This is a genomic window from Sphingomonas sp. T1 (assembly GCF_902506585.1).
In the GTDB taxonomy this organism is placed as follows: Bacteria; Pseudomonadota; Alphaproteobacteria; order Sphingomonadales; family Sphingomonadaceae; genus Sphingomonas; species Sphingomonas aerolata.
In genome coordinates this window covers 1-44,432 of sequence record NZ_LR733897.1, presented here as the reverse complement: position 1 = coordinate 44,432, position 44,432 = coordinate 1, and the positions used below count along the sequence as shown (strand labels likewise).

53 protein-coding genes and 1 pseudogene are annotated in these 44,432 nt (G+C 62.7%); 6 read left to right on the top strand and 48 right to left on the bottom strand.

Annotated elements, in window-relative coordinates; translation table 11 throughout:
• Nucleotides 1-368 precede the first annotated feature (368 nt).
• The 3 genes from GV027_RS19840 to recD2 form a co-directional block, all read right to left on the bottom strand.
• Complete coding sequence (locus tag GV027_RS19840) at nucleotides 369-2,846, bottom strand: S8 family peptidase (RefSeq protein WP_159513367.1); 2,478 nt, start codon at nucleotides 2,844-2,846, stop codon at nucleotides 369-371.
• 35 nt (nucleotides 2,847-2,881) lie between these two features.
• Nucleotides 2,882-3,904 (bottom strand): AAA family ATPase, encoded by a 1,023-nt coding sequence (locus GV027_RS19835; protein ID WP_159513366.1) that lies wholly within the window; start codon nucleotides 3,902-3,904, stop codon nucleotides 2,882-2,884.
• A 291-nt stretch (nucleotides 3,905-4,195) separates the two neighbouring features.
• Nucleotides 4,196-6,397, bottom strand: a complete 2,202-nt coding sequence (gene recD2 / locus GV027_RS19830) for an SF1B family DNA helicase RecD2 (RefSeq protein ID WP_159513365.1) — start codon at nucleotides 6,395-6,397, stop codon at nucleotides 4,196-4,198.
• A 104-nt stretch (nucleotides 6,398-6,501) separates the two neighbouring features.
• On the opposite strand from recD2, the gene GV027_RS19825 reads away from it, so the two are divergent.
• Nucleotides 6,502-7,227, top strand: a complete 726-nt coding sequence (locus GV027_RS19825; protein WP_236559420.1) for a recombinase family protein — start codon at nucleotides 6,502-6,504, stop codon at nucleotides 7,225-7,227.
• 94 nt (nucleotides 7,228-7,321) lie between these two features.
• Here GV027_RS19825 and GV027_RS21755 read toward each other — a convergent pair whose 3' ends face one another.
• The 4 genes and pseudogenes from GV027_RS21755 to GV027_RS19810 form a co-directional block, all read right to left on the bottom strand.
• Nucleotides 7,322-7,735, bottom strand: a complete 414-nt coding sequence (locus GV027_RS21755; RefSeq protein WP_268893598.1) for a M50 family metallopeptidase — start codon at nucleotides 7,733-7,735, stop codon at nucleotides 7,322-7,324.
• Between the two features lie 124 nt (nucleotides 7,736-7,859).
• Nucleotides 7,860-8,036: pseudogene (locus tag GV027_RS21750) on the bottom strand (M50 family metallopeptidase); the annotation flags it as partial.
• A 22-nt stretch (nucleotides 8,037-8,058) separates the two neighbouring features.
• Nucleotides 8,059-9,005, bottom strand: a protein-coding gene (locus GV027_RS19815) for an IS630 family transposase (RefSeq protein ID WP_159513364.1) whose coding sequence is annotated in 2 segments (ribosomal slippage) — nucleotides 8,059-8,669 and nucleotides 8,669-9,005 — 948 coding nt in all. Because the reading frame shifts where the segments join, the coding sequence is not laid out codon by codon here.
• 314 nt (nucleotides 9,006-9,319) lie between these two features.
• Complete coding sequence (locus tag GV027_RS19810) at nucleotides 9,320-9,904, bottom strand: hypothetical protein (RefSeq protein ID WP_159513363.1); 585 nt, start codon at nucleotides 9,902-9,904, stop codon at nucleotides 9,320-9,322.
• Nucleotides 9,905-10,293: 389 nt separating this feature from the next.
• Here GV027_RS19810 and GV027_RS19805 point away from each other — a divergent pair, with 389 nt between their 5' ends.
• Both GV027_RS19805 and GV027_RS19800 read left to right on the top strand, forming a co-directional pair.
• A complete protein-coding gene (locus GV027_RS19805) occupies nucleotides 10,294-10,971 on the top strand; it encodes a ParA family protein (RefSeq protein ID WP_159513362.1) in 678 nt (225 codons plus the stop codon).
• Nucleotides 10,968-11,327, top strand: a complete 360-nt coding sequence (locus GV027_RS19800) for a hypothetical protein (protein WP_159513361.1) — start codon at nucleotides 10,968-10,970, stop codon at nucleotides 11,325-11,327. Before GV027_RS19805 ends, GV027_RS19800 begins: the two co-directional genes overlap by 4 nt.
• 22 nt (nucleotides 11,328-11,349) lie before the next feature.
• Here the strand turns inward: GV027_RS19800 and GV027_RS19795 are convergent, their stop codons facing one another.
• The 11 genes from GV027_RS19795 to GV027_RS19745 all read right to left on the bottom strand — a co-directional run bounded on the left by GV027_RS19795 (nucleotide 11,350) and on the right by GV027_RS19745 (nucleotide 21,734).
• Entirely contained in the window at nucleotides 11,350-11,742 is a 393-nt protein-coding gene (locus GV027_RS19795) for a hypothetical protein (protein WP_159513360.1), read from the bottom strand.
• An 88-nt stretch (nucleotides 11,743-11,830) separates the two neighbouring features.
• Nucleotides 11,831-12,151, bottom strand: coding sequence for a hypothetical protein (locus tag GV027_RS19790; protein WP_159513359.1), 321 nt, complete (start codon nucleotides 12,149-12,151; stop codon nucleotides 11,831-11,833).
• Nucleotides 12,152-12,234: 83 nt separating this feature from the next.
• Nucleotides 12,235-13,065 carry a CsgG/HfaB family protein gene (locus GV027_RS19785; protein ID WP_159513358.1) on the bottom strand — a complete coding sequence of 277 codons (831 nt, stop codon included), beginning with the start codon at nucleotides 13,063-13,065 and terminating at the stop codon, nucleotides 12,235-12,237.
• A 16-nt stretch (nucleotides 13,066-13,081) separates the two neighbouring features.
• Nucleotides 13,082-13,441, bottom strand: coding sequence for a hypothetical protein (locus tag GV027_RS19780; protein WP_159513357.1), 360 nt, complete (start codon nucleotides 13,439-13,441; stop codon nucleotides 13,082-13,084).
• On the bottom strand, nucleotides 13,438-14,187 hold the full coding sequence (locus tag GV027_RS19775; RefSeq protein WP_159513356.1) for a hypothetical protein: 750 nt from the start codon (nucleotides 14,185-14,187) through the stop codon (nucleotides 13,438-13,440). The genes GV027_RS19780 and GV027_RS19775 overlap by 4 nt, the downstream gene beginning before the upstream one ends.
• Nucleotides 14,177-14,479, bottom strand: coding sequence for a hypothetical protein (locus GV027_RS19770; protein WP_236559419.1), 303 nt, complete (start codon nucleotides 14,477-14,479; stop codon nucleotides 14,177-14,179). The genes GV027_RS19775 and GV027_RS19770 overlap by 11 nt, the downstream gene beginning before the upstream one ends.
• 439 nt (nucleotides 14,480-14,918) lie before the next feature.
• On the bottom strand, nucleotides 14,919-15,416 hold the full coding sequence (locus GV027_RS19765; protein WP_159513354.1) for a hypothetical protein: 498 nt from the start codon (nucleotides 15,414-15,416) through the stop codon (nucleotides 14,919-14,921).
• Entirely contained in the window at nucleotides 15,416-18,649 is a 3,234-nt protein-coding gene (gene mobF / locus GV027_RS19760) for a MobF family relaxase (protein WP_159513353.1), read from the bottom strand. The genes GV027_RS19765 and mobF overlap by 1 nt, the downstream gene beginning before the upstream one ends.
• A 2-nt stretch (nucleotides 18,650-18,651) precedes the next feature.
• Complete coding sequence (locus GV027_RS19755) at nucleotides 18,652-21,027, bottom strand: type IV secretion system DNA-binding domain-containing protein (protein WP_159513352.1); 2,376 nt, start codon at nucleotides 21,025-21,027, stop codon at nucleotides 18,652-18,654.
• Nucleotides 21,017-21,304 carry a ribbon-helix-helix protein, CopG family gene (locus tag GV027_RS19750; RefSeq protein WP_159513351.1) on the bottom strand — a complete coding sequence of 96 codons (288 nt, stop codon included), beginning with the start codon at nucleotides 21,302-21,304 and terminating at the stop codon, nucleotides 21,017-21,019. The genes GV027_RS19755 and GV027_RS19750 overlap by 11 nt, the downstream gene beginning before the upstream one ends.
• 73 nt (nucleotides 21,305-21,377) lie before the next feature.
• The gene (locus tag GV027_RS19745; protein ID WP_159513350.1) at nucleotides 21,378-21,734 is read right to left on the bottom strand and encodes a hypothetical protein; all 357 of its coding nucleotides are present in this window, start codon (nucleotides 21,732-21,734) and stop codon (nucleotides 21,378-21,380) included.
• A 138-nt stretch (nucleotides 21,735-21,872) separates the two neighbouring features.
• Here GV027_RS19745 and GV027_RS19740 point away from each other — a divergent pair, with 138 nt between their 5' ends.
• On the top strand, nucleotides 21,873-22,073 hold the full coding sequence (locus GV027_RS19740; protein WP_328799527.1) for a hypothetical protein: 201 nt from the start codon (nucleotides 21,873-21,875) through the stop codon (nucleotides 22,071-22,073).
• Nucleotides 22,074-22,246: 173 nt separating this feature from the next.
• Here the strand turns inward: GV027_RS19740 and GV027_RS19735 are convergent, their stop codons facing one another.
• The 5 genes from GV027_RS19735 to GV027_RS19715 form a co-directional block, all read right to left on the bottom strand.
• The gene (locus tag GV027_RS19735) at nucleotides 22,247-22,828 is read right to left on the bottom strand and encodes a hypothetical protein (RefSeq protein ID WP_236559418.1); all 582 of its coding nucleotides are present in this window, start codon (nucleotides 22,826-22,828) and stop codon (nucleotides 22,247-22,249) included.
• Between the two features lie 387 nt (nucleotides 22,829-23,215).
• A complete protein-coding gene (locus GV027_RS19730; RefSeq protein ID WP_159513347.1) occupies nucleotides 23,216-23,536 on the bottom strand; it encodes a hypothetical protein in 321 nt (106 codons plus the stop codon).
• A 330-nt stretch (nucleotides 23,537-23,866) separates the two neighbouring features.
• Complete coding sequence (locus GV027_RS19725) at nucleotides 23,867-24,226, bottom strand: hypothetical protein (RefSeq protein ID WP_159513346.1); 360 nt, start codon at nucleotides 24,224-24,226, stop codon at nucleotides 23,867-23,869.
• Nucleotides 24,227-25,165: 939 nt separating this feature from the next.
• Entirely contained in the window at nucleotides 25,166-26,332 is a 1,167-nt protein-coding gene (locus tag GV027_RS19720) for a DUF2493 domain-containing protein (RefSeq protein ID WP_159513345.1), read from the bottom strand.
• Nucleotides 26,333-26,413: 81 nt separating this feature from the next.
• Nucleotides 26,414-26,854, bottom strand: coding sequence for a DUF736 domain-containing protein (locus GV027_RS19715; protein WP_159513344.1), 441 nt, complete (start codon nucleotides 26,852-26,854; stop codon nucleotides 26,414-26,416).
• Between the two features lie 1,040 nt (nucleotides 26,855-27,894).
• Here GV027_RS19715 and GV027_RS19710 point away from each other — a divergent pair.
• Nucleotides 27,895-28,308: a hypothetical protein gene (locus GV027_RS19710; RefSeq protein WP_159513343.1), complete on the top strand. Its 414-nt coding sequence runs from the start codon at nucleotides 27,895-27,897 to the stop codon at nucleotides 28,306-28,308.
• A gap of 199 nt (nucleotides 28,309-28,507) precedes the next feature.
• On the opposite strand, the gene GV027_RS19705 is transcribed toward GV027_RS19710, so the two are convergent.
• Genes GV027_RS19705 through GV027_RS19685 form a run of 5 tightly spaced genes read right to left on the bottom strand, consistent with a single transcriptional unit; the run spans nucleotide 28,508 to nucleotide 30,907 of the window.
• Nucleotides 28,508-29,575, bottom strand: coding sequence for a hypothetical protein (locus tag GV027_RS19705; protein ID WP_159513342.1), 1,068 nt, complete (start codon nucleotides 29,573-29,575; stop codon nucleotides 28,508-28,510).
• Nucleotides 29,576-29,627: 52 nt separating this feature from the next.
• A complete protein-coding gene (locus tag GV027_RS19700) occupies nucleotides 29,628-29,933 on the bottom strand; it encodes a hypothetical protein (protein WP_159513341.1) in 306 nt (101 codons plus the stop codon).
• A gap of 49 nt (nucleotides 29,934-29,982) precedes the next feature.
• Nucleotides 29,983-30,219: a hypothetical protein gene (locus GV027_RS19695; protein ID WP_159513340.1), complete on the bottom strand. Its 237-nt coding sequence runs from the start codon at nucleotides 30,217-30,219 to the stop codon at nucleotides 29,983-29,985.
• Nucleotides 30,216-30,641, bottom strand: a complete 426-nt coding sequence (locus GV027_RS19690) for a type II toxin-antitoxin system VapC family toxin (protein WP_159513339.1) — start codon at nucleotides 30,639-30,641, stop codon at nucleotides 30,216-30,218. The genes GV027_RS19695 and GV027_RS19690 overlap by 4 nt, the downstream gene beginning before the upstream one ends.
• Nucleotides 30,641-30,907: a type II toxin-antitoxin system Phd/YefM family antitoxin gene (locus GV027_RS19685; RefSeq protein WP_159513338.1), complete on the bottom strand. Its 267-nt coding sequence runs from the start codon at nucleotides 30,905-30,907 to the stop codon at nucleotides 30,641-30,643. Before GV027_RS19685 ends, GV027_RS19690 begins: the two co-directional genes overlap by 1 nt.
• A gap of 121 nt (nucleotides 30,908-31,028) precedes the next feature.
• On the opposite strand from GV027_RS19685, the gene GV027_RS19680 reads away from it, so the two are divergent.
• Entirely contained in the window at nucleotides 31,029-31,517 is a 489-nt protein-coding gene (locus tag GV027_RS19680; RefSeq protein ID WP_236559417.1) for a hypothetical protein, read from the top strand.
• A 14-nt stretch (nucleotides 31,518-31,531) separates the two neighbouring features.
• Here GV027_RS19680 and GV027_RS19675 read toward each other — a convergent pair whose 3' ends face one another.
• The 20 genes from GV027_RS19675 to GV027_RS21960 form a co-directional block, all read right to left on the bottom strand.
• Entirely contained in the window at nucleotides 31,532-31,726 is a 195-nt protein-coding gene (locus GV027_RS19675) for a hypothetical protein (protein ID WP_159513336.1), read from the bottom strand.
• Nucleotides 31,727-31,886: 160 nt separating this feature from the next.
• Entirely contained in the window at nucleotides 31,887-32,357 is a 471-nt protein-coding gene (locus tag GV027_RS19670) for a hypothetical protein (protein WP_159513335.1), read from the bottom strand.
• Between the two features lie 137 nt (nucleotides 32,358-32,494).
• A complete protein-coding gene (locus GV027_RS19665) occupies nucleotides 32,495-33,082 on the bottom strand; it encodes a hypothetical protein (protein ID WP_236559416.1) in 588 nt (195 codons plus the stop codon).
• Nucleotides 33,079-33,297 carry a hypothetical protein gene (locus GV027_RS19660; RefSeq protein ID WP_159513334.1) on the bottom strand — a complete coding sequence of 73 codons (219 nt, stop codon included), beginning with the start codon at nucleotides 33,295-33,297 and terminating at the stop codon, nucleotides 33,079-33,081. The genes GV027_RS19665 and GV027_RS19660 overlap by 4 nt, the downstream gene beginning before the upstream one ends.
• A 1-nt stretch (nucleotide 33,298) precedes the next feature.
• Nucleotides 33,299-33,670 carry a DUF3768 domain-containing protein gene (locus GV027_RS19655; RefSeq protein WP_159513333.1) on the bottom strand — a complete coding sequence of 124 codons (372 nt, stop codon included), beginning with the start codon at nucleotides 33,668-33,670 and terminating at the stop codon, nucleotides 33,299-33,301.
• A gap of 10 nt (nucleotides 33,671-33,680) precedes the next feature.
• Entirely contained in the window at nucleotides 33,681-35,348 is a 1,668-nt protein-coding gene (locus GV027_RS19650; protein WP_159513332.1) for an ATP-binding protein, read from the bottom strand.
• 77 nt (nucleotides 35,349-35,425) lie between these two features.
• Entirely contained in the window at nucleotides 35,426-35,941 is a 516-nt protein-coding gene (locus GV027_RS19645; protein ID WP_159513331.1) for a hypothetical protein, read from the bottom strand.
• A 46-nt stretch (nucleotides 35,942-35,987) separates the two neighbouring features.
• Nucleotides 35,988-37,283, bottom strand: coding sequence for a hypothetical protein (locus GV027_RS19640; protein ID WP_159513330.1), 1,296 nt, complete (start codon nucleotides 37,281-37,283; stop codon nucleotides 35,988-35,990).
• A gap of 78 nt (nucleotides 37,284-37,361) precedes the next feature.
• Complete coding sequence (locus GV027_RS19635; RefSeq protein WP_159513329.1) at nucleotides 37,362-37,775, bottom strand: hypothetical protein; 414 nt, start codon at nucleotides 37,773-37,775, stop codon at nucleotides 37,362-37,364.
• A 46-nt stretch (nucleotides 37,776-37,821) separates the two neighbouring features.
• The gene (locus tag GV027_RS19630; protein WP_236559415.1) at nucleotides 37,822-38,979 is read right to left on the bottom strand and encodes a hypothetical protein; all 1,158 of its coding nucleotides are present in this window, start codon (nucleotides 38,977-38,979) and stop codon (nucleotides 37,822-37,824) included.
• 264 nt (nucleotides 38,980-39,243) lie between these two features.
• Nucleotides 39,244-39,891 (bottom strand): hypothetical protein, encoded by a 648-nt coding sequence (locus GV027_RS19625; protein ID WP_236559414.1) that lies wholly within the window; start codon nucleotides 39,889-39,891, stop codon nucleotides 39,244-39,246.
• Nucleotides 39,892-40,013: 122 nt separating this feature from the next.
• A complete protein-coding gene (locus GV027_RS19620) occupies nucleotides 40,014-40,514 on the bottom strand; it encodes a hypothetical protein (protein WP_159513327.1) in 501 nt (166 codons plus the stop codon).
• A 71-nt stretch (nucleotides 40,515-40,585) separates the two neighbouring features.
• The gene (locus GV027_RS19615; protein WP_159513326.1) at nucleotides 40,586-40,897 is read right to left on the bottom strand and encodes a hypothetical protein; all 312 of its coding nucleotides are present in this window, start codon (nucleotides 40,895-40,897) and stop codon (nucleotides 40,586-40,588) included.
• Between the two features lie 19 nt (nucleotides 40,898-40,916).
• Nucleotides 40,917-41,213 (bottom strand): hypothetical protein, encoded by a 297-nt coding sequence (locus tag GV027_RS19610; protein WP_159513325.1) that lies wholly within the window; start codon nucleotides 41,211-41,213, stop codon nucleotides 40,917-40,919.
• Nucleotides 41,214-41,225: 12 nt separating this feature from the next.
• Nucleotides 41,226-41,951, bottom strand: coding sequence for a hypothetical protein (locus GV027_RS19605; protein WP_236559413.1), 726 nt, complete (start codon nucleotides 41,949-41,951; stop codon nucleotides 41,226-41,228).
• Nucleotides 41,952-42,100: 149 nt separating this feature from the next.
• A complete protein-coding gene (locus GV027_RS19600; protein ID WP_159513324.1) occupies nucleotides 42,101-42,424 on the bottom strand; it encodes a hypothetical protein in 324 nt (107 codons plus the stop codon).
• 133 nt (nucleotides 42,425-42,557) lie between these two features.
• On the bottom strand, nucleotides 42,558-43,163 hold the full coding sequence (locus GV027_RS19595) for a DUF7007 domain-containing protein (protein ID WP_159513323.1): 606 nt from the start codon (nucleotides 43,161-43,163) through the stop codon (nucleotides 42,558-42,560).
• A gap of 51 nt (nucleotides 43,164-43,214) precedes the next feature.
• Complete coding sequence (locus GV027_RS19590) at nucleotides 43,215-43,748, bottom strand: thermonuclease family protein (protein ID WP_159513322.1); 534 nt, start codon at nucleotides 43,746-43,748, stop codon at nucleotides 43,215-43,217.
• Nucleotides 43,739-43,945, bottom strand: a complete 207-nt coding sequence (locus GV027_RS19585) for a hypothetical protein (RefSeq protein ID WP_236559412.1) — start codon at nucleotides 43,943-43,945, stop codon at nucleotides 43,739-43,741. Before GV027_RS19585 ends, GV027_RS19590 begins: the two co-directional genes overlap by 10 nt.
• Nucleotides 43,942-44,298 (bottom strand): DUF6927 domain-containing protein, encoded by a 357-nt coding sequence (locus GV027_RS21960; RefSeq protein ID WP_443029568.1) that lies wholly within the window; start codon nucleotides 44,296-44,298, stop codon nucleotides 43,942-43,944. The genes GV027_RS19585 and GV027_RS21960 overlap by 4 nt, the downstream gene beginning before the upstream one ends.
• Between the last annotated feature and the right edge of the window lie 134 nt (nucleotides 44,299-44,432).

Below are 44,432 nucleotides of genomic sequence, written 5' to 3'. Positions count from 1 at the left end.
GCTGCGGGCTGTCCCGCCCGGCGGCCCAGCAGCCGAAAACCGAAAAACCCATAGGTCAGCATCCGAGGCCCGCGGCTTCCTGCTTTGGAGGAAATCGTACACCTGCCGGTGCCCGATTTCCTTCACACAAGTGGTCATCCAGCGCCTTCCATGCAGCGCTTAGATTCAGTCGTTTGTTCATGTTGCCTAGCACCGCCAGCAAGCAACCGCGCCCGGCCTTGGGAGCGCAATCGACAGCATTTCTGTTCAGTCCGACGACGCGGGGGGCTGGATACGGCTGACCACCTTCTCGCCCATGTCTCACCGCTGGGGTTCCGAAGATATCGTCGCTTAGTGTGTCAATTTGCCCTCAGCCGAAATGACCCCCATCAGACTTCAACTTGCGCCTCGACCTCAACGCCAGCAGCGATCGCGGTCTCGACCCAGAGATCTTGCTCTACATCGCCCGCGTCGATCGTGAGGATCAGCGCATAGCGCATCATGCCGTTCGTGCGGTCTCGGTCGCGACTGGACTTCCACCATCCGCCGACAGGGAAGATCGCAATGCCATTGCGATCGGCAAGATCTGCTGCCGAGCAGCGCCACTCGTCAAGATGGAGCGAACCTGCCGATATTGACCGCTCGCCAAGCAGCCGCCCCGGATCGGCGACGTCACCCAACAGATCGTCCTCCTCGTCCGCCACGGCCGCCAGCGCGTTAACGCGCGCTTCGAACCGCGCTTGTGTTTCGTTGCGTCGTCGCAGGTCAAACCGAAGCCCGGCGGACCGATAGCGCGCAGGAGAAAGGGGCGCGTCCGCACTCGGATTGGGCTCGACGAAATAGGATAGCGTCACGCGCAGGCGTACTTCGTGCGCCCCAAGCTCAAGAAGGGTCTGCGACGGCCAGGGAAGCGCATAGAAATGGGCGTGGTTTAGATGAGCCTGCTGTCCCTTCTCGCGAATAAACGGCTGGATTTCCTGCTGCGCCACGAGCGCCAACGAGTTGGACGCAGAGCGAAGGGCGCGATCCTGGTTGGGGACGCCGTAACCAAAACGCCTGAGCATCATGAGCCGCTCTGATTTCTGGTTGGTTGCCAGCAACGCCTGTTCCATTGCCGGTGTCCATTTGGCGCTGTGAACGAGCAGCGCTCGCACCGTCTCTGGCCATAGCTCCCGGTCATCGGCGAGCACCTCAGCCGCCATCCCCGCCAGCTGCGCGGTGGCAGCGCTCGTCGCCCAGGCCAAGGTAAGCGGTTTTCCTGTCGGATCGCGGCTGGTCGTGAGTAGCGATAGAGAGTCTATCCCGCTGACCATGCTGGTGTCGGCAGAATCGATCCCCTTGTTGCCGGCTTCGAGAACCAGTTCCGGCTTGATCGGCGACACTCCGCGATACCAAGCGGCTGAGACACGGCTGTACGGGCTGAGCATCCCAGGCTCGACCGCGCAGGCCCAATGATCGTAGCCGTGATCGGTGATCGGACCCTTCTGCGTGTAACCTCCAATCGTTAGCACGTTCCAAGCGTGAGCCGGATCCTCGACCTCATGGCTGTCCCAATCCTCCAGCTCGGCGTGGAGGAGACCATCGGGAAGGTTACCGGCCGAAACGCAGATGAGTCGCCGCCGCAATTCCACCAGTTCGTCCCCGCCGAACGCAGAGGCATCAAGCGTTGCGCTCCAGCTGGTCGCCTTCGGGCCATAAACATCGGGCTGGGTGACTGCCATGCAATAGACCCGTTCGCGATCCGGTCTTGCGATCTCGGGACGGAGAATGGCTTGTTGAGTCACGAGTCCGTAGCTCTGCGGCTCGGTCAGAGTAAATCCCGCCGGCGGCAGCAGCTTCACACCCTCGCCCGCGTAGTTGAGTGTGATTGGATCGGCAGATAGCAGCGTCGTCGTCAGGTCCCCGTAAACCGCAAGCCCTGACATCTCGCTGCCATGACCATGATGGTCGTCGACGCCCCAAGCCGGATTCACGCTATGCAGGTCATCCGCGGCAAATGCGGGCGCGAGCAAAGGGTGTGCCCTGTTGATACCCGTGTCCAGCAGGCACACTGCAACCGCGTCTCGGTTGGGACCGCTCTCGATGCGCGCGGTCGCGTTGGCGACCCAATCCTCCGCATCGTCGCGACCTTCACCACTCGAAAAAAACGCGGCATCATCCCGACCAAGTCGCAGTTCCGCTACCGCGTCGCAGCTCGCAACGATCCGTCCGAGCATGGTGCGATCGGTATAGAGAAAGACGACCACCCGTTCAGCGAACCGCAGGCGCCCCTCCCCGACTAGGACGGCCGCAGCGACCGCCTTCGCATCAAGGTTCTGCACCCGATCGGGCCAGCACCAGCATTCCCACCAGGTGGGTACACCTGCATTGGGGATCGTCCGACTGTCGACCCACAACGATTCCAGCCTCGCCGCCCGGAAATGCTCAATCGCTACGAACCGAGCCTCATGCGAAGGTCGCCCCTTCTCACCACGGCTGGACCGATATTCGTCGAGCTTCGAGTCGAGAAAGGATTGGGCGTCGTCGGGGACGAAGAGTGTTCCTTTGGCTACGCCGTCATCCGCCCGGCTGGCACTAGCGAGGCGGATCCCCTTTGATGCCCAAGCAAGATCCGGAAGAGGCTGGTCCGGCAATGTGTCGAAATCGACATAGCGGCCCGCTTCGCCGGTAAAGACGGGGTCGCGCTCGGCGATGAGCCCGTCGGTGCTCGCCCAGGCAACCGCAAGATCACGCTTGAGCTGTTCGGCATGCTGCTCCGTCTCGCGGCCGAGATCCTTTGATCCCATCGCGCGGTTGGGTCGCTTGTATGGTCTTAGATCGACAAAACGCTCGACGCGCAAATGCTGACGAATATACCCGCTGACCATAAACCCCCATTACACCGCGCTTGGCATCCGTCGTTTCAGTCGCTGAAAATGTCGGCGACTGCCTCCCGCATCGTTCGTCTTGCACTTAGCGCAGTGGTCAGATCGGCTGTGCCGACAGTCTTCTTCCCCGCCAGGATTGCCTCTTTGGTTGCCTCATCTGCAACCCGGGCGAGCTCTGCTTGGCTTAGGCCATCCGATAGGGCCGCGATGCTGGCCCACTCGATCGAGCGGCCGGCCATCTTTCCCAACCGGTTGCTGATCATGGCCCGAGCACCCGACGCATCGGGCAGACCATATTCAATGATCTCGTCGAACCGACGAACCAGCGCGCGATCGAGCAGCTCCGGGTGATTGGTCGCTGCCACCACGACGCTGTCTGTCGAATTGCCCTCCTCCAAGAACTGCAGGAAGGAATTTAGGACGCGACGGATCTCGCCGACGTCGTTGGTTGCCCCGCGCTTCCCCCCAATCGCGTCAAACTCATCGAAGAGATAGACTGCTCGCATCTGCGCGATTTGATCGAAGACGAGGCGCAGCTTCGATGCGCTCTCCCCCAGGAAACGGGTGATGACACCGTCCAGTCGGACTGTGAACAGCGGGAGGTGCAACTCGCCCGCCAGCGCGCTCGCGGTGAGCGTCTTGCCTGATCCTGGTGGGCCGACGAGCAAAAGGCGTGAGCTCGGCCGCTGATTGTACTCGCGCAGCCGACCACGCTGCTTTTGCTGCACGACAAGGCGTAGAAGCCGAGTGCGCACCGCCTCGGTTAAGGTCATGTCATCGAGCCGCGTCTCACTGTGAGTAACGTGGACCAATCCTTCGAGGTCGCCCCGCGGTTTGACCAGCGGCGTCGCTACGGCGATTTGAGGCAGCGTAGCGGGCACGGTTGTTGCCCCGCTCTCCCGAGCCGTGTCGACAAGCCTCCGCAACGCCTCGGCGGTTTTGGTGTGTCCCTGACGAGCTTCCGACGCCGCAATCTGCAAGGCAACCGTGTAGACGCGTTCTGCATCACCTTCGACATGTCCGGACAGGAGGGCGATCACCTGCTTTGCACCAGCCATCACTCCTCCTTTCCCGTTCACTCGGACCGATGATCTGCATTAGCAGATTGGCTACGTCGATACAGATGTTCCTCACATTCTCTTAAGATTGCGGTTTGCCTCCTGTTCGTCCTCGATCCAGCGGTCGATCTCGGCGGGCATCGGCGCCACTTAAATGCCCTGCCCTGCCGCATGAATGAACGGCAACTTACGTCGATCGGCATCCGAAAACGGACAGGCGGTTTTCCACCACTTTTGAAAGCAGAAGGTCTGCTTTGACGTTGACCGATCAGCGTGGCCTAACGATGCTTGTCAGATAAGCTTCGCCAGCCGCTCTCTCAACAGCGACCATCGCCTCGGCTGGCGTCGTTTGACGGCAATCGAAAGCGCCTTGCGTGAGCCAACGATCACCAACAGCTTTCTCGCACGCGTGACGGCGGTGTAAATCAGCTCGCGCCCCAACATGGTGTACGCTTGCATGGTCAGGGGCAGAACGACGACAGGATATTCCGATCCCTGCGACTTGTGGATCGTGGTGGCATAGGCGAGCTGGAGTGCATCGAGTTCACCAAAGTCGAAGGTCGCCTCTGTCTGGCCGAATAGTGCCGTCAATTCAGCCTCGGAGTGGTCGACACCGGTCACCACGCCGAGATCACCGTTATAGATGTCACGCTCGCGATCGTTGACGATATGCATGACCTTATCGCCGACCCCATAGCGGTGGCCGAACCGCTCGACGAACTGATCAGTCGGCGGATTGATGCGCTGCTGAAGTAGCGTGTTCAATGCCCGCGCCCCCGCCCCTCCCCGCTGCATCGGTCCCAGCACCTGGATGTCGCGGGCAGGTTCAAACCCGAGACGGCGTGGAATATGTCGGGACACGAGATCGACCACCTTGTCGGCGACGTCACCAGGTTCCTCAGCCTCGATGAAGAAGAAGTCGCCTTCCCGACGCGCAGTCAGGTCCGGCATCTCGCCGGCATTGATGCGGTGGGCATTGATAATGATGCGGCTGGTTGCCGCCTGACGAAACACCTCGGTCAGCCGTACGACGGGCACGGCTGCACTGCCGATGACGTCTTTAAGCACCTGCCCGGCACCGACCGATGGCAATTGATCAACGTCACCGACCAAAAGCAGCGCTGCGCCTGCCGGTAGCGCCTTTAGCGTGGCATGCATAAGCATGACATCGACCATGCTGGCCTCGTCGATGACCAGCAGCTGGCAGTCGAGGGGGTTATCATCGTTGCGCTTGAAACCGCCCTCTGCGGGGTCTGTCTCGAGCAGGCGGTGCAAGGTCATAGCCTCCATGCCGCTGGACTCGGCAAGTCGCTTGGCTGCCCGACCCGTTGGTGCGGCAAGTGCCATCGTCACCTGCTTTGCCGCCAGGATCTTCAGGATCGAATTAACCAGCGTCGTCTTGCCAACACCCGGCCCGCCGGTGATCACGCAGGTCTTGGACAGGAGGGCCAGACGTACCGCATCGCGCTGGCTTGCGGACAGGTTCAGGCCGGTCTTGCCCTCCACCCAGGGGATGGCGCGTTCGGCATCGATCGCAGGCCAGGGCAGCAGGCCTTGGCGCAATCGCAGCAGACGATCGGCGATCACCTGTTCGGCGCGGTAGAGCCCAGCCAGGAACATAACCTCACGACCCTCGGTCTTGCCAGCGATGACCTCACCGGCTGCAAGCTCTCCCTCGAGGGCACGTGCGATCAATGGTTCGGCAACTTCAAGGAGCTTTGCGCCTGACCGCAGCAGATCGTCACGCGGCAGCCCGCAATGGCCATCGTCCATGGCGCTGGTCAGCGCATGGCTGACACCAGCACGGACGCGTCTGGGATCCTCCTTGCCGTAGCCGATGCTGAAGGCGATCGCGTCGGCGGTTTTGAAGCCGATCCCAGTGATGTCGCGTGCCAGCTGATACGGGTCGGCTTTGATGACAGCGATCGCCTGATCGCCATAGGTCTTGAAGATCCTGACGGCGCGTGCCGAGCTTACCCCGTGGCCGTAGAGCCAGACGATGATCTCCCGGATCATTCGCTGGTCGCTCCAGCCGCGAATGATCTTGGCTTCCCGCACTGGCCCGATGCCGGTCACCTCCCGCAGCCGTTCGGGTGCATGCTCGATGACCTCGAACACGTCATGCTCGAACGCCGCCACGAGCTTGGCGGCATAGACCGGACCGATCCCCTTAATCATGCCCGAGCCGAGATACTTCTCCAGCCCCTTCAGCGTAGTCGGTACCGTTGCCTCGACCTGGTCTGCCTTGAACTGCAAGCCATGATTGCGATCGTTGAGCCAGACCCCGGTTGCTTCGACATATTCGCCGGCACCGATCGCCGCAGCGTGGCCGACCAGTGTCACCAGATCGCGCTGCCCCCTCACCCTTACCCGCAGGACGCAAAACCCTGTGTCCGCGTTATGAAACGTCACCCGTTCGACCGAACCGCCAATCGTCGCGTGATGTGGCCCAGACGTTGTCCTGCCGGATTGATGCGTGGGCGCGGTGACCATGTCGTCTGATATAGTGCATATTCCAGTTTCGACCGTCTCGCCCTCTCACGGGCTATTCCACTGATACTAGCATGGTGCGGTTTAGGTATGCCTTTTGAGGACCGGTGCTAATCCGGTCCCTTAAATGGGCTTTTCCCACTCAAAAAGGACTGGACAAACAAGCACCACGTATCGAAGACCGTACCATGTTCATCCGGGCCTACCTCCGCGCATCTACGTCCGAACAGGACGCATCACGCGCCCGCGGCGTTCTCGAGGCCTTTGCCGTTGAGCAGGGACTGCGGATCGCCGCGCGCTATGTCGAAAACGAAAGCGGCGCCAAGCTGCATCGGCCCGAGCTGTTCCGGTTGCTCAATGACTGCGAACCCGGCGACGTGCTGCTGGTGGAGCAGGTTGATCGACTATCGCGCCTCACCTCGCCCGATTGGTTGAGGCTGCGTGGTCTTATCGACGCCAAGCAGGTCCGCATCGTCGCGCTCGACCTTCCCACATCGTGGACACTGACGGCGACGGCCGACGAGTTCACCGGCCGCATGTTCGCTGCGGTTAATGCCATGATGCTCGACGTCCTCGCGGCGGTCGCACGCAAGGATTATGAGGATCGCCGTCGTCGCCAGGCTGAAGGGACCGCCAAGGCCAAGGCTGCTGGCCTCTATAAGGGCCGTCCCGCAAACAAGACCCGCAACGCCGCCATTTCCTCCTTGCTGAGCAATGGCCGCAGCTGGCGGGAGATCATGGACGCGACCGGTTGCAGTCGCACCCTGCTTGCCAAGATCGCTCGGGATAGACGACTGCTCAGCGCCGCGACGCCGGTCGAGACCGACGAATAAATTATTCCATAGCTCCATCTCGATCGGGGCATTTCGAGAAAACGGTTTTGGGAACAGATTTCGGGCAACACCTGCCCTCGGCGGTGCGCGCCGGTCAGGTTCGGAACGCCTTTCGCAAGCTCCACCACAGCAGTGCGGCAATAGCGACGCTGATGGCCCCGCCCCAGCACCAGTAGGGCAGCAGCAGCGCGTTGGCGATCGCCGCGGTATCTGACTGTTTTGACTGACCACCGACGTATCCGCTGGAGCTGAATAAGTAGTCGAACGAGCGCCAGACGCTGATGCATGCCTGGACGCCTATAACCTGCACGGCCAGCTGGTGGTGGGACGGCTTGCCGAGACGATCTAGCGCGATGACGGCCAGCCCTAGTGCGGGCAGAAATATCCACCCGGCCAGCGACCGCACCCAGACCGCCGTGGAGATAATGACCGCCCATCCGAGTATCTCGAGCGCAAGGCGCGAGGTCGCGGTGGTTCGCGACGCGACGATCATTAGGGATCCGACGATCGCGGGTCCGAGCGGCCCGGCTGCGGATATTAGCGCTAGGGTGATACGCCCCGTCGACGGGGGTTCTGATGGCGGCGTAGCCCGAGCCGTCTGAGAAGATCACTAGGTGGTCGAAGCTCGACCCCGTCAGTATCGCGGCAAGGCCGTGGCCCATCTCGTGGAACCACGTCGCCAGTAGGCTGAACGGATAGAGGATCAGGCTGCCGATCTGAGTTTGCCACAGGCCAATCGAGACAAGGGCAATTGCGACCAGCAGACCAGCCCGGCGTCTGTGGTCTGAGGTGTCGAGAAGGCCGTTCATCATTATCTAGAGCGGTTTCTGATCAGTCTGCATCGTAGCCAGCGGCTGCGAAGTAGTTCGAGCATTCCTGAGGCGAGTATAGGTCGACGATGCGGCCGATGGCATTCCAGAGGCCGTGGATGGTCCGCTCGGCCGCCTTTCGCAAGTGTGCCTTGAGTTTTGAGAAGGCCATCTCGATAGGGTTGAAGTCCGGGCTGTAGGGCGGAAGGAACAAGAGCCGGGCACCTGCGGCTTCGATGGCCGCGCGCACGGCTGGCGCTTTATGGCTGGATAGGTTGTCCATGATGACGACGTTGCCAGGTGAGAGTTCGGGCACCAGCACGCGGGTCACGTAGGTGGTGAAGGCATCACCGTTCATCGGCCCATCGAGAACCCAGGGTGCGATCATGCCCGTACGGCTCAGACCAGCGACGAAAGTGGTGGTTTTCCAGTGCCCGTGCGGCACGCCGGCCCGCAATCGTTCACCGCGTGGCGCTCTGCCATAGCGACGCGCCATGTTCGTCGATGCCCAAGTCTCATCGATGAAGATGAGCTGCTCGGGATCGAGATCGAGCTGGCCGTCGAACCATTCCTCACGCCGCTTCAGGATGTCGGGGCGATCCTGCTCGGTCGCGTGCGCTGTCTTTTTTTGCGCGTGATCCCGCGCCGCGCGAAGAACCGCCAGATCGTGCCGAGTGCGACCTCGGTGCCGTGATCGGCCAGAAGTGCCTGCAACTCGGTCAGGGTGATGTCGGGCGTCGCCTTGTAAGCTTCCAGGATCAACTCGGCATGCGCCTCGATCCTCATCGAACGTCGATCTCCGCCCTGCTGCTGTGGCGCTGGCGTCCCGTGCTGGTTTGCAAGCTGCTGCCACCGGACGGCGCTCGCGGCGCTGACACCGAACCGTAGCGCGGCCTGACGACGCGACAGACCACTCGCGATCGCCGCCACAACCCTGTCTCGAAGATCCACTGACAATGCTCGCGCCATCCATGCCAGCCTCCTCCACCGGCATGAATCCTGAATCAGAAAACCGCGGCGACGGGAATCCCATTATGATTCAGCCCGGTGAGAAACCGCTCTAGTAGAGCAGCACGAGGGCAATTACGACGGCGACGCGCGCTCATTTTATCTGCAGGACTTGGGTTCCGGTCTTCGCACCGTTTCCTGCCCCGCCCCTGTAACTCTTTGATCGCTACTACACGGACGCAGCAAATCCAACGTTGCCGGCTTGTTGTCTGACGCGATGCGTTGTCTTGAACGTTTGCACCGGCACATCGGCTGCTGCGATCGCCTGCTGAATGTTACCGCAGTTCTGGCACCTTGTCGGCATCGAGCCGCATGGTTGCTTTGGGCCTTGCCGGATCGCCTCGCCCGGCTGGGTTGCTCGGCCCCATCGTCAGGTCGACCCAGTCGCCGTGGCGCTTTATCTCGATCATACCACCGGAGGCTAAGTCGTCGAACGCACGGCTATAGCCGACCAGTGAGCCGGTCTTGACGCCCACTACCCATCCCGCGCCCATCGTCACGGCGGTCGCCACTGCGCCGATCGCCATCCACGTTGCCGACCTTTTCCATGACCATTTCCGTGAACGGGTTTGTATCGTGCGCTTCAGTACTAGGTCAGCATTCTTATCTGCCGATTTCAGCAGTGAGAGTGTATCCTCTAGGATCGTCATCACGTGGTAGCTTATTACGCCGCTTTTTCCAATGATCGAGGACACCTGCCCTTCAGTCATTCTAGCTAATGATTCATACATGTCGCCCGAAGCACAGGTGTACTCATGGACCTTTATCAGGTTATCTTGAATGTCTGCGAGTATTTCGTCATATGATTTAGCCGTGTAACCAGCGGGGATTTCTTCTTCTGGCGCCGTAAATTTTTCCATCTGCCTGACCCCCAACACGCTAGTCACTGCCTGTCATCGTGAGCGAAATATCGCGCAGGTTTCAAGCGTTTTACGGAGGTTGGAAGGGCTTATGCCAACCCTGGCTCTATCGTGGTTTGACGACCTACGCCTGAAAGCGAACTCGCGCTCTGAGGTATGACGTTCTTTCCGGCCCACTGCGAGGCTGTGCCTTGGCAATCAGCGAAGCATGTCAACACATGTTATTACATGCAACGACTGCACATGTCTTTACATGTAAGGAAATGCCTTTTCATGTTAGGGAAAGGAAAATATGTCATTGACCAGACATGGTATGGCTATGTATGGCTTTCAAAGGACAGATAGGTATGGTCATGGCCATTCATGGCTGGACAGGCAAAGGATGACCAATGGCTGTAATTACGCTTGCCTCGCCGAAGGGAGGTTGCGGCAAATCTACCACCGCAATCGTACTGGCCGGCCAGTACGCCGAGCAGGGCTACAAGGTTCGTATTATTGATGCCGACCCTAAAAAGCGCATTCTTCGCTGGGCCTCTGCTGGCACGATATCGGAGAATATCTCCGTGGTGGAGGCTAACGCTGGCTCGCTTGTTAATACGTTGCGCTTGGCGGAAGAACAAAACGACGTCGTTCTGATCGATGTCGAAGGTAGCGAGAACATGACTATCGCGATGGCGATTGGGCGTGCTCACTACGTCGTGATTCCGGCTAACCCCTCCGCTGCAGACGTTGAAGACGCAATCACGACGGTAGCCCTGGTCAAAGACATTCCCAATGTTTCAGGAAAACCACCTGTCTATAGCGTTCTGTGGACCCGTGTTACTACAGGCTTCCGCACTCGGGAGTTCAATGCTCTTGCCAAAGAGCTTGTTGATGCAGACATCCCGGTATGCGAGGTCATCCTTTCCGAGCGTTCCGCATACAAAAGTCTGATCTCTTACAGTACAACGTTGGATCGCCTCCCCCCCGAAGACGTCCCGTCGCTTGCAAAGGCCCGAGCTGAAGGTCGAGCCTTATCCGATGCCATTAGCGCCGCGATCGTGAATGCGCAGGAGATGAAGATATGACTGCTGAAGCAAAGCCTCAACGCCGCTCTTTGAGCGGAGGCCTTGGTGCTATCCGCAACGCACCAGTTGATTCTGTTTCAAACGAGCCTTCTGTCATGCCCGCCGCTGTTCGCGCTGGCTTTGATACCGTGCCAGTTCCGATGGGCGAGGTAGAGCAGCTTCGCGCTAACCAGATTCCTCAGGTTCCGCGTCGAACGCGCGGTGCCGGACGGTCGATGCCGTTCTCGCTGAAACTCAGGCCAGACACTCTCGACTATATCTATTCGATCGCAAACGGTCGGAACATCCCTTTGGCTCAAGTCATCGAGGAGTTAGTTGAGGCTCACGCACGTGATGCTGCGCCGGGGAAGGGCTGAAACAGCCAAGGATTGCCTTCGGCTACAGGGCTAGTCCTATCATCGTGAGCCCGAATCCTGCGACCCCGCAGCCGACCTTTGCCAAGCCGTGAATACGGGCGCGCGGCCCTCGGCGAATGATGTCCCAAGTTTTATCGATCCCTGTTTTCAGGCTCAAGACGCCGTCTGTTAAAAGGATCGACGCGATAACAAAGAGTAGGATGGTTATAGCCTTGGCAAAAGTCAGGGCTTCCATTCCGGTTAGAGCGAATGCCAGCACCAGAATGATCGTGGCGATACCGTGAAGGGTCCCGATAAGGTCTAGGACGTTGTGAAGGCGATACGCCCGGCGCCGGGAAGCCATTCGAACAAGTGCCAAAGGTCGTTTACAACTTGCGCAAGGTTCGATCGCTGTTGTCGCCGGCAGTTCACGCACTAGCTCTCCACAGCATGGGCATCTGACGGCAGGGTTGCGCATCATTTCAGGTCGCCCCTCTGCCACCGTTCCAAGAACGGTTCCTGACCTATTGCTCGTCGTCATACGTACCTATCCGGTCATCCCAGTCGATATCATCATCATTTCCGTATTGCTGCGCGGGGGCGTCGTCTTTGAAACAGGCCGGGTCGCAATGAACCATCGGTCGGTCGCGGCAACCCATTTGTTTGCCATCGATCATGACCGGCCAATTGCCGAGACGTTTGCAAGGGCGATTGTATCGGTCGCTGAAGCCACAAGGAACGGCGATCGGCGTAGCGGCCGAGTGAACCGGTTCGGTTTCATGCTCGGCATCGAGTGGCTCCGTAATCTCGTCATGCGGGGCAAAGAGATCGGTTTGCGTCATCATGGCATGGGCTCGTCGGATAGAAGGGGGGGGGGGGAGGCGTCTGGCATTTCAGCCTTCCGCCCCCTTGCTTCCCTCCCTCCGCTTTAATGCCTCGCTGGTACTGCGGTGGAGGGTGTCGGCGCAGCAGGCGCTGGCGTTGCAGCTGGTGCCGGCGTGGCGGCAACGGCCGTAAGCCGGGTCTGCGCCTGGGTGGTCAATTTGCGGAAGGCGTCCAGCATGGCGAGTGACGTGATCTTACCCATGTCAGTCGAGGTGTAGTTCCCGCCAAGGGCACCGATGCCGGCATTAGTCAGGATCCCGCCGCCAAGAATCGAGAGGTCCTTCTTGCGAGCTGAGCCAGTTGCCACAGCTTGCTGGATGCCGGTCTTGACCTCGACCAGCGTCAGCATGGTCTGGCTGGCCTTGACCTTCTGCTTGAAGCCCAAGCCGCCCGGGAACATCGAGCCGAGACCACCACCGCTTCCACCGGAGTCATTGTCGGAATAGACGACCTTGGCCTGCAGCAGGTAGTCGGCCGCCTTCAAAGTTGCCTGATTGTTGGCGCCGGCGACCGAGCCGCCGGCAGCAAGCTGCCGTTCTCGCTGAAGAGCGTCGAAGCCCTCGCCTCTGTCTACGATCTGGAAGCAGCCGCTCTGCGACACCAGCATTTTGAGGAGGGGCAGGGGGTCCACCCGCTGACCGCCACCATTCTGTGTTTCGGCCATCCGGATCAGCGCTGCCATGCCGGCGGGTAGTCCGTCAGTCGGGCTCGCAGCGCTGCGCTCCTCGACCAGCGCGATCGTGCCGAGCGGCCGATCGCAACGCGGCACCTCCGTCGTTTCGTCAATCCCGATGCCGCCCTTGCCGAGCTTCTGAGCAACTGCCGGCGGCGCCGTTAGCGCGATGACCCCAAGGGCCGTGATGATCTTCTGCATGATGATAGCTCCCTGATTAAGCCTGTGTTTTTATTGCGGGTTTGAGAAGATGGTTACCCAGTTTGCCCCCAACCCGGTCAGCTCTGATACCGTTTGTCGTCAAGCGGCCATCATCCTGGTTTAGGCAAAGTTCTGTTTTATTGAGGCTGGCCAGCTCGTTCGAAAACTCGATCAGGTCGTCAGCGAAGAAATCAGCCAACTGCGCGTCAACCCAGCCTGCCGGCGCTATCCCGGCGGCTGCGACTGATAGATGCGCCGCGGAGACGGGGTGCTCCCACATGATACGGAATGCGAGCATCCGTAGCCTGTCCGCGAGCTGCTCGTCGGCCGCAGTCGGAACGTTGCCGAACAAGTTCTCAAGGGGTTCTGCGTTCATTGCAGTGCGTCCGGATCGGTGAGTTTGGGCCGCGTATGCAGGTTTCCATCCGGTCGCCTGTTCAGGTCGATCGAGTGACCCGCCCGCGGCTCGAATCGCATTGCCGCGACAACGGTGTCGGTCGTGGTCGACGATCCGAAATAGTCGGTCAGGCCGTGCCACTTGTCGCCCTCGACGATCTGCATGCGATACTTCCCCGGTGGTACGGCCGTTGTAACATCGTCACCCCCCCTGACGTAGACCGATATGACGTGCTCGTTGGTTTTCCACTTGTAGAGTTGCACGACGGCATTGGCGTTGTTGGTCGTAATATGCAGCCGGGATGTTGCGGTTTTGGGATCGACGTTGTTGTTGACCGTAACCGTGCCGGACGACGGAAACCGTATCTCGGCAGCGCGGTCAGGAAACCAACCGGAGCGTTTGGCTTCACGATAGGCGGGGAATAGGATCGGCACTGCCCATAGTAGCATGATCCACTTCTGCGCCGGGTGGACACGAACCAGCCGTTTCGGCCGGTGCCGGTCATGGCGGTGCTGGAAGCGACGACTGGCGGCATCAAACCAGCCACCACCTCCGCCGCCATTGCCACCGATCCAGCTCGCACTGCCAAGCGGTACGGATTTGCCGTTCCTGTCGTGCGGCTGCTCTACCCTGGACTTGCGATCGTTCCAGAACGTCGAGCCAGTGGCCTTTCCCTGACGTTCCCGGTAGCGCTCGCGCATGTAGTCGCGGTCATCAATGCCCATGCGCAACACCCGCGACTTCCTGTGCCCGCCGGTTGACGGCACGGCGGTGGAGGGCGCCTAGCTGCTGCGCAAAATCGACGATGACGAAAGAGAATTCGTCGGCGACGTCTTGCTCGGCCGCGCAGGTTGGCGCGATCGAGGCGGCCGCCAGCACCAGGTGTGCAGCCGCGATCGGATGCGCCTGCATCAGGTGGAAGGACTGCGTCCGGAAGCTATCCGCCAGATCACCGACGGACATTGCTACAAGTGCCTCTGCCTCCGTCACCAGTGGCTCAAGCCTAACCTGCTCCATGATTATACCCCCCTGACTGTGGTTTGCCTTGTGTGGATGGCGGCGTGAACGTCGTGCCTTGGCCGTGCCATTGGGCTGCGACCATTGCGCAGGCGATCGCCCACATTGCCGCAAAGACGGCCGTCGCTCCGGCAAGCCACAGCGCCAGTACAATCGCGCGGCGATGACGGTATGGCGGTTCAGTCGCTGGCGCCTGATCGGGCGTCGCCTCCCAGATGACCCCGTCAGTCGGCGCGGCATTCAGGCGGGTGGTACGGCCGCGCTTCTTAGGTGGGTCCCGCATATAGTCGCGATCAGCCAGCGCCATGTGCTGCCTCCGGCTGTTGCCCGCATGGCGACGCTAACCATTTATCCTCGAAAGCACGAAGACGGCCGCGCATCTGATCGTGATGCGCATCCGGTTCGTCGGCGATTACTGGACGGGAGTGGTCCAGCCTCGTCATCGACTGCCTTCCGGGGTGCCAAGGATGCTGCCAAGGCCGTCACAATGGCTATCGATCGCAAAGGCGATGGCGCGCAACAGTTCGTCTTGATGCTTCTCGGCAGCTGACATCCCATCGATGGCGAGTACCCGGGTTACCGAACAGTCGCGGCGGATACGCTCGGCAGCACTGCGCAAGGGGGTGGTATGCCGTTCGATCCCGGCCTGGATCGTCTCGTCATCGAGCAGGTGAGGCCAACCTTGCACGACCTTGTCGAGGATATCGTGGCTCATTTGCGTCATGCGCAGGATCACGTCGGCAAAATCGCTGATCTGCCCGCGCTCCCAGTCAGGGAGATCCCAGCGTTTGAGGTGCTTTAACATCTGCGCCAGGCTGACCTGCTGTTTGTCGAGAAGGGTCATGACCATGTCGATCAGGAGCCTTGGCGTCGGGCGGGGTGGATCGGCCGGCAGGGGCGAGGCAGGCGGATCGATCAAGGGAGTGTTGCTCATCATCACATATCCAGACTGAGGTTCTTCTCGGGCAGGCCGCGGATCTGTTCGACGTGGCCGGGCATCGCCGGCAGCGCGCTGAGGTCATCGTGTTCATGCGGCGTCAGGCCGAGCTCGTCGTTCTTGCGATCCGCGCGACCATCGCGGCGGGCAGGATCGTCGCTTTCCTTCATCGTCGGCATCTCGCCATCGAGATTCCTGATGTCGGAATAGTCAGTGGTCGACGCGCCCATCGGTGGCAGGTCGGTCATGTCGAGACTGGCGGGATCGATCAGGATTTTCTCACTGGCGGGCGCGTCCAGGCTGGCAATCGCCTTGCTCAGCGCATCATCGGCAACCGCAGTCCGGGTGCCGGGTCCATCGATATCGAGGCGGCCGAGGCTTTCGAGCGCGGAGGTCTTGTTACCGGGATTGCGGTCGAGCTGCCGTTCCAGCTTCTCCTGGTTGTCGACGACCATGATGAGGTCGTCGCGGACGCGGGTGACGACGACGTTGGTCAGGCGCTGGTTGGAGAGGTTGCTTTCGTAGCTGTGCATCACCCCGATCGCCTTGTCGGCGGTGACGCCCTGCGCCATGTGTGCGTTGAGTGCATAGGCGAGGTCGAGGCGGGACAGCATCGGATCGGTGCGATCAAGGGTCAGCGTCTCTTTCGATGCCAGCTCGACGGTGACCTTGCCGCCCTCGATCGAGGTAACGGTCGCCATCGCCGCGTTGGCGATGCCGCGTTCCTTGTCGTTGCCGGTCCAGCGGATGCGGTCACCCTCATGGATCTTCACCGTCTCCAGCGTGGTCAGTTGCATCCGGTCGCGGTCGATGAGCGGGTCGATCTTTTGCGGATTGAACTTCACCCGCTTACCGTTGCTCTCGATTTCTACCTTGCCGTTGGCGAAGACTCGCTTCACCTCGGCGGTGCCGTGGCGCAGATCTAGCTCGGCGACCCTGCCTTGGACATGAAGGGTCTGGCCCGGTTTGTAGACGTGTGCATAGCGCAGTTCTTCACGGGTGAGGTTGACCGGCTGGTGGACAGCGAGGGACAGGCCGTCACCTTTCAGCGTGCCGTCCTTGATGAGGCCAGCCTGCACCTCCTTGTTGATCGTGGTGCGTGCCTCCTTGCCGGAGGCAAAGATCGAGGTGATGCTGCGCTCCTCGGGCGACAACGCAAGCCATAGCTCGGAGGCTTTCCCGGCCGGATTGGCATCCTCCACCACCTTGTCACCAAGCACGCGCAGCGCCTGGCTCGCCTTGCCGGCATTGGTCAGGGCGGCGACGGTACGCAGCTGGTCGGTGCGCTGACGGATATTCTCGTCCATCCGCGCCATGGTGACGCCGGCGGCCTGCTGGCCGGAGAAGGATTTACCGCGATCGATCGGCTGCAGCTGCTGACGATCGCCGATCTCGCGAAGCCGCTCGTTACCGAGCGCATCGGCGATCGTCATGAGCTTCAGCATGTCCGGATCGGAGACCATCGACGTCTCGTCGACGATGATGATGGTGTCCTTCATCTCTGCCCGCTTCGCCTGCGCCTCTGGCGTGTTGGGATTGGCGGCCAGTTTTTGGTTCTCCCAGATGAACGAGGCGATGGTCTGCGCCTCGATCCCGGCCGCCTTCATGTCCTCAACCGACATCTCGCGTGGCTTCAGCCCGTCCTTCAGGTCCGTGACCATCTTGTTCTGGAAGGCGAGCCCAAGGACGCGTTTGCCTTCCTCGCGAGCGACCGCGGCAGTCGCCTGCAGCATGGTTGACTTGCCGGCGCCGGCGACGCCCTGGACAACGACGATGCGATCGGTGCTGGACACCAGCAATGTCGCTGCCGCGAGCTGGCCGGGGTTGAGTTCGAAGGGGGAGGCGGCCTGCAGCCGGTTTGGGGCATCCGCTGCCGCGATGATCGGAGTGGTGCGGCCCTTGCCGGCCTCAACCATCGCAAGGATTCTCTCTTCGGTCCTGAGCGCCTCCGGGGTGGTTACTGCACTGACAGTGCGGCCGTTCACCTCGATCTGTCCGGGCAGCAGTTTGCCCTTTTCGATCAGCTGCTCGATGCGGGTATCGACGTGATCGATCGTCACGCCCGGCAAGCCAAGGTCGAGCGCTTTCTTGGCGACCTGATGGGTTTCGAAAGCGGCTTCCCGCTGGCCAAGGATACGGACCGCCGACGCCACTGCAAGCTGCGCGTTGGCCTGTCCGGTCGACTGCGCCAGCCGGACGAAACCGCGGTCGACCAGTGGGTCGGGGGATCGCAAGAGGCCGGCGACAGTCTCGCGCGCTACACTGACCGCCTCGACGATCGCCTGATAGCCACGCTCGAGCGGTGACGTTTCCCGGTCCTCGCTCGTTTTCTCTGCAGCCGCCAGCAGATCCTTGCCGGTGAAACCGAGCGCAGCTGCGCGGTCGATCCAATCTTTCAGGAGACCGTCGCGGTCGTCGACTTTCAGCTTGGGATCACGGGTGCGGGCGGTGACATCGCGCAGCCCCTGCATGCTCTTGATGCCGAGCTTCTCCGCGGTCGCGACGATGTCGGCACGCCGCTGGCTATACTCTTCCAGCACGTTCTTCGGGACCCCGACGATCTCGAAGGTGCCGTGCTTGCCGGTCAGCTCGGTCTTGTATCCCAGCTTCTCCAGTTCGGCGCGGAGGAAGGCATGATAGATCGAGCCGATGACGCTGTTATTCGACCAGATCCGGTCGGCGTGGAGGGCATGGAACTTGCCATCCGGCCCCTTGGTCATGTTGGCGACGATGGCATGGTCATGGGCCTGCGGATCGAGCGCCCGGCTGGTGTCGTGCTGGAACAGCGCATAGACCAGGTTGCCGGTCTTCACCGTCTCGGTCTTGCCGTCCTTGGTGATGCGGGTTTCGGCGAGGTTCTTCTCGATCCAGGCCATGGTCTGCTGGACCGCTTTGGTCTGGGCGCCGTCAGGGCCGAGGATGCGTTTGTCGCCGGCGACATAAGCCATCACCGACACCGATTTGGGCGCAGAGAAGGTCAGGTCATAACCCGGCCGACGCGATGCCTTTTGGTCCATGACCCGCTCGCCGGAGGGCAATTCGCCGCCCAAAACCTTGGCGAAGGTTTCCTGTGAGACCTTGCCCTCAAGGCCAGCCGCGGCCGCGCCTTCGCCACCCCACATGCTGACCTCGCCGGCCTTTTCATCGGTGTAATATTCACCGCTGACGAAATCGTCCTTGGCGAAATATTTGGCGGCGCCCGAAGCCGATTTGACGGTCGCGATCGAGTGCATCTTCAGTCACCCACACCCAAGCCACCGTCCTCGATTTCATCGGGGAAGGCGTCACGTGCCTCGCGGGTCGACAGGTCCTCAGCCCGATCCGGCGTCGGCTCCGCAGCCCGTATTGACCCAGCCTTGCCGTGCCGATCATCGTCACTGCCTGAGCGTTCCGTTTCTCCGGCTACAGGCGATGCCCGGTGGTCCCGTTTGTCGTCCGGCGTGGGTTCGCGCATGTCCTCGAGCAGTGCTTGCGGCTGGCTCTGGCTTGCGGGTTCGTCAGTCTTCCCGTCGCGTGAGTTATCGACCTCATCCTCGGTCGGCTGGGACAGGATGTTGCTGGCGAAATTGTTGGCGATGTTGGCGGGCGGAACCTCGGTTTCATCGAGACCCGGCACATCCCCACGCCCTACGTCATCACCGCCCCCCTGCGGCTTGCCACCCCCTCCGCGAACACCCATGCCAGGCTCGTCCGGCTTGCCGGGTTTGCGGCGGATGAAGCCTTCGGCAACCTGTGGGTAATGCTCCCATTCGAGGCGGACGCGGGCGGCGGGAAAACCGTCAGGAAACTTCACGAACCCGTGCAGGCTGGGCAGGTTCATGATGTCGTCGGGAATGACCAGCGGCTCGATCTGTTTGCGCGGGGTGAGGGTCGAGGCGTCGCGGGTGTTATTATAGCCATAGCTATAGCCCTCATCCATCTGCCTGATCTCGCGGTTGCCGATGTAGCTCGCGCCCTCTTCGGCCGTCTTCATGTTAGCCGCGGCCAGGATCAGTTTGGTCCTGGCGAGGGACGTGAGGTTCTGGGCATTTTCCTCACCGTAAACCTGTACCAGCTTATCGAAGGAGTGCAGTCCCAGGACCATCGCTCCACCAAAGTTACGGGCGGTCTGGAGGCCGCTTTCGATCGCCGGCAGGCGGTGAAGAGCGCCCAGCTCGTCGAACACGAACCAGGTGCGCAGGTCGCGGGTTTTGCGCATCGTCATGAGCGAGTGAATCGCGAGGTTGGACCACAGCGTCAGCAGCGCCCGATTCATCTCCAGATCGGTGTAATTAGAGGTGATGAACAGGATCGAGCCGGGCTTCTTCTCGGCGGTCATCCAGTCCCGGATCGAGTATTGCGGACCGTCGTCGGGCAGGAAGCGCAGGATGTTGGCGTTGGTGTTGAACACCGCCCGGATCGACTCCGCCATTTTGGCCGCTTCAGGCGCGGTGATGGGATCGGCGATGGTGTTCGCTAGGTGCTTGTGGACCAGCTTGAGGTCGGCGGTCATGAGGTTGTCGGCGAGGGCCTGATTGGACGTCTCGCCCATCTCGATGAGCTTCATGCACATCTCGATGAAGAGCGTCCGCGCGGCCAGCACCCAGAAGGGATCGCCGGCACCGCCATCGGACGGAATGAGCGCTCCGGCCGCAGCGGTGAAATCGCTGTAGCTGGTGCAGTCGTTGAAGATCGTCCAGGCCGGGCAGCGGGCGTCGGCGGGATTGAGAATGGTGTCGCGTTCGGGGTCGTAGAACGCCTCGACATAGGCCCCGGTCAGATCGAACACGACGGCGCTGTCTTCGCGCTCGCGCATCTGCTGGAGGAGCTTGCGGAAGACGGTGGTTTTACCCGAGCCGGTGGTGCCGAGCGTCATGAAGTGCGACTGTTCGAGGCGGTAGGGAAACGGGATACCGGCGACGCTATAGGGATGGTGGATGCCACCCAGCTTCCGGGCCCGAAATTTGCGCTTCAGGACCTGCTCCGGCGTCTCACCTGGGAAGAGCCGTGCGGCCTCCTTCACGAACTCGACTTTGTTGTGGGCGGCGATCTCGGCATAGAGGAGGTCGCGGTCGACCAGCATGGCGCCACGCTCATGACGTTCCTGGATCATCGCTTTGCCGCGACGGGCGGAGAAATCGACGTACCAGATCGACAGCGGGACGGTGATGCACGAGGCGGCGACAACCGAGCCAAGGAGGCCCTTCACGGCCTTGTGCCAGGCGAGGATAACCTCCGGCACATAAGGGACGTAGCCCATGTAGGTATGGCGCACGCTGTTGTCGGGCAGGCGCAGGTTGATCCGCTTCATTTCGTCGAACGAAATCCAGTCCCAGAGACCCGACAGGATCCGCATCGAGATGAGCTGGATGTTGTTCTCGTCGAGGGTCAGCGTCAGGATTGTGGAGTAGGCGATGACGAAGACGCCAAGCCACATGTAGACGGGCATCTTGATGCCCTGCAGCCACATGAGGACCTGGGTGTTGAGGAGCTGGCTGCCGCGGGTGAAGTTGCCGGAATTGCGAGGCGGAGCACCCCGCGAGGAGTAATGCTCCTGCGGGATCGGCCGCTTGTCGTTGCGGATGTCCTTGCGCGGCTTCTTGGCCGGCTTCTTGGGGTCATCACGCGCCATGATGGAGCTTCATGCGACGGTCGGTTTCGAGGACCAGCGTATCGCGCATTTCCGGGTGGTCTTTGCGGATGATCGCGTCGAGCGCGACCTGCATATATTCGGTCACGCGGAGGTGCCGGCGCTTACTGCCTTGCAGTAACTTCAGCCCGTCGAGATGACGTTCAATACCCTCACGAATTACCTCGGAAGGGGTGCAGCCTAAAGAGGCTGCCTCGGCATCGATACGATCATATAGGTCGCGGGGTAGCCGGACCGTGCGGTGACGAAGAGGTTTCAACTTCCAGCTCCCTAGCAGGGGGGCTGGTGGGTCTTGCGAAGGTGTCTCCGTATAACAGGCAAACTTTGCCGGTTCAAGCTTCCGGGAGGGTTCCGCACAAGTAGCGTGCCACCCCGTGCCACAAAAAATGGGCCGAAATCCGTGGTTTTTGAAGTGTGGCACGCCGTGGCACATTCCGTGGCACAACGTGGCACGCAACGGAAAACCCGTAAGTAACTGGAAACACCGGAGAAAGGGCAAGCGTAGCTTGCGTTCGGTGTGCTTCTTTGTTGTCCCGATTCCATGTGTTGCTCTGATCCTTCTGCTTCTTCAGGTCGATGGGTAAGGCCTCCGGGTTTCCGTGGGGCAGGGGTCCGCCATGAGGGCGGAATGATGGATTGATCCTGCGCTTCGCGCGGGTGTCTTGGGCCTGTTCGACGATGATCGTCATGAGGGTTTCCTTGGGTGAGTTCGGATCGATTGGCCGTGGTCTTTTCGACCGGTCGATCGCTGGCTATACTGGTGCCGTTCAGAGCCCGATCAGCCTGACCAGAAGGTAAGGAAAATGGCGAAGTCACTGGACGCTGAAATGGCCGCGATCGAGGCCGAGGAACTGAAGCTGGCGGAGCGTCGCAAGGCGCATCAGAAGAAGCTTCGGGACACGGCGATCGACAGGGTCGAGAAGGTAGGGTTGTTGAAGCTCCCACTGGACCGGCTGGAGCGGTTGATGGATGCGGTGAAGACGCTGGGCATGGATGAAGTCGAGAAGCGGATCACGGCGAAAGCCTGAGCCGGTTCGAGACCGGGATCGATGCCAATGGCCGCACGGGTTTGCTACCTTGTGCGGCCATTCTTTTGCCAAGGATCGAGGCGCAGCCGGCTTGGCATTCCCAAGCAAAAGAATGGGACGCCAGCCGTCAGGCTGGGCGTCCCATGCGATGCCGTCAGTGGGTCGTTGGTCGGTCAGATCCAAGCCAGCCGGCACTCGCCCTCGATCGGCTTCAGGACAGCCATGGCGGTCAGGGTTTCGACATAGGATGCCATGGCCGGATCGGCGGCGAGACGGCGCCTGATCCGGGGGCTGGTCAGGCGATCACGAAGCTCGGTCATGGCGATGACGCCGGACCGTGATCGATCGAGGCCAAGGCCGTTCAGGAGCGTCATGGCATGGGCTTCGGTGAGTGCCAGCTGCGGCGCGGCATCTGGGGTTAGTGAGAGCCTGATCCGGACATCCCCGCCATGTTCGGCCTGCCAGATGCGAACCCGCCGGCCGAGGAATTGGGCTTCGTCCAGAACTGCGATCACGTCGGGGTCATGGTCGAAGCATTGCGACACGCTGGCCAGAGCGAGCGGGCAAATGCGAGCTTCGAGGTCGAAGGTCGGATCGCCGGTGACGCCGTGGATCGGAACCAGCATAGTGATGCCCAATCGTAGCGACTGTTCGGCGAGCAGATCGCGCAGCGACGCGAGCTGGTCGGGGGTGACGATCGCCGCCTTCGGGGGGAGGGTGCCGCTGCCGTTTTCGATGCGGAAAGTGATGGTCATCTCGACCTCCTTCGTTGAAACCGCATCTCCCCTTCCCCCTCCTCTCCGGAGAGTGTTCGCGACGCTGCTGACCCTGCGCGACGGCCCGCCCGCGAGGCGTAGCGAGTGCACGGCTTGAAGGCTGCGGCGCGAGCGTGCGAGGCGGGCTGGCGACAGTTCGTCAGGGGTCGGGAAACGTCGTCAGCAGCGCCGGGGCGGGCTCGATGCCCGCACCGGCGCTCCCCCCGCCGAGGCGTAGCCAGGGGAGGCCCGCAGGGGCCGTACCGTAGCGAGCGAGCCGGGTGCCGTGCGTGGGTCAGTACCGGTCATGAAAAAGGCCACCCGGTCGCCCGGATGGCCTGATCGTCTGGACGATGAAGGAAGGTGCCGAAGCCCCTCCCGATGTGGCTAGAGGATCATCTTGGCGGCCAAGGTTGCCGCTGCCCCGAACAGGGCGATGAAGCCGGTGGTGCCGACGCTGACCCATTTGACCGATTTCATCTCGCCGCTGATGTTCGAGATGGCGGTTTGGGTGCCGGTGCCGACCGTGTCGATCTTGGTCGACAGTGCCGCGATCTGGATCATCAGCGTGTCGATCTTGTTTTCGAGCGGCTTCACGGCTTGTCCGACGGCCATTTCGATATGCTCCTCGACGGCTTCGACCGCTTTCTGGGCGATCTCGTCATCGATACTAATGCTTCGGAGCGCGCGAAACAACGTTACCTGCATGTCGTCCTCCTTCTTCTTCAAGACGAATGTTGCGGTAGGCTGGCGCGGCGAGGGTCAAGGACCGCGTAGCGGCCGCGTCAGCGGCGATGGGGGTCACGATTTTGCGCAGCAAAATGGTGGGGCCCCGTCGTCCTTGAGGCTCGCCGCGCCGGCCGGGATAATGGGCCGACTTGAGAGAGAGTTTACTCCCGCGGCAGCAGCGCACGGCGGGCTCGATGCCCGCCTTGCGCTTCACTGTGCGAGGCGTAGCAAGGGGAGGCCCGCAGGGGCCGTACCGATGCGAGCGAGCAGGATGCCGGCGCGATGAAAAAGGGGGCACGTGGCCCCCGGTCAGAAGTTCCAGAACCAATTGGGATCGTCCATCCGGCTCGCGTCGTGCACGCTCTCTGATTGGGCTTCCGCTGCCCGTCGTGACTTCAACTCCAGTTCGACGGCATCCAGTTCGTTACCGGCCTCGTACACCCGCCAGTCGGTGCCACATGCGGTGTCGTACATCCCGGCAAGCGTCTTCTCGTCGAGGGCCTTCAGATCGATGCGGTCGCAGAAGTCCTCGAAGCGGTTCAGCGTCCGCATCAGCGAGCCGATCTCCGACGTTAGACCACGTGCGCGAGAGGCCAGTGCGGCATCGTCCAGATCGTAGACGCCGAACGGGTTGTGGTCGTGACCGTAAGCTTCTGAGACGTTGTACATGTGATCCTCCTTCGTCGATGACGAAGTCCTCCCGGTGGCCGGGGTGGCAGGGGTCAAGGACCGCGTAGCGGCCGCGCCAGCGGCGGTGGGGGTCACGATTTTGCGCAGCAAAATGGTGGGGCCCCGCCGTCCTTGAGGCCTGTCGCCCCGGCCGCCATGATGGGACTACAGAGAGATAGATCTTCCCCGCGCCAGCAGCGCCGGGACGGGCTCGATGCCCGTCACGGCGCTTCCCCGGCCGATGCGTAGCCAAGGGCAGGCCGAAGGGCCTGACCGATGCGAGCGAGCCGGGGGCCGCCTGTCGATCCGGGCAGACGCGCGGTGAACGCGGCGCGGCCCGGCGGGGCCGTGCCAAGGGTGCCGCGTGACAGCGCCGGGACGGGCTCGATGCCCGTCACAGCGCTTCCCCGGCCGATGCGTAGCCAAGGGCAGGCCGAAGGGCCTGACCGATGCGAGCGAGCCGGGGACCGCCTGTCGATCCGGCCAGACGCGCGGTGAACGCGGCGCGGCCCGGCGGGGCCGTGCCAAGGGTGCCGCGTAATAGCGCCGGGGCGGGCTCGATGCCCGTCTCGGTGCTTCCCCGGCCGATGCATAGCAGGGGCAGGCCGAAGGGCCTGCCCGACGCGAGCGAGCCGGGTGCCGCGCCATCCCCGCCCGCGAGGTCCGATCAGTTTGCCGGCGATCGCCACGGAGCTGCGTTAGCGCATTACCGGAGGGGGGAAGTCGGGCGGCTGCGCGGCGACCAGGCGCGGCCCGACGGGGCCGTGCCAAGGGTGCCGCGCGGCCGCCCGACTGGCGTGGGGGGAACCGTAGGGTTCCCCCCACAGCAACGCTGGTAAAAAAGGGCCAGCGCCGGGGGTCGCCCGTCGCTGGCCTGAGGGATTTCCTGCCAAGGAAAGAGGGGGGCGGCGCGCTCTGGGCTGCGCCGCCCGAAAGGGGTTAGCCGTTCGCCTGCCGGTTGCGGGCGGTCGGGGCGGGTGCCTGTCCGCTGATCGGGAAAGCGTGGGTTGGGATGCGGGCGGTTTTCAGTACCTGCAAGAGATTGCTTTGCAGCCCCGAACCCTGACAGACGATGGCTTCAACCGGTGCCAGTTTCACAAGCTGTTCGTTGCGGACGAACCCGGCGCGGTTGCCATAGCGGCCCGTTTGCGGGGTGAAGGCGATCACGGTTACGTTGCGGCTGGATGCCCAAGCTGCCGCGATCATGTCGCAACCTTTGCGCTGGGCGGTGGTGCAAAGCGTCATGTGCGGCACGCGGGCCTTGATCTGGTCCAGCTTTTCCCAAAGCTGTTCGTGGTCGTGCCATTCCTGTCCGCCGGAAAAGACGACAAGCGGGCCGGTCGGGTTGCGCTTCTCGCGGTGGTCCTGCGCGCGGGCTTTGAGGAAGTCGAGGGCGGCAATCTGGCTGGCGGTTCCGCCGCTGGAAACCTTCGATCCGCGTGCGGGGGACCAAGGGTGGCCGGACTGCGCGTGGTAGCAGTCGGCGGCATAGTCGCGCATACATTCGATCGCGGCGCGGCGTTCGGTCATGGTGTGGGCGCGTAGCTGCAATTCCTCCATCTCGGTCGAGTAGATTTCGGACGGCTCATAGCGGCGAGCCATCTCGCCAAGGTCGCGGCAAAGCGCGTCTTCCTCGCGTTCCAGCTTCTGCGCCTCGAAGTGGAAGCTATTGACGAAACCCCATGCGATGGCCTGTGCGCTCGCCTCAAGGCGGGTATCGCGCAACAGGTCAAACAGGGTCGCCATGATCGCCGCGCAATCGTGCTGCGCCTGTAGCGGTTCCGGCATGTCGAGTTCTTCGCGCTCGCCGCCAAGCTCGACGATGGACAGCGCGCCAACGTCGCCGAACGCTTCCTGAAAATTGGTCGTCGCGGTCGCCTCGGTGATGCTCTCGGCAATCTCGGCCGCGCGCTCGTCGCTGGCGGTGTCATGCTCGGGGGTATCGTTGGCGGGGTCGCAATCGTGGGTGTCGTTGCGGGCGGCGTTGTTGCGGCGGGTTTCCCAACCTTTCCGGGCTGCCTCGGCGCGGGCGGCGTCGGTGTTCCCAAGGGCTTCGCCCATGTCGGAAAAGCTGTTAAAGCGGTCGGAAGTCGTTTTCTTGGTCATGGTTCGTACCTTTGGCAGGGATGGCGATTAGGGTCGGGGGAGCGTTTCAGCCGCTCTCCCCGCCCGTCTTTCGGTAGTGGCTTAGAAGGCGGGCATTTCGTCCGCGTCGGCAAGCTGGCCGTTGTCGGTGGCGTTGCCGGTGCCGAAACCGTCGTCATTGGCCTTGCGGCGGGTCTGGCGGGTGCCGTCCATGTTTTCGCGGCGGGGCTGCGGGCGGTTCCAGACGACGCGGAAACCTTCGTCGTTGTTGCCGAACAAGGTGATTTGCAGCGGCTCGGACAGGCTGGGGTCGTCCAGCTTACCCTGATAGAACACTTCGCCGGTGGAATTGCTGGTCAACTCCCACAGTGCGCCGATCTGCACCCAGCGGCGGGCGACGTTCAGGGTGACGATTTCGTAGGCGGGGGCGCGCTCGTTGTCGCTCTCGACCGGGCGGAGGCCAAGGCGGGCGAGGTCGATGGTGGCGGTTGCGATCGAACCGATAAGCTGACCGTTGGCGCTCTTGAACTGACCGATGTTCATAGTCTTAACTCCATCTAGGCGGGGGCCTGTCCCCCTGTTTGCCGGTCCGTGGGGCCTTTCCCCTCCGGCATCTTCTTTCTACCCCCTCCCCTCTATTTAGCCAAACGGATTGATTACTTGACACTATAGTCATCGTACACGGTGAGTCCGAGCATAAATAGCTCCCGACTAGGGAGCGTAAATAAACAAACAAACAACGCATAGACCGCGTCAGCGGGCTATTCCTTTTCTACTGTGCTGATGGGCAAGGCCCGGCCTTTGTTCTCATCGCACCCGGAGCCGTCCTCGCAGGGGCTCAAGAGGCAGGCACGGCCGGCGGGGTCAACACGAATGACGGAGGCTCCGCCGCTTTAGCGGTGGAAACCGTAGGGCCTTTAGGCCCGGTATTCTTGTTGAGGCGTCTTCAAATCAAACAAAAGCATTGTCCGTCAGGACAATTCTACTTTGACGCCGACCCCGCCGGACGGGTCTGGCACGCCGAGACACTGAGAGACGGCGAAGGGTGTGATGAGAACACAGGCCCACAAAGTACTCATCATGCGCCTAGCGCATGATTCCACAGCCGCAGGCTGCCGGCGGTGGTCGTGGTCCTGGGCGTGACGTCGAGGTAGATTGCTGCCCTCCGCCCCACACCATCCGCGAAACTGGCGCACGAGCGGCTCTCAGCACCTCCCGGGAGCCCGACAAGTGATTGTACCCGAAGGGCCGAGACCCGCTCTTCGCGGGGCTCGGGGAGCCTCTTGGCGACTATTGAACGGTCCCGCCCCCTTGGGCGGGATGTCCCAACCCTTTCTCTTCTTGGCTGAAAATCGTCACGATCCCAGCAGGCAATCTATCTTCAGAATGGACCTAGTTTTCCCGGTGAACCACCTTCCGCTCTCATGACAAAAACGGCACGAAACAAGGGCCGGTGTGAGTCGAGTTTTCAAGTCATTCGTTGGGTATGGATGAAACGCCATCTGATGGGGTGCTGACGGATTTTCCTCCGCCAGAATGAGCCTTGCCGCGGAATGGGGTGCGTCGGGGAAAGGTTCGACGGTATGAGCGAGGACGAGATGCTTCATACTTTGGAGGAGCATCACCGGACAATCAGGGCGGGGCTGGATGAGATTCGCTTTCAGTGTGCGGTGCCCTATCCGAACAGCGTTGAACTTGATGCGGCACGATCGCGGCTGAGCAGCGCGAGTCTTGCCCGATCGAAGTTCGTCAGTGAGACGGTAGTCCCTCGTCTGCTTGCGGATGCTGACGCTGATCTCCGCGACAAATTGTCGAAGCTGCTGTCAGTGTTCCAGGCAAAGCGGCAGATATCATGTACCCATGTCACGACATGGACGCGGGTGGCGATCGATGCGGATTGGGATGGATACCGGACTGCGGCCGCATTGATCTGGACGATCATGGAATGTCAGATTGATCTCGAACGTCGTGACCTTGGTGATCGACTGACGCCGTAACTAGGATTTCAGATCGAGGTGATCCCGCGATCCACGGATCACGATCGCCCTGCTTGTGAAGGCGCACCGGGTAGCGTTCGGCAGACAAAAAAAGGGCCGGCGTGAGCCAGCCCGGAGGGTCTTTTAGGAGAGGATGCCTGAAAGGCGTCGCCATGCTGCACCTGCGAACAGATTGACGCAAGGGCGAAAACTCACGGCGTCATGGCGCCGGGTGTCGAGCCCCTACAAAGCCGATGACGGTCGAGAAGGCATCGTCCGCGCCCTTGGCGCTCCGAGCCAGCAGATCGTCCAATGTGGCATCGATCCGTTTGATGGCATCGACGGTGAGGTCAGTCGCAGCAGCCGCAGCAGTGCCTTTCTCGGACTTGTCGACGAACGCGGTTTCGATCGCGGGCAAGTGGCGGTTGATGATTGCGTCCAGTTCGATCTGATCGGCGTCCGGCATGTGTGAATAAGCGGCAAGGCAGCGGTTCAGCTTCTGGCGCAGGGGCGGCAGGATCTGATGGGCCGGCTCGCCCAGGCGCGCACCAAGCCCGGCGAGGTAGATCGGGGTGATCGTGGCGGCGACGGAGGCTGCAGGCGACGGTAGCGGCCGCGGTGCCGAGGACGGCACTCCGTAGGGTTCGAGGAGATCGATGTTGACGCCAAGGTTGCGCATGACGCGACGATAGCTGGTCAGGCAGTCGACCCCGATGGTGGTGGCGACGTCGTGGCGCACGGTGCGGGGTCGGTTGAGCCAGGTCAGCCGTTGCAGGTCTTCGCGGTACTGACGCTCGACGGGGATGACATGCTCGCTGTCGTGGCGAAGGGGCGTATCGCGGAAGCTGGCGCAGGGTCGGCCGAGGAACGAGGCGAAGGCTTCGTTCAGCGCCGGCACGAGGTCCTGAAGGCGGTTGCGGCGCTCGGCAATCGGGCGCGGGGCGCTGTAGATGCGTTCGACCTCGTCCAACGCCTTTTCCAAGGCGATCGAGAGGCTGTTCGCCGGGTAGGGCAGCGCGCTGGCGCGACGGCGACTGTACCCGATGTATCCACCGGTCGCGAACGTCAGGCCCGCCGCGCCGAGAAGCCCTTGGCCAAGGCTCCCTTGGGTCCAGGCCGCAATGATGAGGTAGGCGGCGAAGGCGACGAACAGCGCGGCGATGGCGATCTGCTTGGCGAGTTCTGAACCCTGCCACAGCACCGTCTTGCGGCTGATGTCCGCGCTATTCACGACGGGCTTACCGATCGGGAGACTATCGGCCCGGCGATCCATGAGGTTGGAAGTCATGACGCAACTCCGTTCAGCGAAAGTCGTGGGTTTTCCCAAGTCCATCCGGTTTTCAGGGTCGCTTCATTCGAAACATACCTTCGAGCAGCGACGACTTCGTTGGAGCCGGCTTTTGAAAGCTGTGGAGCAGCCGCTGGGTGATCTTCTGGACCTCGATCAGATCCTCCGGCGTGTGCAGGTCAGCGAACATGCTGTTGCCGGTGCCGACCATACCGATGTTGTGCAGGGCGTCGGCCAGAGAATTGATGTCGCGGGTCTGAGCTTCATCAGGCCGTGACTGGCTTGCCACGCGGATAGCGAGGAAGGCAGCGGCTGCCGCCCTGATCCAGTTGGCTTCTTCAGTTGTCAGGTCAGCCATGATGACGCCCTTTCGTGATTGAAACGCAAACGAAGTTGATCGTGATGTTTTATCCGTGATTGTCTGCCACGTCTCGGAGAACACTGGCCCAATAGGCGAGGATGTCACCGGCGTTGCTCTCCGTCTCGGCGGTGATGGCGGCGTAGTTACCGAGATCGCCGGCAATCCGGGTGGCGGTGGTGACACCGGCAACTTCCAGATGCCCGACCAGTATGGCAGTCAGCCCGCCGATCGCGTGGATCAGGTCACGAACCGTAGGTTCGTCAGGTAATGTTTCCATCGTCATGTCTGATACGTCCAGGGATTGAGCAACACCGTACCGGTGCCAGCGAAGTCAGCGACGTTGCGGGTGACGATCGTCAGGTCGTGAACGAGTCCGGTCGCTGCGATCCACGCGTCGCGTTCGCTTTTGGTGTCCGGGACATGCAGGCGCGCGCAGCGCAGCGCGATCGGCGTGTCGACGGGAAGGATGCGACCGGCGAATGCCGGCATGACCTTTTCGTGCAGCCAGAGGCGTAGCACGCCCGCCTGCCGGGGATCGCGTCGTTCGAGAAGGACGATGCCAAGCTCGACCTCCATGACGGTGATGACCGAGAGGTACATGTCGGCCTGGTCGACGCTGCCGGCCCATGCCTCGACGGCCGCATCGATCTTGCCGCTGCGCCGCTTGCGCAGCTCGGACAGGACGTTGGTGTCGAGCAGGTACATCAGTCGAATACCGCCGGACGCGGGAATGACGCTGGCCGGCTGAAGTCGACCTCGATGTCACCGACCTCGTCCATGTCGAGCGCGTCGAGGATGTTGCCGGGAGGTGCCTTAAGGCGCTCATATTCCGCAAAGGGCATGACCGCGATGATCGGTCGGCCGCGTTCGGTGATGATGACCGCACCATCGACCGCGGCACGCTTGATGCGGCCCGGCTCGCGTTGAAAATCACGGCTGGAAAAAGTTTGCATGGACGGCTTGACCTTCAATGTCGTGACGTTCAGACATTGCCGCAGGCAGCGGGATTGTCAATGTTCGTCATGCGACGGCCGATCGCTCACGCGCATGACAATCTTGGCGATCCCTGTGCCCCGCCCGAAGGAGGAAATGATGAAGGCCCAGGATATGATGCGGGGGTACGACTACGACCTCCCGCTATACGACGTGCTTAACAACAACGAGAAGAACGAGAACGGTGACCCGGTAGTGTCGGCCGATCGTCGGGTGCTGGCAGGCGCCACGATCGGGATCGGCCTCGATCTGGCCTATCTTGCGATCACCGAGCTTCAGGAAGCGTTCGAGACGCTGGCGGCCGATGCCGACAACGGCGTGATCGATGGCGAGGGCAGCAAGGATCTGGCCGAAATCCTGGATGCGAAGAACCCGTTCCAGATGCGGCTCTGGTATCTGCTGTACGATACGCCGTTCCAGCAGGCACATGAGGACCTGTGCTGGCTGAAAAGCGTGACCTATCGCCGTGGCCGGATGTGCGCCGTGATGCGCGAGCAGAAGCTGCCGGTGATCTACGCGACGAACGCCGACCTGTGCGAAGGCTTCACGGCCGCGCAGCTCCTCGACAGGATGACGGTTAAGGGCTGACGACGCTACCTTGGTCAGGCGACCAGGGCGAGAAGATGCTCCGGGTGATGTGGCCGGCACCGGGAGACGCGGAAGGGCTGGATGGGATTGTCGGTGCGGACCACGAACTGGTCGATGCCGGTGTTCTCACGAAGCTGGATGGCGACGGCGTAGGCGTTCTCGAACGAGGCAAGCGACCTGCCGGCGCCTGAGAGTGCAATGACGGTCATGTTGATGTCCCTTCGGGGTTGATGTCCTTCGGGTGAAGTCCTTCGGGTGATGTGCCTTTTGGCGGATGGAACGGCCGGAACGGCTCGTTCATGGAAAATTGAGGATAATCCGTATAACGGGGATGGCGGACCGGAATCGGCGCGAGCGCGTTGAACCAGTCTATCCACCGTTTCGACGGAGGATCCTTCGATCGACGGGGTCGGGACCGCTGCTATCGGTTCCGGCCCCGTTTTCGTTATCACGACCCTGACGCCTGGTTCTCTCGGCACGCAGCGCCACCATCATACCGGGATCGTCATGGGTCTGGATCAGCCGTAGCAGCGCCGCATCCGGCAACAGGGTCACGTCGAAGCGCGGCCCCTTTGGTTTGGCAGCGGTTCGCCCGAGGCTGAGCAGGTGACGCCGATTGCGAACCTCGACCAGCAGCGTGCCCCGCTCCGCCCGGTTAAAGGCGCGATCGAGGCCGTACAGCCAATCCGACCGCGCCTCGAGCAACATTGTCTCGCACCGCGCCAGGTCATCGTCGTGCCGGCATTCCCGGATGCGGTCGACCGTCAGGCACCGGGCAGTTTCGCGGGTGCGAGCGTAGTGATCGCTGCTTGGGCTCTCGATCGCGAACAGGCGGTGCATGTGCCGGACCCATGCACCCATGCTCTCCCATGCGAACGCCTTTGCCTTCCCTCTTTCCTCCCGACGATATGCCCGCTCTAGCGGCAAGGTCCGGGGCGGTCGGCGATCGCCGTAGAACAGGTCGGGTTGCCGGAAGCTCATGACAGCGGCCGCAGGTCGCGGACCTCGACCATGTGGATTTTGGCGGTCCGCTCGGCACCGACGGTGTCGAAGAAGACGTAGCAGTGGTCTGCGAACGTCTCCCCGCACAGACGCCAGATGACGCCATTCCGGCCGATATAGCGGTGGATGCCGAAGGCAGGATCAACCGAACCCGGGGCATCGACCAGCGTCACCCGCTGGCGAACGGACAGGCAGTTTGCGGCACCGCCCACGATCGTCCGCCTCTGGCGCTGGGTCAGGATTGACGGGCGGTCACTGCGTGGCGGGCCGAAGGTCGCGAATGGGTCGCCCTTGATCCGGTCCAGCTTGGCCGCGACGGTTTCTACCGGCGGTCGCTCGACGATCGGCGCGGCGGGACCGCGGCGGTAGTGGGTGATCGCGGTGCTGGTGAAGAGGTCCTGCTGATAGCCGACGATCCGTCGCCGGCGTTGCTCCTCGGCATAGTCGGCCCGCCAGCGATCATCGTCGCTGAGCGGCCTAACCTCGGCCTGGTCCCGGACGATCGCCATCAGCTCGTTGAAGTCGTGCTCGGGCACGGTGGCGATGCGGGGGTCGTACCTCACAGCATCAGCCCGACGGGATCGCTGCTCCGCGCAGCGGCGTCGTACCCGCGCTGCCATGCCGCCTGTAGGCGACTGCCTGGATCGTAGCTGGATGGGTTACCCATGACGAATGACCGCCATCCAGCCTTGTCAGCCTCCCAGTCCTCGTCGACGGGTTGCAGTGCCAACAGCGCGAGGAGATCGAGCCGATGACCCTTTCGGTTTTGCCCGACCATGTCAGAGGTCCTCGCGCAGCATGATCGTCAGCACGCGCCGGGTGATGCTGGCGTCGGCGGGATTTTCCGAGCCGTATTCAAGCGCGGCGTCGTAATAGTCGATCCGGAAGTAGATGGTCGTGCCCTGGTACTCGAAGCTTCCCCGGTCCCGCTCTCCAGCCTCTGCCTCGGAAAAGCGGTAGCCGCGCAGGGCGGCAAGAATCCCCGCCTGGGCGACGATCTCTGCGGCGCGGTTGTCCGCGAAGGTGCTTAGACAGGCTCTCGTGATCCCGATCCGGGCGGTACGATCGAGGCCCTGTCGGCACCGGTCATTGAGGCGGGCGATGGTGGCGAGACGTGCGTCGGGGCTCCCCAGCGTGGACGTGTCGGTCATGCCGTCCATATCACTTGCCCTCCGTCGTGCGCTCGACGATCGTTACCGCCAGTGCGTCATTGGTCATCGTGACCGTCACCGTCCGATCGGCCGGGACCAGCCAGCGGTAATTCGACAGCAGCGAGCGAACCTGAACCTCGAGCGCGGCGTCGCTGCCTTCCAGAATGCCGATGACCCGTTCAGTCGCGTCGCGGGTGAAGCGCAGCCGCTGGGTCTGCGGTGTGGCGGCGTCGCAGTCGGTATCCGGATCGAATGCCGCACGACGGGTCAGATCGATGACATCGCCGGCGACCAGCTCGGCACCACGGCGGATGAAGATCGCCAGATCGTCGATACGGCACGACATGTCATGGTCCGGGGCGAACGCCACGTCCGCCTCACAGCGCACCTCGTTGAAGGCACCGCCGCTATGAAGCATCGCGGACATTTCCAGCCCCTCGACATAGCCGTGATCGGCATCGGCGGGAGCGCCGGTGTTCTCATCGACCGTGAAGGTGCAGCCGTCCTGGGTGACGTAGAACGCGATCGTCCCGACCCGCGCCAGCTCGTCATACCAGCGATAGCCGGCAAAGGCCGTTTCCTCGTTGACCAGTTGACCGGCGAAGGGCGAGTGTCGGGCGATCGCGAGCGCGGCGGGTTGGGCGATCAGGCTATCGATCTCGGGCATGACGACCATCGCGGGATCGGTGATGCGACTGCCGCTCGCATAATTCTCGTCGTGATCGGCGTGCAGTGGGAGCCAGCCGTTCAGATACGGTTCTGCCTCCGGCATCTCGATGCCGAGCGCCTGCGCCTGCAACCAGTTGTCGAAAGACAACCGATGCGACGGCTGCGCCGCGATCGTGCGAAAGATGGCTGCCGTGACCGCGCTGCGCAGGTCGCCCAGCGCGTCATTCTGCACGGCTTCCTTGCGCGCCGGCAGGACCAGTTGGATCGCCGGACAGTCGAGGATATCGACCCGCGCATTCCAGAGGTGGCCGCGCCCGACCTCGCCGATAGTGGGAAGGTTGCACGCGATGGTCACGCCGTGGAAGTTCAGGCGCGGATTGCCGCTGACCTTCAGTTCCTCCCGGTAGATGCCGATCCGGCAGCCGTTCCAGTCCTCGATGCGAACCGCCCCATCGAGCCAGCCGCTACGCTCGACCGGTTCGCCATTGAAGGTGACCGGCAGCGGATAATGGCAGGCCACCTGCCGAACGGCCTCATCCAGCCCGTCTGACCATTCGTGCGGTATCCGTACCGTGATGGCGGTGCCGTATGCGATCGGATCGTTCGAGATCGCGATCGGCCGGCTGCTTGCCCATGCGCCGGCCGGGATGTGCGCCATCCAGCCCTGGCGTTCTGGCTGTGACCACGACCGGATGATGACGTCGCGGCCGGCAAGGCTGAACACGCCCATGCCGGCGGGATCCTCGCGCGCCTGTGTTTCCTCAGACCAGCCCGATCGGCCGAGCGTCACGACTGCGGCCGGGTCAGCGATACCGCTGCCATCATCGACGACGTGGAGCAGGCGATCGGCGGGATGTCCTGCCGTGGTGATGACGATGTTCGTCGCACCAGCCCTCCGGGCGTTCTGCAACAGCTCACTCAGCACGTCGTGTGCCGACCCGTTGAACAGTCGCCCGACCTTGGCGATGGTTTCCGGTGCGACGCTGGTGGCAATGGTGGCGGGGAGCATGGCGGTATCCTCAGGCTCGGCGGGGCCATTCCCCGCATCTGCCTGTCACCTCCCCCCTCCCTCCTTGGGCCTCGGGGCTATCTGGTCGGCGTCGGATCGATGCCAAGGCGGTCCCTGGCACCGGCGAGCTGGCCAAGGGCCAGTCGTAGGAAGAGCCCTTCCGAAGTTTCGGGATCGACCGTGACGGCACGATCGCGCAGACCAGCGATCCGGCGATCGAGCGCGTCGGTCGTGACCATGATGTCGCTGTGGGTGAGCGTCCGACGGACCTCGCTCGACCGCAGGAGATGCGAGGGACCGGCAAAGCCTAGAAACTGGTCCGCTACCGGCAGGCGGTGCCGCAGCGCCTCATCGACGGCCCGGCCAATCACAGTCGCATCGTGAACCAGCTCGGCCAGCAGCATGGCGCGGCTCATCGGCGGGAAAGCCTTCAATGCGCCGCTTGCGGTGGTGATGGCTATCGGGTCGGTCGATGCGATGCCGACGACTCCTTCGCTCGCGATGACCAGTAGATCGCTCTCGCGAACCGGGCCTTCCTCAAGGCTCGCTTCATAGGCTTCCAGCGACGAGGCGAAGTGGTGAACACGGTACATGCGCGATCCTTCGAATGATGGGTGGTGACGATCGTGGTGCTGCCGATCAGACGTGACGGCTCTCGTTGGACGCGAAGACCGACCAGAGGTGGGCTTCGGCATCGATCAGGTGTTCGAAGCACTCGCTGGTGATCGCGACGTCGACGATCCAGCCGTTGCCGTGCGCCTGGATGAAGCCGACTTTGTAGACGCGGCCGGCGCTATCCGATGGTGGGATCGTCGCCAGATCATGGCCTTCAGCCGCGAGGCTCGGGACATCGCGGCCGGTGACGCGCCAGTCATCGAACCGGGCTGCCTCGTCAGAAGCCGTCAGATAATCGCGGGTCGCGATGGTCCACGCCGCGTTGACGTGGTCGAGGTCGCAGCCAAGCGCAGTGGCATCGCCGTTACCGACGACCGCAGGATCGCGGGTCGCCTGCCACGCCGCCAGCATGACCATGTTGGCGTCGAGGAAGTCGTGCGACGCACACACCCCGGCCTCCACGCTCCGGTTGCGGATGCGCATCTCACGCCACTCGGCTGGGTCGAGTTGTTGCGCCAGCCGGTGAGCGAAGTCGCAGGCCAGCACTTCGATCGCGATGTGACGGAGGGCTTCGCCGTAGTCGTCGCCTGTATAGACTACGGTCAGTTCGCCGATCGCGTCACGCCGGCAGAAGGTGAAGCGCTCGGACTCTGGTATCTCGCGCTTGGCGGGCTGCTCGTAGTCGATCCAGATTTGCGCAGCCTCGCCCATCGGCCCGACACAGGGGCCAAAGCTGGGCGCTGTTTCATTGCGCCAGCTCATCTCCGTCCAGCCAGCCGGGATCGGCATCATCGTGCCTCGCGGATAATCGGCGAACATGGTTGGCCAGGTCGGGGTGACCTCGCTGGTGGCAAAGCCGTGCGACAGCGAGACCATGCCGTTGACCTCGGGCATGGCGCGGTACTGCTCGATCAGTGCCGCGTCACCGTCAGCGCCGGCGATCAACTCGGCCAGGACATAGGGCCAGATGGCGATGCTGACCCAGACGTTGATGAAGCCGTTCCAGCATTCGCCATCGGTATAGCCGGGAAAGGTGGTGCCGTCCCCGAACCGCCAAGCGATCGGCCGCATCAGATGTTGGGCTGATGGTTGAGCTTCGATAGTCGCGCAGGCGGCATCGATCTCTGCGATCTCCCGCTCGAAGGTGGGGCGGTGGAGGAAACGGCCCAACGCGAATACCAGATCGACGTAAGCGGCACGGTCTCCTTCGCTCAGGAACTCGTGGATCTCCGCGTCGCGGGCGGAGAGGTATTCGCGAGCCAGCGTCCCTGCATCCTTGCGGAGCATTTCGACGATGGTGGCAACATAGCGGATGCGCATGGGAAGGGTGTCCTGTCCGGTCTATTCCGGTCTCCCTTCCCAATCCCCCTTCCCTCCCGCGCCGAAGGTGCGCTTCGGCTATGTCTTGGGGCCGCCCGCAAGCACCCTGGCACGCTCATGCTCCTCTTCGATGGTGTCGAGCAGCAGCACCAAGATCGATGGCTTGGTGTCCTCGGTCAGTTCGCGGGCATCGACAACGTGCTTACCCTCTCTGGTAATCCCGAAAGCGTTGAATGTCGGCGACTGGCCGCCATCGCCATTCGGGATCGAGGTGCCGCGTTCATGGTACTGGACATCGACGAACCGGGCCGGACCATCGCCGTAGGGCATGAAGCAAAACGTCACGCGCCGGCCGTCACTGGTTTTCGCGCTGACCGTGAAGGCCCCGTCGGGCAGGTCGATGACCGTGTGCGGCACGTCGTTGTAACCGGCAAAGCCGAGCGCCTTGGCATCGGCCTCGGTCATCACGGTCAGGGTGCGAATGTCAGCCATCATATTCTCCTCTGGGATGAAGTTGGGAAAGGGGGTGGCGTCGGCGTCAGCCGCGCCCGTCCATCAGCCGGGTCGCGCCACCAAAGGTGCGCAGGGCAGCCGCCATCTCGCGGCGGATGTTCGTCTTGTTGGAGACGATGATCTCCGGCACGAGCGGCTCGCCGGTCGACGTGGCGTAGCCAAGCGCCAGCTCGCCGCCTTCGGCCTCGATCCGGATCAGGTGACCACGCCGCGGCGCGGGTCCGACATGGCGGGCGGTGAACTCGCCGAGCTTGCCGGTCAGGCCCTTGATCGCCTTGCCCCAGCGGATGTGGCCAGCGCCGAGATTGTCAGTGCCATCGTAGCCGCGGTCGAGCCAGCATCGCAGATGGGCACGCTGTTGCAGCAGCGAGTTTTGCGTCCGCTCCATGTTCGCGCATAGCGGCAGCGCACCGGCAAAGGCGTCGACGATACGGAGATAGTCTCCCTGCACCGCGATCAGGACGTCATCGATCTCGACGCCGGCAAGGATGGCGCGGAGCGCATCGCCGTGGCGAGGTTCGGCGATGATCTCATCGGCGCGGCCTGCGGCGATCGGCACCGACGTCTCGACCGGGCAGTCGCTCACGACAAAACCGGCATGGCGGTCGATCGTGACAATCGTCATTGCCTCAGTGCCCGCGCGGGCGCGAACCTCGTCGGTCAGATGAAGACCGGTCACCCGCATCAGCCCCGGCGTCACCTCCTCGATGGTGGCGTCCGAAACAATCAGCAGCCGGCGCGACCACCGGGTCGGGCGGGCATGATCGCTGGGCTTCGGCCAGCTGCTCGGTGCGGGGCGAGCGATCCGCGCTGATGGAAGGGCCGTGGGCTGATTGTCCCGGCGAAGCGCCGCGAGGTTGCTGCGGCGGGCGGCGTCGAAAAGGTCGGCCTGGTCCCCGCCACCATCGCTGAAACCACGATCATAGGCGTCGCGTTTCGCCGCCTCACGGTGCGAGCCATCCGAATAGAAGCGATGCTCCCAACCGGCATGCGCCGCGGTCCAGCCGCTGGCATAGGCGACGGCGACATCCCAGTCATAGCCATGGTCATCGCGACCGCGCAGCACGGCAAGCTCGCGATCGTCGATGGTCCCGTCTGCAAGCTGCTGCTCCATAAGGCCGAAGTTGCGCGTCTGGCGCTCGGCTTCGACCGCGGCACTGATCGCGTCGTTTAGCGGTTTCATCTCGGCGATCCTCTCGCGGCCTCGCGCCATGCGATCATCGAGCGGCGCCGTTGCCGGCAAATCCGGGAAGGCTCGCCATATCCGGGCCAGCTCATTGGCATGCTCGACTGAGCGCCCGCGCGTCAGCCAGCAGCGAGCCTCCGTTGGATCGAAGGTCTCCCGCTCTACGGCCTCGGGCGACCTTGGCTGCAGGGCACACAGGATCGGTCTCGCCGGGGCAATCCCGGCGGGCTGGTTTGTCATCATCAGCATGGGTTCGGTCCTTCAGGAGAAGGCGAGCGGCGCCGGCATCGCCAGCCATTCCGGCTCGCTGTGCGCGATCGGCTTGTCGAAGCGTGCCGCCTCGTCCTCGCTGAACACCGTCGCCAGTCCGAGCCGGCCGAAGCCATGATCGTTGTTCCAGAAGCTCAGACCATGCTCCTGGTCGGCAAGCGCCAGCACGAAGCCGTCCACGGCCTCATCGGATTCGGCGATCGTGCGGGTGATGGCGCGATCGAGGATATCGCGGGTGTTATGGTAGTCGATGCCGGCCACCGTGATGACGACGCAGCCGCCTCCGAACTCGCCGACGCGGAGACGATCCATGCCGTGCGCCCACTCGAACGCGCAGGGCAACGCCGATTTGCAGGCGGTGAAGATGAGCCGGGCAACGGCCTCGACCTCGACCTGCTCGCCGCTGAAGGTGACCGCACACCGGCCTTCCGTATCGGGCTCCTCGATGTCGATGTCGCAGCCGAGGCTGGGATGGGCAGGATCGTCGATCAGATCGAGAAAGCTGCCGAAGGCGTTCGGCCCCTTGGCCGGAAACACCTCGCCGAAACGCACGCCAAGCGCATCGAACGAGAGCTTCAGGTCCTCGTCATCACTGACGGTATCAAGGATATCGATCGCCTTCACGGCGAGGCTGAGCATCGTCGCATCCGCCGGCGACATGAGGATGCAGAAGGCGGCTTTGGTGTAGCTGTTGGACACGGGCGTTCTCCGGTCACGCCGGGGTTAAGCCGGCGTGCCATGATTGCGGGGGTTGGGCTGGATCAGGCGGCGGTGAGGCGCTGACGCGCCGCTTCGGCCTGTTCCGGGAAGGCAGCGGCGAGGTTGCCGTGCAGGATGGCAAAGTCGGCGACCGGGAAGGTCCCGTCAGGGTTCGGCCGCGTCGTCAGCAGCGCGCCGATCACCAGCTCCGCATGCTCGGCGCGTTCGATCGTGGCGACCTTGCCGGCATAGGTGACGGGCGGCGTGAACCCTGCCTCGATCCAGGAGCCGAGACCTTCCTCTACGGCCTGGGCATAGGCTGCGACCGCCTCGCTGTCCTCGTCCTCGATGCGCAGGGCGAGCGTGCGATAGCAGCCGAAGTCGTGGCGGTTGTTGTGGACAATCAGCTTGCACCCTTCCGGGGGCATGCCGTGGCGGGCGATGATCGCCAGCTTGTAGGTCATCACCTCGAGCGTATTGGCCACGTCGAAGTCGATGGTCTGCCCGAGCTGGGCGCATTCCTCATTGGCAGGCGCGCCGCCAAGATCGAAGATGTGGGACATGGGGTTTCTCCGTCGATCCACCGTGGATCAACAACCCCATCTCCCTCCCCTCCATTGCCCTTGCGGGCGCTTCAGGACCGCTTGAGGAAAGGCCGGGCTGCGATTTGAGCCGGACCGTCAGACGTGGCCACCGTCTTCAAGCGATCCGTCTCAAGCGTTGCGCCAAGCGTGTCCGGCAGATCGGCATGGGATGCAGCGACGGCGATAGCAGCCGCTGCGGTGGGAAGTTCGCCGAAGATCGTGCCGAGCCAGACCAACATGTCCGTCTCCCCCTCTTCCTCGGGGTGGGGCTTGGTGACTTGTACAAAGAAGCTGCCCAACGGCCGATCCCAGCCGATAGCAACAGTGGTGCCGGCCCTGCCGGCGAAGGTATGACGGCTCATCGTTTGATCCCCCAATCAGTCAGGCTGCCAGCGTGATCCATTCAGCGTGCCACGGGCGCGGATACGGCGCAAAGCGCATCACTCCCGGCAGCGGCGCATTATCGCGGGTCTGGCGGTCGATCAGCCAGTCGATGTAGCGACCGGCCGCGGCCAAGTCGTCTTCGAGCAGCTCATCCAGCATCGACGCCTGCCGCGCCTGGCTCTCGGTCAGCAACGACCAGTCGAGCATGTCGAGGAAGCGCTCTCGCCGGTCCATGTAGCGCGAGAGGTGGGCGGCGTCGGCCCTTGCGACGCCGAGCGCGTGTTGGATATCCATCGGAGCCCTCCTTCAGGCGGCAAGCTGGGTGGGGAGGTCATTCGGCCGGCCGGGACGGCTGAGGCCAAGATCGCGGCACAGCCGGTCGGCGAAGCGGTCGGGCTTCAGCAGGTCGCGGATCGAGGCGAAGCGGTTGGGCTGTTCAAGACCGCCCGACACCGCCCGGTAGGATACCTCACGACCTTCGTGACGCGCGCCGATCTGCAGCATGACGGCGACGTCGGTTGCGGCGAGCAGGATGTAGCCGGACTGGTCGACCGTGCCGGTGACCGAACGGACCTCATAGGATCCGACGCCCAAACCAAGCGCGCTCGCCAGCAGCAGGATGGCGCGCTTGCCGTCCTCGTGAAAACGGGCCTTGGCAGCGGCGTCATATTCGACACCACGGATCGCCAGCGCCAGCAAGGTCGGGAAGCGCTTCAGTTCCTCGACCCGGCGGGTGCAGGCGGCGCGCAGCACACCTTCATCGGCGCGGTTGGCCGAGACGGTGGCCATATGCCGGGTCAGCAGCGCCACGGCGGGATCGCTCTCCGGGCTGACGCCGGCGTTGCGGCAATCCTCCACCGCCTTCTCGATCGCGTGGAGGGTTGCGGTGACGGTGGTCAGAGCGCTCGGGTCCAGCGCTTGTTGGTGGCGGAAAGGCACATCGTAAATCATCGACGCATGCTCCGAAATGAGGACCGCGCGCTTCTCTTGCGCACACCCCTCACCCCCCTCTTTTCTCCGCAACACCGGCATCGCGCTCGTATCGTCAGCCCCTCGGGGCTGGGCGCTATGGCATGCCGGCAGGAAGGATGCCTCGGGTTCCGGAAACGGCTGTTTGGCCTCGGGTCGGAGAGACGGCCTGCCTGGTACGGCAGGCCGGGTTTCAGTCGTTAGGGAGAAGCTCAGGCGTTCGCAGTGGAGAGGGATGCGACCTGATCGCGTGAAATCGCCTCGTTTCTGGCCTGCAAGACAATCTTGTCGTAGATCTTCTTCGTGACAGGACGTTCCGCTGCGTACACGCGGACCATCTCCCTGACCGTCGGCCGCAACCGTTCTTCAGAGATCGTCGAAATCAGATCACGCAGTTCATCTGCCGGGACCGCAACGTTCGTGTACGCGGCTGATTTCTTTTCATCGCGACGTATTGCCCAAACGCCTATTGCGATCGGCAGCAGGCATAAGGCTATTTTCAGGAAATCTGACAACGTCGTCGGTAAAAATGGCATGGCAAAGTGCCTTTCCAGTTTTGGCGATGAAAGCGGGAACGTCGTGACTTTCGACGGCCCTAAGCATGATAATCGAGCGCAAATGATATGCGTCGATTTGCCTCATGACAATGTGTTACGGCACCGCCGTTGCTTATGGCAGCAGTTGCACACCAAGCGCCGCGAAGGTGTTGACCGGCCGGGTGCTATCGTAGCGTGTTGCATCGCAGAGGCCCTTGAAGTCCGGCCCGTCATATTGGGTGAAGCCAAGGTGGTCGCAGCCGATGATGCGCTGGCCGTAAACCCCGACCTTGCCGGACGGCACCCAATCTGCCCAATCGCCAGAGGCGGAACGCACGCCGATCTCGCCGATCGCCGCCTCGATGCTTTCGACCTTCTTCAGGACGTAGCTGTCACTGGGGGTGATGACCTGACCGGTGAAGCTGCCGTAGCGCTCCGGCCGCCAGTGTCGCGCCGTCTGGTGAGCAAGACCGCGTTCAAGATCGAAGTGCTGGTCCTTCAACGCGGCGAACTCGGCCTCGAAGGCGAGGATCACGAGCGTCCAGTCGATGTGCTTCTCATAGTAGATGCTGTCGAGGCGCAGCGGCTCGGGCATCGCCGCCTGGCGCTCGTCGGACAGGACAAAGCCGCCATGCGAGCGGGTCCTTACCGACCAGATGCCGGCCAGGCGCTGGGTGGCCATTTCAGGCGTGTCCCACAGCGTATGCACGGGTGCGGGCGTGGAAGCGAAAGCGGGCATGATCTTCTCCTTGATCGATGCCCCTCCCCGCCCCCTCCTCTCTTTCCGCCCTTAGCCGCCCCGGCGATCTCGGGAGCTGCGTTCGCAGGAGAGACGCTCGCCCCGACGCCATTTGGCGGGATCGACGAAGTAGCCGGCGTGGACGCCGGCGTGTCTGGCCTCGGCGCGCTCATAGGCCGCGACGTAGCGCTGCGCACGCCTCGGATCGTCCTTCAGGTAGCTGGTCGCCGGCACGGCAAGGCCAGCGGCGATCATGCTCTCGCCAAGGTCCTGGCCGTCGATCTCGACGGTGCCGATCGGGCGGCCGTAGCTCTGTTTGCCGGTCAGCCGTATGGTGCTGCTCCCCGCCTTCAGCAGCTTCGACGCATAGTCCTGCGCGGCCTTGCCACAGGGCCAGCAGCCTTCGGTGTTGCGGCAGAGCTGCCGCGTCTCGAAGGCATCTGCACCTAGAAGCCTGACATCGAAAGATACGGTGTCGCCGTCGATCGCGCGGCCATCCGCGCGGATGACCGACTGGTCTTCGGCCTGGGAGGCAACACCCCCGCAGGCGGCGACGGCGAGGGCAAGGGCGACGATCATGCGCATGCGCGGGTGTCCTGATGATTGGCGGCGGTCGCCTCTATGACCCGCCATGGCTGCAATGGATCGTCGGTAGCGACGATCGCGGCGTCGATCCCGTCGCGGCGCATCCACCGTGCGACGCGGATCGCGTTGGCATGGCTGCACAGCGTGCGGCGCAGCGGCGAAAGGGAAGTATCGTCGGGCATGGTCAATTCCGTCATGCTGCTATCGCGGCAGCGGGTGCTGCGGCGAAGACGGTGCGGTGGACCTTGGTCTCGGGCACGACCGTCCAGGACATGTCGCGAAAGCCGGTGATGCGGTAGTAACCGCGTCCATCGCCGTTGCGGAAGGTGATCTTTTCGCCCTTCTTCATCACGATGAAGTCGGTGCCGCTATGACCATCGCCGAATGATATCGGGCGTGGAAACCGGAGCCGCATGCCATCCGTCACCTTGCGGCCGTGCATACGCAACCGCTCAAGGCACCGGCGTCGCCAGTCGAGCGCGTGTTCCTTGGCGGTCGGCGACAAGAGGCGGAGGATTCGGGCAGGGCAATCGGCCTCGCATGGTCCCATCGATTCCTCCAGTCGGGTAGGGTTGGTGCTGCTCAAAGAGTCAGCCCTGACCCCCCCGCCGAACCGTACGTGCAGCTTTCACTGCATACGGCTCTCCGCTGCGATAATACCATTCATGTTCCGGGTATCGGACA

What these genes read in the sequence shown, in the direction of transcription:
- GV027_RS19695 (WP_159513340.1), bottom strand. Translation starts at nt 30,219, where the DNA reads ATGACGATGGAAACATTACCTGACGAACCTACGGTTCGTGACCTGATC.
- GV027_RS19700 (WP_159513341.1), bottom strand. Translation starts at nt 29,933, where the DNA reads ATGGCTGACCTGACAACTGAAGAAGCCAACTGGATCAGGGCGGCAGCC.
- GV027_RS19810 (WP_159513363.1), bottom strand. Translation starts at nt 9,904, where the DNA reads ATGGAAAAATTTACGGCGCCAGAAGAAGAAATCCCCGCTGGTTACACG.
- GV027_RS19705 (WP_159513342.1), bottom strand. Translation starts at nt 29,575, where the DNA reads ATGACTTCCAACCTCATGGATCGCCGGGCCGATAGTCTCCCGATCGGT.
- GV027_RS21960 (WP_443029568.1), bottom strand. Translation starts at nt 44,298, where the DNA reads ATGGGACCATGCGAGGCCGATTGCCCTGCCCGAATCCTCCGCCTCTTG.
- GV027_RS19620 (WP_159513327.1), bottom strand. Translation starts at nt 40,514, where the DNA reads ATGTCCCACATCTTCGATCTTGGCGGCGCGCCTGCCAATGAGGAATGC.
- GV027_RS19775 (WP_159513356.1), bottom strand. Translation starts at nt 14,187, where the DNA reads ATGGGCATTGATGACCGCGACTACATGCGCGAGCGCTACCGGGAACGT.
- GV027_RS19720 (WP_159513345.1), bottom strand. Translation starts at nt 26,332, where the DNA reads ATGACCAAGAAAACGACTTCCGACCGCTTTAACAGCTTTTCCGACATG.
- GV027_RS19805 (WP_159513362.1), top strand. Translation starts at nt 10,294, where the DNA reads ATGGCTGTAATTACGCTTGCCTCGCCGAAGGGAGGTTGCGGCAAATCT.
- GV027_RS19680 (WP_236559417.1), top strand. Translation starts at nt 31,029, where the DNA reads ATGAAGGCCCAGGATATGATGCGGGGGTACGACTACGACCTCCCGCTA.
- GV027_RS19610 (WP_159513325.1), bottom strand. Translation starts at nt 41,213, where the DNA reads ATGGATATCCAACACGCGCTCGGCGTCGCAAGGGCCGACGCCGCCCAC.
- GV027_RS19600 (WP_159513324.1), bottom strand. Translation starts at nt 42,424, where the DNA reads ATGCCATTTTTACCGACGACGTTGTCAGATTTCCTGAAAATAGCCTTA.
- GV027_RS19640 (WP_159513330.1), bottom strand. Translation starts at nt 37,283, where the DNA reads ATGCGCATCCGCTATGTTGCCACCATCGTCGAAATGCTCCGCAAGGAT.
- GV027_RS19735 (WP_236559418.1), bottom strand. Translation starts at nt 22,828, where the DNA reads ATGACCATCACTTTCCGCATCGAAAACGGCAGCGGCACCCTCCCCCCG.
- GV027_RS19800 (WP_159513361.1), top strand. Translation starts at nt 10,968, where the DNA reads ATGACTGCTGAAGCAAAGCCTCAACGCCGCTCTTTGAGCGGAGGCCTT.
- GV027_RS19715 (WP_159513344.1), bottom strand. Translation starts at nt 26,854, where the DNA reads ATGAACATCGGTCAGTTCAAGAGCGCCAACGGTCAGCTTATCGGTTCG.
- GV027_RS19585 (WP_236559412.1), bottom strand. Translation starts at nt 43,945, where the DNA reads ATGACGGAATTGACCATGCCCGACGATACTTCCCTTTCGCCGCTGCGC.
- mobF (WP_159513353.1), bottom strand. Translation starts at nt 18,649, where the DNA reads ATGCACTCGATCGCGACCGTCAAATCGGCTTCGGGCGCCGCCAAATAT.
- GV027_RS19645 (WP_159513331.1), bottom strand. Translation starts at nt 35,941, where the DNA reads ATGTACCGTGTTCACCACTTCGCCTCGTCGCTGGAAGCCTATGAAGCG.
- GV027_RS19655 (WP_159513333.1), bottom strand. Translation starts at nt 33,670, where the DNA reads ATGACCGACACGTCCACGCTGGGGAGCCCCGACGCACGTCTCGCCACC.
- GV027_RS19785 (WP_159513358.1), bottom strand. Translation starts at nt 13,065, where the DNA reads ATGCAGAAGATCATCACGGCCCTTGGGGTCATCGCGCTAACGGCGCCG.
- GV027_RS19835 (WP_159513366.1), bottom strand. Translation starts at nt 3,904, where the DNA reads ATGGCTGGTGCAAAGCAGGTGATCGCCCTCCTGTCCGGACATGTCGAA.
- GV027_RS19770 (WP_236559419.1), bottom strand. Translation starts at nt 14,479, where the DNA reads ATGGAGCAGGTTAGGCTTGAGCCACTGGTGACGGAGGCAGAGGCACTT.
- GV027_RS19630 (WP_236559415.1), bottom strand. Translation starts at nt 38,979, where the DNA reads ATGAAACCGCTAAACGACGCGATCAGTGCCGCGGTCGAAGCCGAGCGC.
- GV027_RS19710 (WP_159513343.1), top strand. Translation starts at nt 27,895, where the DNA reads ATGAGCGAGGACGAGATGCTTCATACTTTGGAGGAGCATCACCGGACA.
- GV027_RS19670 (WP_159513335.1), bottom strand. Translation starts at nt 32,357, where the DNA reads ATGCACCGCCTGTTCGCGATCGAGAGCCCAAGCAGCGATCACTACGCT.
- GV027_RS19840 (WP_159513367.1), bottom strand. Translation starts at nt 2,846, where the DNA reads ATGGTCAGCGGGTATATTCGTCAGCATTTGCGCGTCGAGCGTTTTGTC.
- GV027_RS19625 (WP_236559414.1), bottom strand. Translation starts at nt 39,891, where the DNA reads ATGCTCAGCCTCGCCGTGAAGGCGATCGATATCCTTGATACCGTCAGT.
- recD2 (WP_159513365.1), bottom strand. Translation starts at nt 6,397, where the DNA reads ATGGTCACCGCGCCCACGCATCAATCCGGCAGGACAACGTCTGGGCCA.
- GV027_RS19590 (WP_159513322.1), bottom strand. Translation starts at nt 43,748, where the DNA reads ATGCGCATGATCGTCGCCCTTGCCCTCGCCGTCGCCGCCTGCGGGGGT.
- GV027_RS19780 (WP_159513357.1), bottom strand. Translation starts at nt 13,441, where the DNA reads ATGAACGCAGAACCCCTTGAGAACTTGTTCGGCAACGTTCCGACTGCG.
- GV027_RS19745 (WP_159513350.1), bottom strand. Translation starts at nt 21,734, where the DNA reads ATGACGATCATCGTCGAACAGGCCCAAGACACCCGCGCGAAGCGCAGG.
- GV027_RS19615 (WP_159513326.1), bottom strand. Translation starts at nt 40,897, where the DNA reads ATGAGCCGTCATACCTTCGCCGGCAGGGCCGGCACCACTGTTGCTATC.
- GV027_RS19690 (WP_159513339.1), bottom strand. Translation starts at nt 30,641, where the DNA reads ATGTACCTGCTCGACACCAACGTCCTGTCCGAGCTGCGCAAGCGGCGC.
- GV027_RS19765 (WP_159513354.1), bottom strand. Translation starts at nt 15,416, where the DNA reads ATGATGAGCAACACTCCCTTGATCGATCCGCCTGCCTCGCCCCTGCCG.
- GV027_RS19660 (WP_159513334.1), bottom strand. Translation starts at nt 33,297, where the DNA reads ATGGTCGGGCAAAACCGAAAGGGTCATCGGCTCGATCTCCTCGCGCTG.
- GV027_RS19755 (WP_159513352.1), bottom strand. Translation starts at nt 21,027, where the DNA reads ATGGCGCGTGATGACCCCAAGAAGCCGGCCAAGAAGCCGCGCAAGGAC.
- GV027_RS19605 (WP_236559413.1), bottom strand. Translation starts at nt 41,951, where the DNA reads ATGCCGGTGTTGCGGAGAAAAGAGGGGGGTGAGGGGTGTGCGCAAGAG.
- GV027_RS19650 (WP_159513332.1), bottom strand. Translation starts at nt 35,348, where the DNA reads ATGCTCCCCGCCACCATTGCCACCAGCGTCGCACCGGAAACCATCGCC.
- GV027_RS19740 (WP_328799527.1), top strand. Translation starts at nt 21,873, where the DNA reads ATGGCCGCGATCGAGGCCGAGGAACTGAAGCTGGCGGAGCGTCGCAAG.
- GV027_RS19730 (WP_159513347.1), bottom strand. Translation starts at nt 23,536, where the DNA reads ATGCAGGTAACGTTGTTTCGCGCGCTCCGAAGCATTAGTATCGATGAC.
- GV027_RS19675 (WP_159513336.1), bottom strand. Translation starts at nt 31,726, where the DNA reads ATGACCGTCATTGCACTCTCAGGCGCCGGCAGGTCGCTTGCCTCGTTC.
- GV027_RS19635 (WP_159513329.1), bottom strand. Translation starts at nt 37,775, where the DNA reads ATGGCTGACATTCGCACCCTGACCGTGATGACCGAGGCCGATGCCAAG.
- GV027_RS19725 (WP_159513346.1), bottom strand. Translation starts at nt 24,226, where the DNA reads ATGTACAACGTCTCAGAAGCTTACGGTCACGACCACAACCCGTTCGGC.
- GV027_RS19790 (WP_159513359.1), bottom strand. Translation starts at nt 12,151, where the DNA reads ATGATGACGCAAACCGATCTCTTTGCCCCGCATGACGAGATTACGGAG.
- GV027_RS19595 (WP_159513323.1), bottom strand. Translation starts at nt 43,163, where the DNA reads ATGCCCGCTTTCGCTTCCACGCCCGCACCCGTGCATACGCTGTGGGAC.